Source organism: Nonomuraea sp. ATR24 (assembly GCF_041950485.1).
Lineage (GTDB): Bacteria > Actinomycetota > Actinomycetes > Streptosporangiales > Streptosporangiaceae > Nonomuraea > Nonomuraea ceibae.
Window position 1 is genome coordinate 340,740 of sequence record NZ_JBGNUU010000002.1, and the last position, 54,525, is coordinate 395,264.

57 protein-coding genes (2 of these 57 running past the window's edge) are annotated in these 54,525 nt (G+C 73.8%); 33 read left to right on the forward strand and 24 right to left on the reverse strand.

The features are described 5' to 3' along the window. A protein-coding gene (locus ACBI99_RS05480; RefSeq protein ID WP_375071784.1) for an aminoglycoside 3'-phosphotransferase crosses the window boundary here: on the forward strand, nt 1-384 show its 3' portion. Its footprint begins 318 nt before the window's first position; only the last 384 of its 702 coding nucleotides appear in the window; its start codon lies off the left edge, out of view; its stop codon occupies nt 382-384. Nucleotides 385-400: 16 nt separating this feature from the next. Beyond that, complete coding sequence (locus tag ACBI99_RS05485) at nt 401-1,189, forward strand: adenosylcobinamide-GDP ribazoletransferase (RefSeq protein ID WP_375071785.1); 789 nt, start codon at nt 401-403, stop codon at nt 1,187-1,189. On the opposite strand, the gene ACBI99_RS05490 is transcribed toward ACBI99_RS05485, so the two are convergent. The 3 genes from ACBI99_RS05490 to ACBI99_RS05500 are packed head-to-tail and all read right to left on the reverse strand — an operon-like array spanning nt 1,190 to nt 3,407. Continuing rightward, a complete protein-coding gene (locus tag ACBI99_RS05490; protein ID WP_375071786.1) occupies nt 1,190-2,071 on the reverse strand; it encodes a CPBP family intramembrane glutamic endopeptidase in 882 nt (293 codons plus the stop codon). Further along, complete coding sequence (locus tag ACBI99_RS05495; RefSeq protein WP_375071787.1) at nt 2,068-3,063, reverse strand: hypothetical protein; 996 nt, start codon at nt 3,061-3,063, stop codon at nt 2,068-2,070. Before ACBI99_RS05495 ends, ACBI99_RS05490 begins: the two co-directional genes overlap by 4 nt. Continuing rightward, complete coding sequence (locus tag ACBI99_RS05500; RefSeq protein ID WP_219516333.1) at nt 3,060-3,407, reverse strand: GntR family transcriptional regulator; 348 nt, start codon at nt 3,405-3,407, stop codon at nt 3,060-3,062. The genes ACBI99_RS05495 and ACBI99_RS05500 overlap by 4 nt, the downstream gene beginning before the upstream one ends. Nucleotides 3,408-3,501: 94 nt before the next feature. Between ACBI99_RS05500 and ACBI99_RS05505 the strand changes: the two genes are divergently transcribed. The 13 genes from ACBI99_RS05505 to ACBI99_RS05565 all read left to right on the forward strand — a co-directional run bounded on the left by ACBI99_RS05505 (nt 3,502) and on the right by ACBI99_RS05565 (nt 16,799). Continuing rightward, nucleotides 3,502-4,971, forward strand: a complete 1,470-nt coding sequence (locus ACBI99_RS05505; protein ID WP_375071788.1) for a leucyl aminopeptidase — start codon at nt 3,502-3,504, stop codon at nt 4,969-4,971. Nucleotides 4,972-5,046: 75 nt separating this feature from the next. Beyond that, nucleotides 5,047-6,411, forward strand: coding sequence for a dihydrolipoyl dehydrogenase (lpdA, locus tag ACBI99_RS05510; RefSeq protein ID WP_357586454.1), 1,365 nt, complete (start codon nt 5,047-5,049; stop codon nt 6,409-6,411). A gap of 37 nt (nt 6,412-6,448) precedes the next feature. After that, on the forward strand, nt 6,449-7,897 hold the full coding sequence (gene sucB, locus ACBI99_RS05515; RefSeq protein ID WP_375071789.1) for a 2-oxoglutarate dehydrogenase, E2 component, dihydrolipoamide succinyltransferase: 1,449 nt from the start codon (nt 6,449-6,451) through the stop codon (nt 7,895-7,897). 730 nt (nt 7,898-8,627) lie between these two features. Continuing rightward, complete coding sequence (locus tag ACBI99_RS05520) at nt 8,628-9,521, forward strand: TIGR01777 family oxidoreductase (protein ID WP_375071790.1); 894 nt, start codon at nt 8,628-8,630, stop codon at nt 9,519-9,521. A gap of 36 nt (nt 9,522-9,557) precedes the next feature. Further along, nucleotides 9,558-10,295, forward strand: a complete 738-nt coding sequence (locus ACBI99_RS05525; RefSeq protein ID WP_375071791.1) for a Type 1 glutamine amidotransferase-like domain-containing protein — start codon at nt 9,558-9,560, stop codon at nt 10,293-10,295. 38 nt (nt 10,296-10,333) lie between these two features. Then, a complete protein-coding gene (lipB, locus tag ACBI99_RS05530) occupies nt 10,334-11,026 on the forward strand; it encodes a lipoyl(octanoyl) transferase LipB (protein ID WP_219516404.1) in 693 nt (230 codons plus the stop codon). 36 nt (nt 11,027-11,062) lie between these two features. Continuing rightward, entirely contained in the window at nt 11,063-12,040 is a 978-nt protein-coding gene (locus ACBI99_RS05535; RefSeq protein WP_375071792.1) for a hypothetical protein, read from the forward strand. 48 nt (nt 12,041-12,088) lie between these two features. Next, nucleotides 12,089-13,018, forward strand: a complete 930-nt coding sequence (gene lipA, locus ACBI99_RS05540) for a lipoyl synthase (protein ID WP_219516418.1) — start codon at nt 12,089-12,091, stop codon at nt 13,016-13,018. Nucleotides 13,019-13,063: 45 nt separating this feature from the next. Continuing rightward, the gene (locus tag ACBI99_RS05545; RefSeq protein WP_219516427.1) at nt 13,064-14,017 is read left to right on the forward strand and encodes a helix-turn-helix domain-containing protein; all 954 of its coding nucleotides are present in this window, start codon (nt 13,064-13,066) and stop codon (nt 14,015-14,017) included. A gap of 98 nt (nt 14,018-14,115) precedes the next feature. Beyond that, a complete protein-coding gene (locus ACBI99_RS05550) occupies nt 14,116-14,499 on the forward strand; it encodes a VOC family protein (RefSeq protein ID WP_219516435.1) in 384 nt (127 codons plus the stop codon). Continuing rightward, a complete protein-coding gene (locus ACBI99_RS05555; protein WP_308126142.1) occupies nt 14,496-15,296 on the forward strand; it encodes an alpha/beta hydrolase in 801 nt (266 codons plus the stop codon). Before ACBI99_RS05550 ends, ACBI99_RS05555 begins: the two co-directional genes overlap by 4 nt. Before the next feature lie 49 nt (nt 15,297-15,345). Beyond that, nucleotides 15,346-16,026: a DUF4191 domain-containing protein gene (locus tag ACBI99_RS05560; RefSeq protein WP_219516439.1), complete on the forward strand. Its 681-nt coding sequence runs from the start codon at nt 15,346-15,348 to the stop codon at nt 16,024-16,026. Beyond that, the gene (locus ACBI99_RS05565; protein ID WP_375071793.1) at nt 16,026-16,799 is read left to right on the forward strand and encodes a class I SAM-dependent methyltransferase; all 774 of its coding nucleotides are present in this window, start codon (nt 16,026-16,028) and stop codon (nt 16,797-16,799) included. Before ACBI99_RS05560 ends, ACBI99_RS05565 begins: the two co-directional genes overlap by 1 nt. On the opposite strand, the gene ACBI99_RS05570 is transcribed toward ACBI99_RS05565, so the two are convergent. The 3 genes from ACBI99_RS05570 to ACBI99_RS05580 are packed head-to-tail and all read right to left on the reverse strand — an operon-like array spanning nt 16,780 to nt 18,837. After that, complete coding sequence (locus ACBI99_RS05570) at nt 16,780-17,724, reverse strand: hypothetical protein (RefSeq protein ID WP_357586446.1); 945 nt, start codon at nt 17,722-17,724, stop codon at nt 16,780-16,782. The genes ACBI99_RS05565 and ACBI99_RS05570 overlap by 20 nt on opposite strands. Beyond that, on the reverse strand, nt 17,721-18,317 hold the full coding sequence (locus ACBI99_RS05575; RefSeq protein WP_246646616.1) for a TetR/AcrR family transcriptional regulator: 597 nt from the start codon (nt 18,315-18,317) through the stop codon (nt 17,721-17,723). Before ACBI99_RS05575 ends, ACBI99_RS05570 begins: the two co-directional genes overlap by 4 nt. A gap of 58 nt (nt 18,318-18,375) precedes the next feature. Beyond that, on the reverse strand, nt 18,376-18,837 hold the full coding sequence (locus ACBI99_RS05580; protein WP_219516452.1) for an RDD family protein: 462 nt from the start codon (nt 18,835-18,837) through the stop codon (nt 18,376-18,378). Here ACBI99_RS05580 and ACBI99_RS05585 point away from each other — a divergent pair. The 3 genes from ACBI99_RS05585 (at nt 18,836) to ACBI99_RS05595 (ending at nt 21,224) form a co-directional block, all read left to right on the forward strand. Further along, entirely contained in the window at nt 18,836-19,216 is a 381-nt protein-coding gene (locus tag ACBI99_RS05585; RefSeq protein WP_219516462.1) for a hypothetical protein, read from the forward strand. The genes ACBI99_RS05580 and ACBI99_RS05585 overlap by 2 nt on opposite strands. 84 nt (nt 19,217-19,300) lie before the next feature. Continuing rightward, nucleotides 19,301-20,725 (forward strand): type I glutamate--ammonia ligase, encoded by a 1,425-nt coding sequence (glnA, locus tag ACBI99_RS05590; RefSeq protein WP_219516471.1) that lies wholly within the window; start codon nt 19,301-19,303, stop codon nt 20,723-20,725. 190 nt (nt 20,726-20,915) lie between these two features. After that, nucleotides 20,916-21,224, forward strand: a complete 309-nt coding sequence (locus ACBI99_RS05595) for a hypothetical protein (RefSeq protein WP_375071794.1) — start codon at nt 20,916-20,918, stop codon at nt 21,222-21,224. 172 nt (nt 21,225-21,396) lie between these two features. Here the strand turns inward: ACBI99_RS05595 and ACBI99_RS05600 are convergent, their stop codons facing one another. From ACBI99_RS05600 to ACBI99_RS05615, 4 genes are all read right to left on the reverse strand, one after another. Beyond that, nucleotides 21,397-21,750, reverse strand: coding sequence for a hypothetical protein (locus ACBI99_RS05600; RefSeq protein WP_219516475.1), 354 nt, complete (start codon nt 21,748-21,750; stop codon nt 21,397-21,399). Nucleotides 21,751-21,873: 123 nt separating this feature from the next. After that, entirely contained in the window at nt 21,874-22,077 is a 204-nt protein-coding gene (locus ACBI99_RS05605) for a hypothetical protein (protein WP_219516477.1), read from the reverse strand. Between the two features lie 104 nt (nt 22,078-22,181). After that, entirely contained in the window at nt 22,182-22,619 is a 438-nt protein-coding gene (locus ACBI99_RS05610; RefSeq protein WP_219516479.1) for a calmodulin-binding protein, read from the reverse strand. Nucleotides 22,620-22,691: 72 nt separating this feature from the next. Continuing rightward, nucleotides 22,692-23,984: an MFS transporter gene (locus ACBI99_RS05615; RefSeq protein WP_375071795.1), complete on the reverse strand. Its 1,293-nt coding sequence runs from the start codon at nt 23,982-23,984 to the stop codon at nt 22,692-22,694. 84 nt (nt 23,985-24,068) lie between these two features. Here ACBI99_RS05615 and ACBI99_RS05620 point away from each other — a divergent pair, with 84 nt between their 5' ends. Further along, nucleotides 24,069-24,923, forward strand: coding sequence for a LysR family transcriptional regulator (locus tag ACBI99_RS05620; RefSeq protein WP_375071796.1), 855 nt, complete (start codon nt 24,069-24,071; stop codon nt 24,921-24,923). Here the strand turns inward: ACBI99_RS05620 and ACBI99_RS05625 are convergent. The 3 genes from ACBI99_RS05625 to ACBI99_RS05635 are packed head-to-tail and all read right to left on the reverse strand — an operon-like array spanning nt 24,890 to nt 29,471. Next, nucleotides 24,890-25,438, reverse strand: a complete 549-nt coding sequence (locus ACBI99_RS05625) for a GNAT family N-acetyltransferase (RefSeq protein WP_219510792.1) — start codon at nt 25,436-25,438, stop codon at nt 24,890-24,892. The two genes, ACBI99_RS05620 and ACBI99_RS05625, sit on opposite strands and share 34 nt — an antisense overlap. A 1-nt stretch (nt 25,439) precedes the next feature. Beyond that, a complete protein-coding gene (locus ACBI99_RS05630) occupies nt 25,440-26,462 on the reverse strand; it encodes a hypothetical protein (protein ID WP_219510794.1) in 1,023 nt (340 codons plus the stop codon). Nucleotides 26,463-26,495: 33 nt separating this feature from the next. Beyond that, a complete protein-coding gene (locus ACBI99_RS05635; RefSeq protein ID WP_375071797.1) occupies nt 26,496-29,471 on the reverse strand; it encodes a bifunctional [glutamine synthetase] adenylyltransferase/[glutamine synthetase]-adenylyl-L-tyrosine phosphorylase in 2,976 nt (991 codons plus the stop codon). An 82-nt stretch (nt 29,472-29,553) separates the two neighbouring features. Here ACBI99_RS05635 and ACBI99_RS05640 point away from each other — a divergent pair, with 82 nt between their 5' ends. Then, nucleotides 29,554-30,174: an HXXEE domain-containing protein gene (locus tag ACBI99_RS05640; RefSeq protein WP_375071798.1), complete on the forward strand. Its 621-nt coding sequence runs from the start codon at nt 29,554-29,556 to the stop codon at nt 30,172-30,174. Here ACBI99_RS05640 and ACBI99_RS05645 read toward each other — a convergent pair. Then, complete coding sequence (locus ACBI99_RS05645; RefSeq protein WP_375071799.1) at nt 30,152-30,880, reverse strand: type 1 glutamine amidotransferase; 729 nt, start codon at nt 30,878-30,880, stop codon at nt 30,152-30,154. The two genes, ACBI99_RS05640 and ACBI99_RS05645, sit on opposite strands and share 23 nt — an antisense overlap. Nucleotides 30,881-30,987: 107 nt before the next feature. Further along, a complete protein-coding gene (locus ACBI99_RS05650; protein WP_357586431.1) occupies nt 30,988-31,701 on the reverse strand; it encodes a hypothetical protein in 714 nt (237 codons plus the stop codon). 273 nt (nt 31,702-31,974) lie between these two features. Here ACBI99_RS05650 and ACBI99_RS05655 point away from each other — a divergent pair, with 273 nt between their 5' ends. Continuing rightward, nucleotides 31,975-32,754 carry an ion channel gene (locus ACBI99_RS05655; protein ID WP_375071800.1) on the forward strand — a complete coding sequence of 260 codons (780 nt, stop codon included), beginning with the start codon at nt 31,975-31,977 and terminating at the stop codon, nt 32,752-32,754. Nucleotides 32,755-32,769: 15 nt separating this feature from the next. Here the strand turns inward: ACBI99_RS05655 and ACBI99_RS05660 are convergent, their stop codons facing one another. Further along, nucleotides 32,770-34,131: a glutamine synthetase family protein gene (locus ACBI99_RS05660; RefSeq protein ID WP_219510805.1), complete on the reverse strand. Its 1,362-nt coding sequence runs from the start codon at nt 34,129-34,131 to the stop codon at nt 32,770-32,772. A gap of 152 nt (nt 34,132-34,283) precedes the next feature. Here ACBI99_RS05660 and ACBI99_RS05665 point away from each other — a divergent pair, with 152 nt between their 5' ends. After that, complete coding sequence (locus ACBI99_RS05665; RefSeq protein ID WP_219510807.1) at nt 34,284-34,829, forward strand: EF-hand domain-containing protein; 546 nt, start codon at nt 34,284-34,286, stop codon at nt 34,827-34,829. Then, nucleotides 34,826-35,854, forward strand: coding sequence for a terpene synthase family protein (locus ACBI99_RS05670; RefSeq protein WP_375071801.1), 1,029 nt, complete (start codon nt 34,826-34,828; stop codon nt 35,852-35,854). The genes ACBI99_RS05665 and ACBI99_RS05670 overlap by 4 nt, the downstream gene beginning before the upstream one ends. Here the strand turns inward: ACBI99_RS05670 and ACBI99_RS05675 are convergent. After that, the gene (locus tag ACBI99_RS05675) at nt 35,845-36,816 is read right to left on the reverse strand and encodes a DUF5937 family protein (RefSeq protein ID WP_219510812.1); all 972 of its coding nucleotides are present in this window, start codon (nt 36,814-36,816) and stop codon (nt 35,845-35,847) included. The two genes, ACBI99_RS05670 and ACBI99_RS05675, sit on opposite strands and share 10 nt — an antisense overlap. Nucleotides 36,817-36,876: 60 nt before the next feature. Between ACBI99_RS05675 and ACBI99_RS05680 the strand changes: the two genes are divergently transcribed. From ACBI99_RS05680 to ACBI99_RS05690, 3 genes are read left to right on the forward strand one after another with little or no spacing between them, the layout of a single operon-like run. Next, the gene (locus tag ACBI99_RS05680; protein ID WP_219510814.1) at nt 36,877-38,073 is read left to right on the forward strand and encodes an MFS transporter; all 1,197 of its coding nucleotides are present in this window, start codon (nt 36,877-36,879) and stop codon (nt 38,071-38,073) included. Nucleotides 38,074-38,116: 43 nt separating this feature from the next. Next, nucleotides 38,117-39,589, forward strand: a complete 1,473-nt coding sequence (locus ACBI99_RS05685; protein ID WP_219510817.1) for a BTAD domain-containing putative transcriptional regulator — start codon at nt 38,117-38,119, stop codon at nt 39,587-39,589. Nucleotides 39,590-39,642: 53 nt separating this feature from the next. Further along, nucleotides 39,643-41,415, forward strand: coding sequence for an NAD+ synthase (locus ACBI99_RS05690; RefSeq protein WP_219510820.1), 1,773 nt, complete (start codon nt 39,643-39,645; stop codon nt 41,413-41,415). A 27-nt stretch (nt 41,416-41,442) separates the two neighbouring features. Here the strand turns inward: ACBI99_RS05690 and ACBI99_RS05695 are convergent, their stop codons facing one another. The 3 genes from ACBI99_RS05695 to ACBI99_RS05705 all read right to left on the reverse strand — a co-directional run bounded on the left by ACBI99_RS05695 (nt 41,443) and on the right by ACBI99_RS05705 (nt 44,957). Next, complete coding sequence (locus tag ACBI99_RS05695) at nt 41,443-42,054, reverse strand: TetR/AcrR family transcriptional regulator (protein WP_357586423.1); 612 nt, start codon at nt 42,052-42,054, stop codon at nt 41,443-41,445. Between the two features lie 7 nt (nt 42,055-42,061). Further along, nucleotides 42,062-43,612, reverse strand: a complete 1,551-nt coding sequence (locus ACBI99_RS05700) for an MFS transporter (protein ID WP_219510825.1) — start codon at nt 43,610-43,612, stop codon at nt 42,062-42,064. A gap of 91 nt (nt 43,613-43,703) precedes the next feature. After that, nucleotides 43,704-44,957, reverse strand: a complete 1,254-nt coding sequence (locus ACBI99_RS05705; protein WP_219510827.1) for an MFS transporter — start codon at nt 44,955-44,957, stop codon at nt 43,704-43,706. Nucleotides 44,958-45,092: 135 nt separating this feature from the next. Here ACBI99_RS05705 and panB point away from each other — a divergent pair, with 135 nt between their 5' ends. Next, nucleotides 45,093-45,920 (forward strand): 3-methyl-2-oxobutanoate hydroxymethyltransferase, encoded by an 828-nt coding sequence (gene panB / locus ACBI99_RS05710; RefSeq protein ID WP_357586421.1) that lies wholly within the window; start codon nt 45,093-45,095, stop codon nt 45,918-45,920. Between the two features lie 87 nt (nt 45,921-46,007). Here panB and ACBI99_RS05715 read toward each other — a convergent pair whose 3' ends face one another. Genes ACBI99_RS05715 through ACBI99_RS05725 form a run of 3 tightly spaced genes read right to left on the reverse strand, consistent with a single transcriptional unit; the run spans nt 46,008 to nt 48,424 of the window. After that, a complete protein-coding gene (locus ACBI99_RS05715) occupies nt 46,008-46,928 on the reverse strand; it encodes a threonine/serine dehydratase (protein WP_357586419.1) in 921 nt (306 codons plus the stop codon). Further along, nucleotides 46,928-47,224, reverse strand: a complete 297-nt coding sequence (locus ACBI99_RS05720; RefSeq protein WP_308126043.1) for a metalloregulator ArsR/SmtB family transcription factor — start codon at nt 47,222-47,224, stop codon at nt 46,928-46,930. The genes ACBI99_RS05715 and ACBI99_RS05720 overlap by 1 nt, the downstream gene beginning before the upstream one ends. Nucleotides 47,225-47,251: 27 nt before the next feature. Further along, nucleotides 47,252-48,424: a PLP-dependent aspartate aminotransferase family protein gene (locus tag ACBI99_RS05725; RefSeq protein WP_219510832.1), complete on the reverse strand. Its 1,173-nt coding sequence runs from the start codon at nt 48,422-48,424 to the stop codon at nt 47,252-47,254. Nucleotides 48,425-48,484: 60 nt separating this feature from the next. On the opposite strand from ACBI99_RS05725, the gene ACBI99_RS05730 reads away from it, so the two are divergent. Genes ACBI99_RS05730 through ACBI99_RS05755 form a run of 6 tightly spaced genes read left to right on the forward strand, consistent with a single transcriptional unit; the run spans nt 48,485 to nt 54,206 of the window. Then, nucleotides 48,485-49,999, forward strand: a complete 1,515-nt coding sequence (locus ACBI99_RS05730; protein WP_375071802.1) for a PLP-dependent aminotransferase family protein — start codon at nt 48,485-48,487, stop codon at nt 49,997-49,999. Nucleotides 50,000-50,054: 55 nt separating this feature from the next. Continuing rightward, nucleotides 50,055-50,753, forward strand: coding sequence for an alpha/beta hydrolase (locus ACBI99_RS05735; RefSeq protein ID WP_375071803.1), 699 nt, complete (start codon nt 50,055-50,057; stop codon nt 50,751-50,753). Between the two features lie 45 nt (nt 50,754-50,798). Next, nucleotides 50,799-51,686, forward strand: coding sequence for an ABC transporter ATP-binding protein (locus tag ACBI99_RS05740; protein ID WP_375071804.1), 888 nt, complete (start codon nt 50,799-50,801; stop codon nt 51,684-51,686). Beyond that, nucleotides 51,683-52,393, forward strand: a complete 711-nt coding sequence (locus ACBI99_RS05745) for an ABC transporter permease (RefSeq protein ID WP_219510840.1) — start codon at nt 51,683-51,685, stop codon at nt 52,391-52,393. Before ACBI99_RS05740 ends, ACBI99_RS05745 begins: the two co-directional genes overlap by 4 nt. Nucleotides 52,394-52,401: 8 nt before the next feature. Beyond that, nucleotides 52,402-53,604, forward strand: coding sequence for a histidine kinase (locus ACBI99_RS05750; RefSeq protein WP_219510843.1), 1,203 nt, complete (start codon nt 52,402-52,404; stop codon nt 53,602-53,604). After that, the gene (locus ACBI99_RS05755) at nt 53,601-54,206 is read left to right on the forward strand and encodes a DNA-binding response regulator (RefSeq protein ID WP_219510847.1); all 606 of its coding nucleotides are present in this window, start codon (nt 53,601-53,603) and stop codon (nt 54,204-54,206) included. Before ACBI99_RS05750 ends, ACBI99_RS05755 begins: the two co-directional genes overlap by 4 nt. A gap of 6 nt (nt 54,207-54,212) precedes the next feature. Here ACBI99_RS05755 and npdG read toward each other — a convergent pair whose 3' ends face one another. Next, nucleotides 54,213-54,525 carry the 3' portion of an NADPH-dependent F420 reductase gene (gene npdG / locus ACBI99_RS05760; RefSeq protein WP_219510850.1) on the reverse strand. It continues 341 nt past the right edge of the window, so the window shows 313 of its 654 coding nt (coding positions 342-654); its start codon lies beyond the right edge, outside the window — the gene reads right to left on this strand; the stop codon is at nt 54,213-54,215.

The following is a 54,525-nucleotide window of genomic DNA, read 5'->3' on the forward strand; positions in this document are numbered from 1 at the left end:
GACGAGCGGCTCGACGTCAAGCTGGCGCGGGCGGCCGGGCGGGTGCGCGACGGGCTGGTCGACGACGGCGACTTCGACGACGACACCGCCGGGCTCACCCCCGCGCAGGTCTACGACCGGCTGGTGGCCGAACGGCCCGCGCGCGAGGACCTGGTGGTCACGCACGGCGACTACACCCCGGCCAACGTGCTGGCCTCGCCGTCGGGCGAAGCGGTCCTGATCGACGTGGGCGCGCTCGGGGTGGCCGACCGGCACGTGGACCTGGCGCTCGCGCTGCGCGAGCTCGACGGGCCCGCCGCCGGGGAGTTCCTGCGCGCGTACGGGGCGGCCGAGGTGGACGACGACAGGCTGCGCTACTACCGGCTGCTGGACGAGCTGTTCTGATGCGCGGGCTTCTCTGATGGACGGGCTGCGGTTCGCCGTCGGGACGCTGAGCGTGTTCCCCGTGCGGGTGGAGCGGGTCGACCGGGAGGTGGCGGGGCGGGCGATGGCGCTGGCCCCGCTGGTGGGGCTGGCGCTGGGCGTCGTGGCGTCGCTCGCGCTGCTGCTGCCGGGCCCGCCGCTGATGGGCGCGGCCCTGGCTCTCGGCCTGCTGGCGGTCCTGACGCGCGGCCTGCACCTGGACGGGCTGGCGGACCTGGCCGACGGGCTCGGCAGCGGCAGGCCGGCGTCTCAGGCGCTCGACATCATGAAAAAGTCGGACATCGGGCCGTTCGGCGTGGTGACGCTGGTGTTCACGCTGCTGATCCAGGCGGCCGCGCTCTCCGCCGCCGGGGCCGGGACGGCGGGCGGCGGTCCGGCGCTGTTCCTGGCGGGCGCGCCCGCGCTGGTGACCGCCTGCGTGACCGGCCGGCTGGCGCTCACCTGGGCCTGCCGGGCGGGCGTCCCCGCCGCCCGCCCCGACGGCCTCGGCGTCCTGGTCGCGGGCACGGTACGCGCGCGCACCGCCTGGCTCGTCACCGGGGCCGCCCTGGCAGGCTGGGCGGCCCTCGGGACCGGGCGGGCCGGTGAGACGGGTGTCCCCGGGCCGGTCGCGCTCGTGGCGGGGGCGCTGGCCGGGCTGGGAGCGGCGCTGGCGCTGCTGCGGCACGCCCGGCGGCGGCTCGGCGGGGTCACCGGGGACGTGCTCGGCGCCCTGGTCGAGACGGCCACGGCGGTCACGCTCGTGGTGTGCGCCGCGCTCGGCTGATCACACCGCCGGCGTGCCCCGTACCGGGAGCTTCTTCAGCAGCACGGCCGCGCAGGCCGCGAGCAGGACCCAGCCGACGAGACCGGACGGCCCGGCGAGCACCAGGTCGGGCGGCGACGCGACGTCGCCGAGCAGGAAGACCGCGGGCCCGACCGCGTTGAGCGAGCCGTGCGCCACGACGGCGGGCCACACGCTGCCCGAGCGCAGCCGCAGCCACCCGAGCAGCACCCCGGCCAGCACGCAGAAGCCGACGAAGTAGACGGCGGCCCACGAGCCGAGCATCGGGTAGTTGTAGCCGAGCAGCGTCAGCGGCGCGTGCCACAGCCCCCAGACGACGCCCGACAGCGCCAGCCCGGGCAGCACGCCGCGCCGCTCCGCCAGCAGCGGCGCCAGGTAGCCGCGCCATCCCCACTCCTCGCCCAGCGAGGGCAGCACGTTGAGCAGCGGCCCGGCCAGCGCGGCGACCACGACCTGGGTGACGGCGACGGGCGCCAGGTTCTCGGGGACCGGCACGCCGGTGGCCCGCAACTGCTCGCGGAACAGGCTCATCTCGTCGAGGTCCAGCGTGATCAGCCCGAGACCGGCGCTGATCGCGACCGCGGCGAGCACCAGCAGCGGCACGCCCAGCCAGGCGGCCAGCACGAGCAGGCCCGTGCGTCCCTTGCGCTCGCCCAGGGTGAGCCCGGTCTCGCGGGCCCACTGGCGCGGCGGCGTCCGGCTGACCAGCCAGGCCGCCAGCACGCCGATCGCGGGCGTGAACATCATCAGCAGCGCCAGCGGCCGGGCCAGCGGCGAGGCCAGCCCGCCGGCCAGCCACAGGGGCAGCGCGACCACCCAGGACAGGACGAACGCGACGGCGAGGAAGACGGGCAGCGGCTTCACGCGACGCTCCTTTCGGCGACGAGCGCGTTGATCAGGGCGGCGCCGCGGCCGGCGTCGTCGACGCTGACGGCCAGCTCGCCGCCGGTCCGGTAGCGGATGACGAGGCAGTCGCCGCCGCGCAGCATGATGGTCGCGCCGCCGGGCAGCCCGCGCACGCCCCAGCCGCCGACCTGGCTCGGGTAGCGCTGCTCCGGCCAGGCGCTGTCGATCTTGGCGAGGGAGATGCGGCGCACCGGCCAACCCAGCGGGCCGAACCCGATCGCCACCCCGTCCGCCGTCACCCGCACACGCGCCGACGAGGTGAACAGACCGGCGATCAGCACCACGGTCAGCACGGGCACCAGCGCGTCGAGCGGTGCGCCGGAGGCGATGCCGGTCAGGTGCAGCACCCCTGCCACGGCGAGCGCCGCGGCGGCGGCGCAGGTGGCGGCGAGCAGCCACGGGTTGCCCACCCGGCTCACCCACACCGCGCGCTGGCCGGGGCGCAGCTCCAGCGACGGCGGCTCCCCCTCGGGGGCCCGCTCCGCGCCGCCCCGGCCGAGCCAGGCGGCGGCCGCCATCGCGGCGAGCGGCACCACGGCGACGGCCAGGGGCGCCCAGACGGGCAGGCGCGCGTCGGACCAGCTCGCCGCGTCGAGGTTGGCCAGCACCGTGGAGACGGCCACGCCCAGCGCGAGCAGCCCGCCACCGGCGAGCAACGCCCACGCCCCCAGCGCCCGCACCCGCCCCGGCCCGGCAGCCGCCCGCCCCGGGCCCGCGCCCGGCCGGACGGCGCCGCGTGCCACCGCCGCCAGGGCGAACAGCCACATCAGCGCCCAGGTGCCGAGCAGCGTGGTGACGAACACGGCGAGCGGCGCCGAGCCGTCGGGCACCGAGCCCGGCCCCCAGTGCACGGCCAGCGGCTCGGGCAGCCGGTCACGCACCGCCAGCGGCAGCAGGATCAGGACGGCGGTGACGGCCGCCCCCGTGAGGGCGGCGATCCGGATGTTCATGCGAGCTCCTCCAGCAGCGTGATGACGTCCTCCCGGCGGTATCCGTACCTCTTGGCCTCGTCCAGCAGGTCGCGCGCCCGCTCGCGGAGCAGGGCGCGTCCGTCGGCGTGGCGCGCGACGCTGACGCCGCGCCCCCGCCGGAACTCCAGCAGCCCCTCCTCCCGCAGCTCACGCAGGGCGCGCAGCACGGTGTTGGGGTTGATGCCGAGCGCGTCGGCGAGGTCGCGGGCCGGCGGCAGCCGGTCGCCCGGCGCGTAGGAGCCCTCGCCGATGGCGCGGCGGATCGCGCCCGCGACCTGCTCGTGCAGGGGACGGGCGTCGTTGAGGTCGAGCGTCAGCAACATGGTGCTAATGACAATAGCACCATGTCGCTGGTCATGATTCATGGGATGAACCCCTGTTTGTGGGGCCTGGAAACCCTGGATAGCATCGGTTTACGTGACCACTGTGCGGCTGAACTCAGCAGATCCCGTCTCGTTCGACACCGACGCGCTCATCGTCGGGTTCCTGTCCGGCCCCGGCGGTCCCAGCCCCGCCACAGGCGCCGAATCCCTCGACGCGGCCTTCGGTGGCAAGCTCGCCTCCTCGCTGACCTCCGTGGGCTTCTCCGGCAGGCCGGGCGAGCTGGCCAAACTGCCCACGTTCGGCTCCGTCACCGCTCCGGTGCTGGTGGCCGTCGGGCTCGGCGAGTCCCCTGACGCCGAAGGGCTGCGCCGCGCCGCCGGCGCCGCCGTGCGCTCGCTGGCCGGCACCGCCCGCGCCGCGCTCGCCCTCCCCGCCGGCTCCGCCGCCGAGGCCGAGGCCGTCGCGCTGGGCGGTCTGCTGGGCGCCTACGGCTTCTCGCGCTACCGCACCGGCGAGGGCCAGAAGGAGCCGGTGAGCGAGCTGACCGTCCTGTCGGGCGAGGACGCCGCCGCCGGCGAGCGTGCCGCGATCCTGGCCGACGCCGTCACGCTGGTGCGCGACCTGGTCAACACGCCGCCGTCCGACCTGTGGCCGGCCAAGTTCGCCGAGATCGCCGAGCGCACCGGCGCCGAGCACGGGCTGAGCGTCGAGGTGCTCGACGACAAGCAGCTGCGCGACGGCGGCTACGGCGGCCTCGTCGGCGTCGGCCAGGGCTCGGTCAACCCGCCGCGGCTCGTCCGGCTCTCCTACACCCACCCCGAGGCCACCAAGACGCTGGCGTACGTGGGCAAGGGCATCACGTTCGACTCCGGCGGCCTGTCGCTGAAGCCGTCGGCGTCCATGGACTGGATGAAGTCCGACATGGGAGGCGCGGGCGCCGTTTTCGGGGCGCTCGTCGGCATCGCCCGCCTGGGCCTGCCGGTCAACGCCATCGGCTACCTCTGCCTGGCGGAGAACCTGCCGAGCGGCACCGCCCAGCGCCCCTCCGACGTCATCCACAGCTACAGCGGCAAGACCGTCGAGGTGCTCGACACCGACGCCGAGGGCCGCCTCGTCCTCATGGACGGCATCGCCCGCGCCGCCGAGGACAACCCCGACCTGATCGTCGACGTCGCCACGCTGACCGGCGCGCAGATCGTCGCCCTCGGCTGGCGCACCGCCGGCGTCATGGCCAACGACGACGCCGTGCGCGAGCTCGTCGTCGAGGCCGCGACCGCCGCCGGCGAGGGCGCCTGGGGCATGCCGCTGCCCGAGGAGCTGCGCAAGGGCCTCGACTCCCCCGTCGCCGACATCGCCAACCTGCAGCCCGAGCGCTGGGGCAGCATGCTGGCCGCGGGCATCTTCCTCAAGGAGTTCGTGCCCGACGGCGTCCGCTGGGCGCACATCGACATGGCCGGCCCGGCCTTCAACAAGGGCGAGGCGCACGGCTACACCCCCAAGGGCGGCACCGGCGCCTTCGCCCGCACCCTTATCGCGCTCGCCGAACGGCACGCGAGCATCTGAGGGGACCGGCACCCGAGCGCCCGGAACAGATGAAAAGATGACGGCATCACGAACACCCCGACAAGGAGCCTTCCTGTGGCCTACGACATCGTCGTCCTAGGTGGCGGCAGCGGCGGTTACGCCTGCGCGCTGCGGGCAGCCGAGCTGGGCATGACGGTCGCCCTGATCGAGAAGGACAAGATCGGCGGCACCTGCCTGCACCGGGGATGCATCCCCACCAAGGCCCTGCTGCACTCCGCGGAGGTCGCCGACGAGACCCGCGAGAGCGCCTCGTTCGGCGTCAAGGCGCACTTCGAGGGCATCGACGTGGCCGGCGTGCACGCCTTCAAGGACAAGATCGTCAGCCGCGCCTGGAAGGGCGTGCAGGGCCTGCTCAAGGCCGCGGGCGTGACGGTGGTCGAGGGCGAGGGCCGCCTGCTCGCCGAGCGCCGCGTCCAGGTCGGCGACGAGGTGTACGAGGGCCGCAACGTGGTGCTCGCCACCGGTTCGGCGCCCCGCAGCCTGCCCGGCCTCGACATCGACGGCGAGCGGATCATCACCAGCGAGCACACGCTGAAGATGGACCGGGTGCCCGCCTCCGTGGTCGTCCTCGGCGGCGGCGTCATCGGCGTCGAGCTGGCCAGCGTCTACCGCTCCTTCGGCGCCGAGGTCACCATCGTCGAAGGGCTGCCGCACCTGCTGCCCACCGAGGAGGAGTCCAGCTCCAAGCTGCTGGAGCGGGCCTTCCGCCGGCGCGGCATCAAGTACGAGCTCGGCGTCTTCTTCGAGAGCGTCAAGACCACCGACACCGGCGTGCTCGTCACCCTGGCCAACGGCAAGACCCTCGACGCCGAGATCCTGCTCGTCGCGGTCGGCCGCGGCGCCGTCTCGGCCGGCATGGGCTTCGAGGAGGCCGGCGTCACGATCGAGCGCGGCGCCGTCACGGTCGACGAGCACTGCCGCACCACCGCGCCCGGCGTCTACGCCGTCGGCGACCTGATCCCCACGCTGCAGCTGGCCCACGCCGGGTTCGCCGAGGGCATCATGGTGGCCGAGCACATCGCGGGCCTCAACCCGCCGCCCATCGACTACGCGGGCGTGCCCCGGATCACCTACTCCGACCCCGAGGTCGCCTCGGTGGGCATCACGTCCGCGCAGGCCGCCGAGCGCGGCATCGAGATCGTCGAGCAGGTCTACGACCTCGCGGGCAACCCCAAGAGCCAGATCCTCGGCACGGGCGGCGCCGTCAAGGTCCTCGCCCGCAAGGACGGGCCGGTCGTCGGCGTCCACATGGTGGGCCGCCGCATCGGCGAGCTCGTCACCGAAGGCCAGCTCATCTACAACTGGGAGGCGCTGCCCGCAGAGGTCGCCCAGCTCATCCACGCACACCCGACCCAGTCCGAGGCGGTCGGTGAGGCGATGCTGGCCCTGGCCGGCAAGCCGCTGCACGTACACAACTAATCCGCCCTCGAGATCAGAACGCGAGAGAAGAATAACGATGCCGGTCTCCGTACAGATGCCCCAGCTCGGCGAGAGCGTCACCGAGGGCACCGTCACCCGTTGGCTGAAGAAGGAGGGCGAGCGCGTCGAGGCCGACGAGCCGCTCCTTGAAGTGTCGACCGACAAGGTCGACACCGAGATCCCGTCGCCTTCCGCGGGTGTCATCACCAAGATCGTCGTGGCTGAGGACGAGACCGTCGAGGTCGGCGCGGAGCTGGCCATCATCGACGAGAGCGGCCAGGCCGGCGCGGCCGCCCCCGCCGAGGAGGCCGCCCCCGCCGCCCAGCCCGAGCCGGAGCCCGAGCCTGAGCCCGCTCCGGCCCCCGCCTCCTCCATCCCGCAGCCCGCCCCGCAGCCCGCCCCGGCCCCGCAGCCGGAGCCCGCTCCGGCGCCGGCCCCCGCCCCGGCTCCCGCGCCCGCGCCCGCCCAGGCCGCCGCTCCCGCGCCGCTGCCCACCTCGGGCGACAGCCCGTACGTGACGCCGCTGGTGCGCAAGCTGGCCAACGAGCACGGCGTGGACCTCGACGCCATCACCGGCACCGGCGTCGGCGGCCGCATCCGCAAGCAGGACGTGCTCGAGGCCGCCAAGAGCCGCCGCGAGCAGGCTCCCGCCGCCCAGGCCGCCCCGGCCGCGGCTGCTCCCGCCACTCCCGCCGCCCAGGCCGCCGCTCCGGCGCAGGCCGCCCCGGCTGCCGCGCCCGAGCCGGTCGAGGTCGACACGACGCTGCGCGGGCGCACCGAGAAGATGACCCGCCTGCGCCAGACGATCGCCAAGCGCATGGTCGAGTCGCTTCAGACGGCCGCCCAGCTCACCTCGGTCGTCGAGGTCGACGTCACCAAGATCGCGCGGCTGCGGGCGCAGGCGAAGGACGAGTTCTTCCGCCGCGAGGGCGTCAAGCTGACGTTCACCCCGTTCTTCGCGATGGCCACCGTCGAGGCGCTCAAGCAGCACCCCAAGCTCAACGCGACCATCAACAACGAGACCAACGAGGTGACCTACTTCGACGTCGAGAACCTCGGCATCGCGGTCGACACCGACCGTGGCCTGCTCGCCGCCGTGGTCAAGGACGCCGGCGACCTCAACCTCGCCGGGCTCGCCCGCAAGGTCACCGACCTGGCCGAGCGCACCCGCGCCAACAAGGTGACCCCGGACGAGATCACCGGCGGCACGTTCACGCTGACCAACACCGGCAGCCGCGGCGCCCTGTTCGACACGCCGATCCTCAACCAGCCGCAGGTCGGCATGCTCGGCACCGGCGCCGTCGTCAAGCGTCCCGTCGTGGTCGACACGCCGGAGGGCGAGGTCATCGCGGTCCGGTCGATGGTCTACCTGGCGCTCACGTACGACCACCGCCTGGTCGACGGCGCCGACGCGGCCCGCTTCCTCACCACGATCAAGCGGCGCCTGGAGGAAGGGCGCTTCGAGGCCCAGCTCGGCCTCGCCTGACCACCGCACGCCCCTGGGGCCGGACGCGCACCCGCGCGTCCGGCCCCGCGCGTTTCCGGGGGCCTCCGCCCGGTCCGGAGCGGTCCCGTACGCGCCTCAAAGGCCCCACAGGACCGGACCGGCGCTAGGTCCCCCACAGGACCGGGCCGCCGCTAGTTCCCCAACAGGACCGTGCCCTCCGCTAGGTTCCCCACCTGACCGGGCCCGCGCGGGGAGCCGCCCCAAGCGGCCAGCGGTCCCCCGGCCCTACGGTCCCCGGCCTCCCCGGTCCCCAGACCCGGGCCCCGCGGGCACCGAACGGCGAGCCGCCCAGGCCAGCCCCAGGAGGGCCCCACTGCCCCGAGGGGCCGCCTGGCCGCAACCTCCGCATGCGGCCACCCGTGAGGGCGGGGCAGGCGGGAGGGGACGCCTGCCGAAGCCTCGGAGGGCGGGGTTCTCGGAGGGCGGGGTTCTCGGAGGACGGGGTTCTCGGAGGACGGGGTTCTCGGAGGACGGGGTTCTCGGAGGGCGGTGGTCCCTGGACGGCGGGGCCCCGTGGGGCGGGATGGGTGGGAGGGGACCGCCTCCCGAAGTCCCCGAGGGGCGGGGGTCTTGGGGGAGGTCCTCGGGAGGGCGCGGACCTCGGAGGACGGGGAGCCCGAAAGGCGGGGACCCCAGAGGCGGGGACCCCGAAAGGCCCCCGGAGGGCCGCGTCCTCGGAAGGTGGGGTGGGGCGGCGTAGGGTTGGGGGATGGCGATCGTTGTGACCGGGGCGTCGGGGTTGCTCGGCGGGCCGCTGGTCGAGGCGTTGCGGGCAGGCGGGGAGCGGGTCGTGACGCTGGTGCGGCGGGAGCCGCGCGGGCCCGACGAGGCGCGGTGGGAGCCGCGTGCGGGGGTGCTGGATCCGGCGGTGCTCGACGGGGCGCGGGCGGTGGTGCATCTGGCCGGGGCGCCCATCGCGGACCGGCGGTGGAGCGCGGACTACAAGCGGGAGCTGGTGCGCAGCCGGGTGGACAGCACGCGGCTGCTGGTGGAGGCGATGCGGGGGCTGGAGCGTCCGCCGGCGACGCTGGTGACGGCGTCGGGCGTGGACTTCTACGGCGACACCGGCGACGAGGTGGTCGACGAGAGCCGGGGCAAGGGCGAGGGGTTCCTGGCGGAGCTGTGCGAGCGGTGGGAGCGTGAGGGCCGGGCCGCCGGGGAGTTCGGGGTGCGGGCGGCGCAGTTGCGGACGGGGCTGGTGCTGAGCCGTCGCGGCGGGGCGCTGGGCCGGATGCTGCCGATCTTCCGGGCGGGGCTGGGGGCGCCGCTGGGGTCGGGGAAGCAGTTCTGGTCGTGGATCTCGGAGGACGACTGGGTCCAGGCGACCATCCATGTGGTGAAAAATCGGGATCTGGTGGGGCCGGTGAACCTCACCTCACCGACGCCGGTCACGAACGCCGAGTTCACCCGCACGCTCGGCCGGGCGGTGCGACGCGCCACGATGCCGATCCCGGTGCCGGGGTTCGCGCTGCGGCTCGGGCTGGGCGAGTTCGCGCAGGAAGGGCTGCTCCCGGGGCACCGGATCGTCCCTGACAAGCTGGTGAACAGCGGTTATGGCTTCGCGCATACGCGCCTCGGCGATGCGCTGCGCGCCGTACTCTAGTGTGCTGTTCGTCCTACGCATCGGGGAGATTCCGACATGACCAGGTCAGGGCAGTCCCACATTCTCGCCATCGGCGGCGGATCGTTCCGCGCCACCGAGCGCCACGGCTTCCTGGAGGCGAGCCCGCTGCTGCGCTACGGGCTTGATCTGACCGGGCAGGACCGGCCCAAGCTGGGCCTGCTCGCGACCGCGGTGGGTGACAGCGCCGATTGGGTGCTGAAGATGTACGGCGCGTTCGCGGGCTGGGACGTCGAGCTGAGCCATCTGACGGTGTTCCCGATGCCCAACGTGACCGATCCGCGGGCGTGGATGCTGGAACAGGACATGATCTACGTCAGCGGCGGCAGCGTGGCCAATCTGATGGCGTTGTGGCGGCTGCACGGCCTGGACGAGGCGTTCGAGGAGGCGTGGCGGGCCGGGGTGGTGCTGTCGGGGCAGAGCGCGGGCGCCCTGTGCTGGCACGTGGGCGGCAACACCGACTCCTTCGGCCCCGAGCTGCGGGTGTGGGCCGACGGCCTGGGCTTGCTGCCCTACTCGTGCGGCGTGCACTACAACGCCGAGCCGCAGCGCCGCCCGCTGCTGCAGCAGTCGGTGGCCTCGGGCGAGCTGCCGGGCGGCTACGCGGCCGACGAGGGCGTGGCGCTGCACTACGTCGGCACCGAGTTCATCCAGGCGGTGACGACCGATCCTGACGGCTATGCGTACAAGCTGGAGCATGACGGCGCGGGCGGCGTGAAGGAGTTCAGGATCGAACCCCGCCTGCTGACTTCCTGAATTACCCTACAAGGGTGAGGGAACGGCACAATGGACACATGCGCCCCACCCATGGGGTCGATCCCCACGCACTCGCCGTCGTCCGCCTGGGCGTCGACGTCCCGTACGAGCAGGCCTGGTCGCTCCAGCGCTGGGTGCACGGCAAGCGGGCCGCCGGTGAGCTCACCGACACGCTGCTGATGCTGGAGCACGCGCCCGTCTACACGGCGGGCAAGCGGGCCAGGCCGGACGAGCGGCCGTCCGACGGCACTCCGGTGGTCGACGTCGACCGCGGCGGGCGGGTCACCTGGCACGGGCCGGGACAGCTGGTCGGCTATCCGATCGTGGCCGTCTCCGACGTGACCGACTACGTCTGCCGGCTCGAGGAGACGATGATCCAGATCTGCGCCGACTTCGGGGTGACCGCCCGGCGGGTGCGCGGGCGGGCCGGGGTGTGGGCGGTGGGCGACGCCGGTCTGGGGCTGCCCGACCGGCAGCTCGGCGCGGTGGGCATCCGGGTGTCGCGCGGTGTCGCGATGCATGGTTTCGCGCTCAACTGCGCCAATGATCCGCGGTGGTTCAACCGGATCGTCCCGTGCGGGCTGCCCGACGTGGGCGTCTCCACGCTCTCCGCGGAGACGGGACGGCGGATCGTGGTGGAGGAGGTCATGCCGATCGCCGAGAAGCGTCTGGCCGAGGCGCTCGGGCGGGAGCCGTTCGACCTGCACGAAGAGGATCTTCTCCGCAGATAGTGGCCGATGGGCGACATGCCGCTCTACTATCGCGATGTGAAACGGGTCACAGCGTTCCTCCTCGCCCTGCTCGTGCACGCGCTCACCGTCGCCTTCGTGGTGCTCGGCGGCTGGACGATCGCGGTCAACGCGGAGTTCGCCGTCGCCTGGGTGCTGGGCGGCCTGCTGATCGGCATCGGCTGGATGCTGCGCCCGCGCCTGGGGCGGCTGCCCGGCGACGCCGAGGTGCTCGACCGCGAGTCGGCCGGTGAGCTGTACGGCACGGCCGAGCGCGTGGCGGACCGGATGGGCGTCAGGCGTCCGGCGAGGATCGCGGTCAGGGACATCGCCCCGGCCGCCTCGTACGAGAAGCTGGGGCTTTTCCGGACGCCCGTGCTGGTCGTCGGGCTGCCGTTGTGGATGGCGCTGCCGGCCAGGCAGCGGGTGACGCTGCTGGCGACGGCGTACGCCGGGTCGGCGGACGGCGACGGCGTGGTGATCGGCGGCGCGCTGTCGACGCTGGCCGAGTGGCGCGGGGCGCTGCTGGGCGCCGCGCCGCTGCAGGCGCGCGAGGACGCCGAGGTCAAGATCACCGTCACGCTGGGCGCGCTCGACGCGCCCACCACCGGCTACCAGGCGGCGGGGCTGCTGGGCCGGCTGATCGGCCGGGTGTTCGGCGCGCCGGTGCTGCTGCTGGAGTACGGCCTGACGCGGCTGGCGCGGTCGGGCGACGGGCAGGCGGCCGAGCGCAGGCGGGCGCTGGCGCTGCGGGTGGCGACGGCCGAGGAGCTGGCCGAGCTGGAGGACCTGGTCGCCGGGCACCGCTACCTGGCGCCGATGCAGGCCGCGGTGCTGCGCGGCGAGAACGTGACGGCGATCCGGCAGGGCGCGCTGGCCCGCTTCGGCGCGCGGGCGAGCGAGGTGCCCGGCTCGTCCAACGCCGTCCTGCTGGGCGAGGCGGAGTCCGATCGGATCGACGCCGAGCTGCTGCGCCACTACACGCGGGCGATCCGCAGCTTCGGCCTCATCACCTGAGAGCGACCCTCGATCCGGCTCGGGCGGCCGGAGACGTAAGCTGTGAGGGTGACCGTTGCTCCTGAAGGCCGAAAGCTCCTCCGCCTGGAGGTGCGCAACGCCGAAACCCCTATCGAGCGCAAGCCCCCGTGGATCAAGACCAAGCTGAAGACGGGCCCCGAATACACCGAGCTCAAATCGCTCGTGCGCCGGGAGGGCCTGCACACGGTCTGTGAAGAGGCGGGCTGTCCCAACATCTACGAGTGCTGGGAGGACCGCGAGGCGACCTTCCTCATCGGCGGCGACCAGTGCACGCGCCGCTGCGACTTCTGCCTCATCGACACCGGCAAGCCCACGGAGTACGACCGTGACGAGCCGCGCCGGGTGGCCGAGTCGGTCCAGCAGATGGGCCTGCGCTACGCGACCGTGACGGGCGTGGCCCGCGACGACCTGCCGGACGGCGGCGCCTGGCTCTACGCCGAGACGGCCCGCCAGATCCACGCGCTGCTGCCGGGCTGCGGCGTCGAGCTGCTGGTGCCCGACTTCAACGGCAACCGCGAGCAGCTGGAGGAGGTCTTCTCCAGCAAGCCCGAGGTGTTCGCGCACAACGTCGAGACCGTGCCGCGCATCTTCAAGCGGATCCGTCCCGGGTTCCGTTACGAGCGTTCGCTGGAGGTGCTCACGATGGCCCGCGAGGCCGGGCTGGTCACCAAGTCCAACCTGATCCTCGGCATGGGCGAGACCCGTGAGGAGATCGTCGAGGCGATGCGCGGCCTGCACGAGGCCGGCACCGACCTGATCACGATCACCCAGTACCTGCGCCCGACCCCGCGCCACCACCCGGTGGACCGCTGGGTCAAGCCGGAGGAGTTCGTCGAGCTGCAGGCCGAGGCCGAGGCGATCGGCTTCGCGGGCGTGCTGTCCGGGCCGCTGGTCCGCTCCTCCTACCGCGCCGGCAAGCTCTACCAGCAGGCGATCGCGGCCCGCCAGACGGCCTGATCGAATCGCTACCATGGGGTGAGCATCCTGAGGGAGGCTCCCCCCATGGCCGTGTTGATCCGCGCCGCCGACGTGCCGGCGGCCGAGCGCCGCGAGGCGTGGCTGAGCGTCGTGTGCGACGCGCTCGGGCCGCTCGACGTGCGTGTCGACGCCGACGCGCCGCTGCGCGGGCAGATCGAGGCGGGGCAGCTCGGGCCGGTGGGCGTCGGCAAGGTGCAGACCTCGACGCCGCACAGCGTGCACCGCACGCCCGGCCTGATCCGCCGCGACAGCCCCGAGCTCTACCGGCTGGTGCTGCCCGTGTCGGGCACCCCGCTGCTGGGCCAGGACGGCAGGCAGGCGCGGCTGCGCCCGGGCGAGTTCGCCCTCTACGACTTCACCCGGCCCTACGAGCTGGTCTACGACTCCGCGGTGCGGCTGGCGGTGTTCAGCTTCCCGCGTGAGCTGCTGCGGTTACCGCCCGGCGCGGCGTCGGTCACGGCGGTGCCGATCGCCTCGGGCGAGGGCGCCGGGGCGCTGGCCGCGCCGCTGCTGCGCCGGGTGGCGCTCGACCTCGACTCCTACCGGCCCGCCAGCGCGGCCCGGCTGGCCGGCGTGGTGATGGACCTGGTCACCACGGCCGTGGCCGAGCGGGTCGAGGAGCTGGGCGCGGTGCCGCACGAGACACGGCAGGAGGCGCTGCTGGCCCGGGTGCACGCCTTCATCGAGAAGCACCTGGGTGACGCCGGGCTCGATCCGGCGGGCGTGGCGGCGGCGCACCACATCTCGCCGCGCTACCTGCACCGGCTGTTCGAGGCGCGGGAGACCACGGTGGCGGCGTGGATCCGGCACCGGCGGCTCGAACGCTGCCGCGCCGACCTGGCCGACCCGGCGCTGCGCGACACCCCGGTGAGCGTGCTCGCGGCGCGCTGGGGGCTGCCCGACCCGGCGCACTTCAGCCGCCTGTTCCGCAGCGCCTACGGAGTGCCGCCGGCCGCCTACCGGCGCGCCTGCGGGTAGTGCGCTGATCGTCAAGTCCCCGGCGCGCACGTGCAAGACCGGGGCCGGTCCCGGCGAGCATGCTTGAGGCACGAACTCACCGGAAGGGCTGGAAGAAGATGCAGCTGTTCGTGAACCTCCCCGTCAAGGACCTCGCCCGGTCGAAGGCGTTCTTCACCGAGCTCGGCTTCACGCTGTTCGGCGCCGCCGACGACATGGCCTCCGTCGTCGTCAACGACGAGACGCAGGTGATGCTGCTGGCCGAGCCCACGTTCGCGTCCTACGCGCACCGCGAGGTCGGCGACGCCACCAAGGCCACCGAGGCGATCCTGGTGCTCGGCGTGGAGAACGAGGCGCGGGTGGACGAGCTGGCCGCCAAGGCCGTCGAGGCCGGCGGCACCGCGCTGGGCGGGGCCCGGCGTGACGCCTTCCGCTACCAGCGCGCCTTCGCCGACCTCGACGGCCACCACTGGGAGGTCCTGTGCCTCGTCCAGCCTTCGTGACCGGGACCTTCATCGTCACCTCGGCCGACGGCACCGCGATCGCCGTCGACCGGCACGGCTCCGGTCCGGCGCTCGTGCTGGTGCACGGGGCGTTCACCGGCCGCGGTCATCCGCTCATGGCCGCGGTGGCCTCGGGGCTGGCGCCGTGGTTCACGGTGTTCGACTACGACCGCCGGGGGCGCGGGGCCAGCGGCGACACGCCTCCCTACTCGGCCGAGCGTGAGATCGACGACCTGGCCGCCGTCGTGGCGGCGGCCGGCGGGCGGGCCATGGTGTTCGGCGGCTCCTCCGGCGCCGCCCTCGCCCTGGAGGCCGCCGTACGGATGCCGCAGATCTCCAAGCTGGCCCTGTGGGAGCCGCCCTACCACGTCGGCGCGGACGCGCCCGGGCTGCCCGCGGACTTCGCCGCCCGGCTCGCCGATCTGGTGGGGCGGGGCAGCCGGGGTGAGGCGGTGGAGCTGTTCATGACGGCCGCCGCCGAGACGCCCGCGGAGACGGTCGCCGCGATGCGGGCCGGCCCGCACTGGGCGGAGCTGGAGGCGCTGGCCCACACGCTGGCCTACGAGGCGGCCGTGATGGGGCCGGGCAACGCGCTTCCTGCGGCCCGCCTCGCCGGGCTCGACCGGCCCGCGCTCGTGCTCAACGGCGAGCTCAGCCCCTCCTGGATGGGTGCGGCGGGCCGTGCCGTGGCCGCGTGCGTGCCCGGCGCGGCGCACCGGGTCCTGGAGGGCCAGACGCACAACGTGGCGGCCGGGGCGCTGCTGCCCGAGCTGCTGGAGTTCTTCGTGGCGGCGTGACCCCTGCCGGGTTCCCGTACTTGTCCGGTTCGTTTGTATCCTTCCTTGCATGGCGAAGTCCGAGGACCCAGATAAGCCGGGGCGCATCAAGCAGCTCCGCATGATCGCGCAGATCATCAAGCAGGCCAATCCCAAGGGGATGCCGATCGTCTTCCTCTCGGCGGTGGGCACGCTGGCTGTGGTCGTCGTGATCGGCCTGGTCACGGACTACCTGTGGTATTCCGTGTTCCTGGGCATCCTGGCCGCCTTCACGGTCGGCCTGGTGGTGTTCGGGCAGCTCGCGCAGCGGGCCCAGTATTCGATCCTGCACGGCCAGACCGGCGCGGCCGCCGCAGTGCTGCAGGGCATGCGCGGCAACTGGCAGGTCACCCCCGCCATCGCGGTCAACCGTGACCAGGACCTGATCCACATGGTGGTCGGCTTTCCGGGCGTCGTGCTGGTGTCGGAGGGTCCCGGCAACCGGGTGGCCAAGATGCTGGCGGCGGAGAAGAAGCGGGTCGCCCGGGTGGTGCTGGGCGTCGAGATCTACGACGTGCAGTGCGGTGACGGCGAGGGCCAGGTGCCGCTCGGCAAGCTGCAGCGCCACCTGATGAAGCTGCCGCGCAACCTGAAGAAGCCGGCCGTCAACGAGGTCAAGGACCGGCTGCGGTCGCTGCCGAAGAACATGCCGATGCCCAAGGGCCCGATGCCCAAGGGCGCCCGCATGCCGCGCGGCCCCAAGATGCGCTAGTGATCTCACCCTCGTCGCGGGCCAACCGGGGCTGGTGGGACGGCAACGCCGACGACTACCAGCTGGAGCACGGCGACTTCCTGCGCGACGACGGCTTCGTCTGGTGCCCCGAGGGCGTCGACGAGGCCGACGCGCGGCTGCTCGGCGACGTGCGCGGGCGGCGGGTGCTGGAGATCGGCTGCGGGGCGGCGCAGTGCGCCCGCTGGCTGCTGGGCCAGGGGGCGCGGGTGGCGGCGTTCGACCTGTCGCATCGCCAGTTGCGCCACGCCCAGCGCATCGACCTCGACGGCGCTCCCGGCGGCCGGGCGGTGCCGCTGGTGCAGGCCGACGCCGAGGCGCTGCCGTTCGCCGCGGAGAGCTTCGACCTGGCGTGCTCGGCGTTCGGGGCGCTGCCGTTCGTCGCCGACCCGCTGGGGGTGCTGCGCGAGGTGCGCCGGGTGCTGGTGCCGGACGGGCGGTTCGTGTTCTCGGTCAGCCATCCGATCCGGTGGGCGTTCCCGGACGATCCGGGCCCGCGCGGGCTGACGTCCGACCGCTCCTACTTCGACCGTTCGCCCTACACCGAGCACGACGAGGACGGCAATCTCAGCTACGTCGAGCACCACCGGACCTTGGGCGACTGGGTGGGTCTCGTCGTCGCCTCGGGGCTGGCCCTCACGGGCCTGCTGGAGCCGGAGTGGCCGGAGGGCCACGAGCGGGTGTGGGGCGGCTGGAGCCCGCTGCGGGGCCGCCACCTGCCGGGCACCGCGATCTTCAGCTGCGCGCGTACCTAGCGGCCATGGCGTGGAAGACCTGGCGGGGCCGCCAGCGGGTCTCGTCGAGCATGCTGACGACGCCGTAGGAGCCGAGGTCGGCGGCGCCGCCGATCCGCGTGTAGCCGGCGAACGTGAACCACATCGCGGCCTCGACGCCCTCCTGTTCGAACACGTCGAGCAGCTCCTCCAGGTAGCGGACCTGCTCGCCCTCGTCGGGCACGGCGTCGCCGGGGACCGCCCAGGCCGAGCCGCCCCGCTCGGCGGCGCCCCGGTAGGGGCAGGTGCCGAACTCGGTGACGACGACCGGTTTGCCGTGCCCGAAGTGGGCGCGCATCTCGTCGCGGAAGGCGTCCGCGTTGTAGGCGGCACGGTAGGCGTCGACGCCGACCAGGTCGAACGGCGTCCAGTCGACGAACTCCCACGGCCCGGCGGCGTAGGTGAGCCGCCCGCCGAACAGCGGCCTGACCGTCTCGGCGGCCTCGGCGAGGAACGCGTCGAGCCGCGCGACGACGGGCGGGACCGTGGTCGCCCACCATGCGGCGTCGGCCTCGCCCATGGCGGCCATGCGGGCGCCGTAGGTGGCGCCGGGCAGGTAGCCGTGGCCGAAGGCGCTGGTCTCGCAGCCCGTCACCAGGACCACCTCGGCGCCGGTGCGGCGCAGCGCCTCGGCCCGGCGGGCCGACTCGGCGTACAGCTCCAGCGTCTCGCCCGGGTGCAGGTCGACGGGGAAGGGCGCGTAGTAGACCGCCAGCCCGGCCGCGGCGGCCTCCTCGGCGGCGACGGTGAGCCGGGCGGGGTCGGCGCCGGAGACGCGGACCACTGTGCAGTGCAGTTCCTCGGCGATCACGCGCATCTCGCGGCGGGCGGTGTCGCGGTCGAAGCGGAGGCGGCTGCGGCCGGGCTCGGGCAGGAACCCGGTGTCGTAGTTGATGCCCTTCTTCACTGCTTGATCCCGTTCTCGAGGAGGTCGAAGGCGAGCTCGACGTCGGCGGCCAGCAGCCGCCGCGCCTCCTCCAGCGGCGTCCCGGCGGCCAGGCGCTGGAAGAACGACTCCTGGAGGGTGGTGAGCGCGGCGGTGATCTGCCCGGCCAGCAGCGGCGCGAGCGCCTCCCCCACGTCGGCGGCCAGCGCGGCGGCCAGCTCGTAACGGCGGCCCAGGTGAGCCTGGTAGACGCCGGCCATGAGCGCGGGGGTCGCGGCGATCACCCGCACCTGGGTGAGCAGGTGGCCGACGTCGATCTCGTCCACCGCGCCGGCCGCCGCCCGCCGGTAGTGCTCGCGCAGCGCGGCCAGCGGCGGCTGCCCCTCCGGCCGCCCGGCGACGACGGCCGCCGTGTCGTCGGCCACGCCGTCGAGGACCAGGCAGTCCTTGGACGGGAAGTAGTTGAACAGCGTCACCTTGGCGACGCCGGCCGCCTCGGCGATCTCGTTGACCGTCACCGCGTCGTAGCCGCGCTCGTCGAACAGCCGCAGCGCCACCTCGGCGAGGTGCCGCCGGGTGCGTTCCTTCTTGAGCTCCCTGAGCCCTGCCATCATCACGAGGGCAGCGTAAACCGTACCGGGTACAAATTCAAACCCGGTACAGTTTTCGTCGTCACATGCGGACGACCATCGTGTTGGACGCCCGGTCGTGCAGGCCGCGATGGTCGCGGTCGAAGATCAACGCCGGGATCGCCAGCGCGAGCAGCGCCGTGCGCGCCAGCACCGGCACCCAGCGCGGGTCGCCGCCGTCCATCGCCGCCACGCGGATGCCCGCCAGCCGGTGGCCGAACGTCTGGCCCATGGCGCCCACCAGCACCAGATATTGCGCGGCGAACACCACGGCGGGCAGCCACGGCGCCTGGGCCGGGTCGGTGCGCAGCAGCAACTGCGTGATCACCCAGGTGCAGATCATCCAATCGATCACCAGGGCGGCGATCCTGCGGCCCCACCCGGCGATCGCGCCGCTGCCCTCCTCCGGCAGCCCCAGCCGCTCCCCCGGGTAGCCGAGGTCGACTCCGGCGGCGCGCACGCCGCCCAGCCAGGTCTGCGTCCAGCGCGGCTCGTTCCTGCTCATGACTCAAAGGTATCCGGCGGGGCGGGCGCCCTGGATCGTGACCTGCCCGCGCTTCACCGCGCCGCCGTTCACGGCCATCATGTACGCCATGCCGTACGGGGACGACCTAGACGCGCGTTTCAACGAGCTGGTCGCGCAGATCGGCGCGGACGAGCGGCGCCGGATGAGGGCGGCGGCGAGCAAGGCGGCCGGGGAGCCGCACCCGGGCCGCCGCCTGTGGCTGGCCGCCGCGGCCGTGCTCGCGGTGATCGCCGCCGCCGGCCTGGTCGTGGCCTTCCGGCCCGACCTGCTCACCTCCGCTCCCCCGCCCCCGCCGCGCGGCAGCGCCCCCGCGTTCACCGTCCCGCCGTCCGTGAACGGGGCCTCCGACCCCGCGTAACACATGCGAAACAATCGAGACACCGTACGGAAACGGCCTCGTCCTACGGTCGGGCTCATAGCCCGTCCCCAGGGAGGTTCGAGAGTGTTCAACTCCGCCGACGACGTCCTGAAGTTCATCAGGGACGAAGGGGTGCAGTTCGTCGATGTCAGGTTCACCGACCTGCCGGGGACGACGCACCACTTCACCTTCCCGGTCGAGAACTTCGGCGCCAGCGTGTTCACCGACGGCCTGATGTTCGACGGCTCGTCGATCCGGGGCTTCCAGGCCATCCACGAGTCCGACATGCTGCTCCTGCCGGACCCGTCCAGCGCCGTGGTCGACCCGTTCCGCCAGCACAAGACGCTCAACATCAACTTCTTCGTGCACGACCCGCTGACCGGCGAGGCCTACAGCCGCGACCCGCGCAACGTCGCCCGCAAGGCGGAGGAATACCTCAAGGGCACCGGCATCGCCGACACCGTCTACTTCGGGCCGGAGGCGGAGTTCTACATCTTCGACGACGTCCGCTTCGAGACGAAGGCCAACGCCGGCTACTACTACATCGACTCCATCGAAGGCGCCTGGAACACCGGCAAGGCCACCGAGGGCGGCAACCTCGGCTACAAGCCGCGCTACAAGGGCGGCTACTTCCCCGTGCCCCCGATGGACCACTTCACCGACCTGCGCTCGGAGATGGTCCGCAACCTCATCGAATGCGGCATCGACGTCGAGATGCAGCACCACGAGGTCGGCACGGCGGGCCAGGCGGAGATCGACTTCAAGTTCGGCACCCTGCTGCGGACCGCCGACAACCTGATGCTCTACAAGTACATCATCAAGAGCACCGCCCAGGAGTACGGCCACACCGTCACGTTCATGCCCAAGCCGATCTTCGGCGACAACGGGTCCGGCATGCACTGCCACCAGTCGCTGTGGAAGGACGGCTCGCCGCTGTTCTACGACGAGGTCGGCTACGCCGGGCTCTCCGACACCGCCCGCTACTACATCGGCGGCCTGCTCAAGCACGCGCCGTCGCTGCTGGCGTTCACCAACCCGACGGTCAACTCCTACCACCGCCTGGTCCCCGGCTACGAGGCGCCGGTCAACCTGGTCTACTCGCAGCGCAACCGGTCGGCCTGCGTCCGCATCCCGATCACCGGCTCCAACCCGAAGGCCAAGCGCATCGAGTTCCGGGTGCCCGACCCGTCGTGCAACCCGTACTTCGCGTTCGCCGCCATGCTGATGGCGGGCATCGACGGCATCCGCAACAAGATCGAGCCGCCGGAGCCGGTCGACAAGGACCTGTACGAGCTGCCGCCGGAGGAGGCCCGCCAGGTGCCCCAGGTGCCCGGCTCGCTGACCGACGTGCTCAACGCCCTCGAGGCCGACCACGACTACCTGCTCGAAGGCGGCGTCTTCACGCCCGACCTGATCGAGACGTGGGTGGCCTACAAGCGCGAGAACGAGGTCGACCCGATCCGCCTGCGCCCGCACCCGCACGAGTTCGAGCTCTACTACGATTGCTAGAACGCGCAACAGGACGACCCGGCATCGCGGCGCCGGGTCGTTCGCGTGTCCGCGCCCCGCATAGCACGAGGCGCCGCTCCTCAGGAGTGGGTTATAGGTGGCGCATGAGGCATGGAACTGTGCATAGACACCCAGAGTAATCAATTGAACACTCTTGGTGAGAGCACTCCCCATCGGGAAAGGACCCTCCATGCCGACTGCACGCATCGCCGCCGGGCAGACCAGCTCCGGCCAGGGCTGGAAAGCGTACGGCGCCAACGGCATCTTCATCGACGTCGACACCACCTCCGCCCGCTTCTCCGGCCGCCCCCACTACGTCACCTCCATCTCCGGCCCCGGCGGCAGCCAGTGGAACCTGGTCGGTCCCAGCGCCGTCTACTCCTCCACCGCCACCTCGTTCCGCGTCTACGTCCAGTGGAAGGACGGCAGCGCGATCACGCCGGCCACCGCCCAGCAGTACGGCTGGTACATCACCTGGATCGGCTACGACAACCCCTGACACCCGGACCCCCGAGAACGGCCCCCGCACCCCCTGCGGGGGCCGTCCCTTTGGACCCTGCCGAAGACGCGGCGCGCGGGCCGGCGCGGCGGCGACCAGGCCCGGGACTGACGCGCGGACGGCGGGTTCACCCCCGGGGCCCGGATGGCGCCTCAGGTCAGGGTCGCTGGGTTCACGACCAGGTGCACTGACCGCGCCTGGCCGAGTGGACGTCGAAGCCGAAGTCCTCGACGAGCTCCCACGGGGAGACTTCGCGGCGCTCGCCGTTGTAGTCCGGCTCCGCGTAGAAGCACCACGGCTCGTGGTCCTGGCTCACCGCCCGGACGACGGGCGGGACGATGGAGGGCTGGTCCGCCGTGAAGAATCTCAGCTCGCCCTCCGCGGTCTGGGCGCAGACCACCCCGATGATCTTCGGGCAGGGAATCGGCGCGGCGGCCTGGGCCGCGGCGGCGGGCAGGGCCAGACCGGCGGCGGCGGTCGCCGTGGCCAGCAGCAGCCCGGCGGCTTTGCGGAGGCGGGTCGTCATGGGGGGACTCCTTTGCTGTGTCGGCATGCCTGCGGAGGCAGACACCCCACTCAACAGCGGAGCGTAGCGGTCTGACAACAGAGAGTTACATGACTCTGGCGTTCCCGCTCACCGGGGCCCCGATCAGGCGACCTTCCGGAAGACGACGACGGCGCGGTAGCGGTTGTGGTGCTCTCCGTCGGGCTCGGCTTCGGCGCTGATGACGTCCAGTTCCGCCCCTGACCCGAAGAACTCGAGCGCCTGCGCCACGGCGCCCTCCCTTATCTCGTCCGGGGTCGCGCCGTTCACCGTGACGCGCAGGGTAAGCGGAAACGATCGCACACCCATACGATGACCTCCTCCACCCATAGGCGATCTTCTTTGAGCGTAACACCGCAAATAAGCACAAAGGGGTTCCGCCGTCGACGCGGCGGAACCCCCTGACGCCGCCGTTACGGCGCGGAGATCTCGTTCACCAGGCGGGAGCTCCACGGGCACCAGACGAGGCCGGGCAGGAACGCGCCGCCCGCCTCGTCCAGGTGGTTCTCGACGTACGGGATGCTGGCGTCGCACACCTCGATGGCCACGTCGAAGAAGTCGACGGTGTCGGGGCGGAAGTGGTAGCTCCAGCGGGGGTTGTAGGAGGCGGTGCGCTTGTCGATCCGGCCGTAGAGGTGCGGCCGCTCGTCGGTCGCGCCGCTCAGCAGGTCGCGGGCGTGCTGGATGTCGGCGGGGTCGGTGAGCTGGACGACGAACTGTTCACGGGTGATGTCGGTCATCGTGAAGTACGCCGGCGTGGCCTGGAGCGCGGTGGCCGGAGCCGCCGCGGTGAGGACGGCGAGCGCGGCGGCGGCGGACATGACGCCGATCTTGCGGGTGATGCTGGGCATGGGTGCCTCCCGGTAGTCGTTGTGTCACTTAACGTAGTTATACGAATGCGTAGAGTGACAGTCACCGGATGGTCAGTTCTGCCATGCCTGCCGGCGGGCCCGTACGTGGCCTGCCAGGGCGTAGCAGGCGGCGGTGGCGGCCGTCAGGAGGGCGGCGGCGAGCAGGGGGCGGGCCAGGCCGGCCAGGACCGCGACGCCGAGGGTGGCGCCGGCCTGGCGGGCGGCGTTGAGGACGCCGCCGGCGGTGCCCGCCGTGCCGGGCGGGGCGCCCGCGATCACGCCCGCGACCAGGGCGGGCAGGCACAGCGACAACCCCGTGCCGGTCACCAGGAGCCAGGGTACGAGCGCGTCCGTCAGCGCCAGGCCCGCCAGGCCCGCCGTGAGGAGCGCCAGCCCGGCCAGGATCGGCGGGCGGGCCCCGTAGCGGGCGACGATCCGGCCGGTGAGCAGCGGGTTGACGGTCATGGGCAGCGTCAGCGGCAGGAACGCCAGCCCGGCGGCCATCGGCGTCAGGTGGCGCACGTCCTGAAGGAACAGGGTAAGGACGAACAGGGCGCCCGCGAACGCGAAGTTCGCCGCCGCCCCGGCCACGAGCTCCGGCCACACCGCCCTGACCAGCCCCGGAGGCGCCGCACCGGCCGCCGACCCGGCATCCCGCCGCCCGGTCCGCGCCGATACGACGCCCCGCCGTACCAGCAGGGTCGCCGCCGGGAGGGCCGCGGCGGCGGCGAGGGCGGCTGCGGAGCGGGTGGTGGCGGCGTGGGCGAGGAGGGCGAGCGTCAGGCAGGCCGCCGCCTGGGCCGCCCAGGCGACCGGCCGCCGTCCCGCCGGGGACCGGACGCCGCGGAGGGCGAGCAGGCCGAGGGCGGCGAGCGGGGCGTTCACCAGGAACACCGCCCGCCATCCGGCCAGCTCCACGAGCAGGCCGCCGAGGAGCGGCCCGGCGGCGAGGGCGGTGCCGGCGGCGGCGGCCCACACGCCGGTGGCACGCGCCCGCGCGGCCGGCGCCGGGTACAGCTCGGCGAGCAGGCCGAGCGAGCCGCCCACGCAGAGCGCGCCCGCCACGCCGAGCAACGCCCGCGCGCCGACGAGCACGCCGAGCGCGGGCGCGGCGGCGCATGCCAGGGAGAGCAGCCCGAACGCGGCCACGCCCGTCCTGAACACCCGGGCGGCCCCGTAGCGGTCGGCGACGGCCCCGCCGGTGAGGAGGGTGGCCGCGAAGGCGACGGTGTAGGCGTTGACGGCCCACTGCTGCCCGGCGACCGATCCGCCGAGGGAGGCGCGCAGGTCGGGCAGGGCGATGGTGAGCACGGTGGTGTCCAGCAGGACGAGGAAGTAGGCGAGGCAGACCCCGAGGAGCTTCATGCGGGCCAGCCTGCGGGCGGGCCGGGGGCGCGTTCAACAGCCGGGACCGTGGGGCGCGTTCGGGCGGACCGTATGCTCGGCATCGTGGATCTGCGTCATTTGCGATGCTTCGTAGCGGTGGCCGGGGCGGGCACGGTCACCGGGGCCGCGCACGGGCTCGGGCTGGCTCCGGCGTCGGTGTCGGAGCAGGTGCGCAGGCTGGAGGCGGGGCTCGGGGTGTCGTTGTTCGAGCGGACGCCGCGCGGGATGCGCCTGACCGGCCACGGCACGGAGCTGCTCGGCCGGGCGCAGGCGCTGCTCGACCATGCCGAGGAGGTGCGGCGCGCGGTCACGGGCGCGCGGCGGCGGGTCACGGTGGGGGCGCTGGAGATGCTGGCGGCCACCCGGCTGCCCGGCGTGGTGCGCCGCCTCTCAGAGCGCCGGCCCGACCTGGACGTGGACGTGCGGTCGCTGCCCCGGCAGGCGCTGCTGGCCGAGCTGGCGGGCGGCGGCGTGGACGCGGCGCTGCTGCTCGACGCGGGCCCGGCCGTGGGCACGCTGGGCTTCGACGCGCCGCCGGACCTGGACTTCGCCGACGTGGGCGAGGTCGAGCTGCTGCTGGTCGCGGCCCCGGACGGCGACCGCGACCCGCTGCTCGTCTCCGCGCCCGGCTGCTCGATCCGGCTGGCCGCCGACCGGCTGCCGGAGGTGACGGGCCCGCGCCGGGAGCTGACCAGCGTCGCCACGGCCCGCGAGTGGGCCAGGCGGGGCTTCGGCAGGGCGCTGCTGCCGGACTTCGCCGTCGAGGACGACCTGGCGTCGGGCGCGCTGGTGGCGCTCGCGCCAGGGGCGCACCGGCCTGCGCACCGGCTGGCACTGCGGCTGGTCTGGCCGCGCGGCCGGGAGGAGGCGCTGCGCGACGTGCTCTACGCGATGAGCGAGCCGCGCCCGAGCCGGTAGAGGACGTGCGGGCGCAGCGGGCTGCCCTCGGGGACGCTCGGGTGCTCGAAGTCGCAGGAGTGGTCGCGGGTCATGCCGAGCCGCCGCATCACCGCCTGGGAACGGGTGTTGGTCAGGGCCGTCATGGAGATGATCTCCGTCAGCCCGGCCTCTCCGAAGGCGTGGGCGGCGGCCCGGCGGGCGGCCTCGATGGCATAACCGTGGCCCCACGCCTTCCTGGCCAGCCGCCAGCCGATCTCCACCGCGGGCAGGAACGGCGCGTCGAACGTCTGCAGCGCCAGCCCGGTGAACCCGATGAACTCGCCGCTCTCCCGCACCTCCAGCGCCCACAGCCCGTAGCCGTGCTCGTCGAAGCGCTGCTCGATCTTGTCGGCGAAGGCGTCGCTCTCGGCCCGGCTCAGCGTGGCCGGGAAATGCTCCATGACCTCGGGGTCGGCGTTGAGCGCCGCGAACGGCTCACGGTCGGCCTCGCGCCACCTGCGCATGATCAGACGTTCGGTCTCCACGTCCGGCATGCTAACGCCGCGACCGGATGCCGGTGATCCGCCGCAGGACGTCCCACCAGAACGGCGCCCCGAACAGCAGCGCCACGTACGTCAGCAGGAAGCCGGGCCAGTGGCTCGGCGTGGTGAGCCGGTCCCACCACAGGCCGCCGTTCCAGTGCACCGACGGATCACCCTCGGCCGGGATCGACACGCTGACGATCGCGTGGTCGAACAGCTTGACCAGCGCCGGCTCGCTGAGCGTGTCGGTGATGCAGCCCACCGGGTCGGCCTGCTCGCAGCGGGCCTTGAGCTCCTCGTACGCCTCGGGCCCGGACACGGCGGTCACCGAGGCGCGGAAGGCGTTGTCGCGCAGCAGCGTCTTGCCGTACTCCAGGCCGTCCATGGTGAACAGCAGCGTCACCAGCAGCCCCAGCGCGGTCACCACCCACTTGACGTAGCGCTTGTAGAGCATCGACAGCCGCTGCATCTCGCTGTCGAACCAGCTCTCCACGCCCTGCCGGAACCGGTCGAGGTCACGCTGGGCGCTCTCCCACACGCCGTTGAGGTGGCCGTACAGCGGGCTGCCCATGGCCTTGAGCTTCTCCAGCAGCCCTTCGACGCCGCCGGGCTCGCGGGCGGCCATCTCCATGACCGCCACGGAGAAGCGGCCGGGCGGCAGGTTGGAGATGCTGGTGCGGCCCCGTTTGGGGTGGTCGATCTCGCGGACGCGCTCGTACAGCAGGCTCGTCAGGGCGCCGCCGCCGTCGCTCGCCGGCACCTCGGCCGACTCGGCGGGCGCCGGCTTCGGGTCGTGCGCGGGCCTGGGGTCGCGGGCGAACGGCAGCGCCGCGAACACGTCGCGCACCCGGCCCGGCAGCCACGACCTGCCGCGCGCGTCGGCGCCGTCGAGAGTGTCGCGCAGGTAGGCCCACAGGAACTTGCTGCGGATCGACAGGACCCGGACGACCGCCTCGTTCAGCCCGCTGACCAGCAGCGACAGCAGCAGGAACGACAGCACGAGGCCGAGGGCGAGATCAACGTAGGCGGATAACACCTCTGATACTTACACCCTGGGCCTCGGGGGGTGTCAACCTTCGTAGAAGACGCGCTCGACGACCTGGCGGGCGCGGCGGGTGACGCGGCGGTAGTCGTCGAGGAAGTCCTCCGAGCCGTCGGGCGGGTAGCCGAGCGCCTGGGCGAGCAGGCGGCGTTCGCGCGCGTCGGCGGGCACGCTGTCGCCGGGCCGCCCCTTGACCAGCATGATCGCGTCGCGGACGCGGGAGGCGCACCGCCACGCCTCGCCGAGCACAGCCTCGTCGGCGGCGCCGAGCAGCCCCGCGGCGACGGCCGCGCGCAGCGCCTCCAGGGTACGGGTGGTGCGCAACGACGGCGTGTCACCGGCGTGCCGGAGCTGCAGGAGCTGCGCCACCCACTCGACGTCCGACAGCCCGCCGGGGCCGAGCTTGGTGTGCAGCGCGGGGTCGGCGCCGCGCGGCAGCCGTTCGGCCTCCATGCGCGCCTTGAGCCGCCTGATGTGGCGTACGGCCTCGCCGGTGAGCCCGCCGGCGGGGTAGCGCAGCTCGTCCACCATCGCGGTGAAGGCGGCGCCGACCTCGGCGTCGCCGGCCGAGAAGCGGGCGCGCAGCAGCGCCTGCGCCTCCCACGGCGCCGACCAGCGCGCGTAGTAGGCGCCGTAGGAGGCGAGTGTGCGCACGAGCGGGCCCTGCCTGCCCTCGGGGCGCAGGTCGGGGTCGATGTGCAGGGGCGGGTCGGGGGCGGGCAGCGACAGCAGCCGGCGCAGCTCGTTGGCGACGGCGTGGGCGGCGTCGGTGGCCTCGCGCTCGCCGGCGCCGGGCAGCGGCAGGTGCACGAACATCACGTCGGCGTCGCTGGCGTAGGACGACTCCATGCCGCCGAGCCGGCCCATCGCGATGACCGCGAACCGGGTGGGGAGCGGGCTGCGGCGCTCGGCCTCGACCTTGCCGAGCGCGGCGCCGAGCGCGGCCCGGATCGTCACGTCGTTGAGCGCCGACAGCGCGGCCCCGACCTGCTCGATGTCGGCCAGCCCCGACACGTCGGCGACGGCGGTGCGGAACAGCTCGCGGCGGCGCAGCGCCCGCACCGCCGCCACGGCCGTCTCGGCGTCGTCGCCGTAGCGGGAGACGGCCGCCGACGCCTCGCCGAGCAGCGACTCCGGCGGCCTGGGGGCCAGGTCGTCGTCGCTGCCGAGCAGCGCGACCGCGTCGGGGGCGTGCATGAGCAGCCCGGCGGCGTAGCGGCTGGTGCCCAGCACCCGCGCCATCCGGGCGGCCACGGCCGTCTCGTCGCGCAGCAGCCGCAGGTACCACGGCGTGGTGCCGAGCTTGTCGCTCACCTGCCGGAAGCCGAGCAGCCCGGCGTCGGGGTCGGGCGTGTCGGCGAACCAGCCGAGCATGACCGGCAGCAGCGTCCGCTGGATCGCCGCCCGCCGGGACACCCCGGCGGTCAGCGCGGCGATGTGGCGCAGCGCGCCCTCCGGGTCGACGAACCCGAGCGCCGACAGGCGGGCCGCCGCCGCCGACGGCGACAGCCTGGCCTCCGACTCCGGCAGCCGGGCCACCGCCTGGAGCAGCGGCCGGTAGAACAGCTTCTCGTGCAGCCGCCGCGCCTCCCGGGCGTGGCGCCGCCAGCGCTGGGTGAACTCCCCCACCGGGTCGGCCTGCATGCCGAGCGCCCGGCCGAGCCGGCGCAGGTCGGCCGGGTCCTCCGGCAGCACGTGGGTGCGCCGCAGCCGGTGAAGCTGCAGCAGGTGCTCGACCTGGCGCAGGAACGTGTACGCCTCGGCCAGCCCCCGCGAGTCGTCGCGGCCCACGTAGCCGCCCCGCGAGAGCGCGGCCAGCGCCGGCAGCGTCGCCCGGCGGCGCAGCAGCGGGTCGAGCCGGCCGTGCACGAGCTGGAGGAGCTGCACCGCGAACTCGATGTCGCGCAGCCCGCCCGGCCCGAGCTTGATCTGGCGCTCGCCCTCCGTCTTGACGTGCGCCTCCACGCGGCGGCGCATCGCCTGGACGTCCTCGACGAAGTTCTCCCGGGTGGCGGCCGACCAGACGAGCTCGTTGACCGCCTCCACGTACGCGGCGCCCAGCTCCAGGTCGCCCGCCACCGGCCGGGCCTTCAGCAGGGCCTGGAACTCCCATGTCTTGGCCCAGCGCCGGTAGTAGGCCAGGTGGCTGGCCAGGGTCCGCACCAGCGGGCCTGACCTGCCCTCGGGCCGCAGCCCGGCGTCCACCTCCCACAGCGCGCCCTCGGGGGTGGCGGTCGAGCAGGCGCGCATCATGGCCTGCGCGAGCCGGGTGGCGGTGCGCAGCGCCTTGGTCTCGTCGGCGCCCTCGCGCGGCTCCGCCACGAAGATCACGTCGACGTCGCTGATGTAGTTGAGCTCCCGGGCGCCGCACTTGCCCATCCCGATCACGGCCAGGCGCACGTCACCCTCGCCGCCCTCGCCGATCTCAGCGACCTCACCGCCCTCGCCGACCTCGGCGCGTGCCACGGCCAGCGCCGCCTCCAGCGCGGCCCCGGCCAGGTCGGACAGCTCCGCGGTCACCTCGGCCTGGGACGCCTCCCTGGTCAGGTCGCGGGCGGCCAGGTGCGCCAGCCGTCCCCGGTAGGCGACGCGCAACGCGACCAGGGCGTCGTCCCGTCCGGCCACGGGCCGCTGGAGGTCGGCGCGGGCGCCCACGGCGTCGAGGAGCGCCGTGCGGGGATCGTCCGGGCGGGGTGTAGCCAGCAGGTCGAGGTGGGCGGGGTGGCGTACGAGGTGATCGCCCAGGGCGGCGCTGACGCCGAGGACGGCGAGGACGCGCTCGCGGAGCCGGGCGTCGGCGCGGAGCCTGTCGAGGGCGCCCGGGTCGCTCTCGGCGAGCCGGGCGAGCGAGGCCAGCGCCAGGTCGGGGTCGGCGACCCCGACGAGCGCGTCGAGCAGTTCGGTGAGGTCGGCGGGGGCCTGCTGGACGAGCCGCGCCGCCGTGGCTCCGTCGGCGAATCCGAGCTTGGCGAGGCGCGCGGCGGTGGACTCGATCCTGGGCACCCCTCCATCTTGACAGGCCCGGACCGGCGCGGCCTAGACTGCAACGCAACGTTGCGTTGTGTTTCATAGAAAGGAGGCGGACGTGGAGAGGGTGCCGGCGACGGTGACGTGGGGGCTGCTCGCGGCCTGGATGGTGCACGACGCGGAGGAGCTGGCCACCATGGCCGGCTGGGCGCGGGCGGCCAGGCCCCGGCTGGAGAAGCGGTTCCCGGGCGTGCCGTGGGAGCGCCTGGAGGTGTCGCAGCGGCACGTCAACGTGGCCATCGGGCTCATGGGCGGCGTGATGGCCGGCGCGTCGGCGCTGGGGGCGCGCACCGGCGGGCGCAGCGCCACCTTCCAGACGGTGCTGCTGGGCTTCGGCGCGCACGGGGTGGTGCACCTCGCCCAGGCCGCCGCCACGCGCGGCTACACGCCGGGCGTGGTGACGTCGCCGCTGGTGGTGATCCCGTTCTCGGTGTGGGCGTGGCGCCGGCTCAAGGCGTCCGGCGTGCCCGTAGCGGGCGGGGCGAAGAGCTGGGCGGGGCTGGCGGCGTTCCCGCTGCTGCTGGGGGGCGTCCACGCGGTCGCCCACGCCGTCGCCGCCCGCCGCCCCGCTGATGGCCCCGGCAACGGTCCCGGCGAGGGCCCCGGCGAGGGCCCCGGCGACGGCCCCGCTCCCGGGGCGCGGGTGCGGCGGCGGTTCAGCCGCGATCGCTGGTTCTGAGGTCGCCCGCGCGCTGCTGGGCGGCGGCGCGGATCGTCGCGGTGAACGCCTCGGCCAGCGGGCGCCAGGCCGACTCCAGGGCGGGGGCGGCGGCGCGCACCTGCTCGTCGAGGCGGCCGGCCGATTCCAGGCCGGTGGCGGCCGTCCAGGAGGCGAAGATGTCCGGCGTCGCCTCGGGGTGGAACTGCACCGCCCAGGCCGCCGGGCCGAGCCGGTACGCCTGGTTGGGGTACTGGGCGCCGGTCATCAGCGGCACCGCGCCGTCGGGCAGGCGCGTCATCGCGTCGCCGTGGTACTGGACGGCCGGCACCGGGCCGGGCCGCGCGGCGATCCCGGCGAAGAGGGGGTCGGAGGCGGCCTGCGGCAGGGCGGTCAGCTCGGACACGCCGGCCTCCAGCCCGTTGCCGCCGCGCTCGACCGTGCCGCCGCAGGCCAGGGTGAGGAGCTGGGCGCCCAGGCAGACGGCCAGCGTGGGGGTCGCGTCGGCGACCGAGCGGCGCAGCAGCTCGCGGGTGGCGGGCAGCCAGGGCCAGCGCTCGTCCTCCCAGGCGGCGGCCTCGCCACCGAGCACGACGAGCCCGTCCGCTGCGGCTTCGGGCACGGGCTCTCCCCGGTACGGCCGGACGACGTCACAGGGGAGCTCCAGCCAGCGGCCCAGGTAGCCGAGCCCGGCGTCGGCCTCGTGCTCGATCACGGTGATGCGCATATTTCAGGATTGTGCCGGACAATCTTGCGCTCGACACCAGCGCGCGACCTCGGGCGGGTCTCGTTCCGGTCCGCCCCCGGCCGACAGGGGCGGACCGGACGGACGTGCTAGCGGGGCGTGATCCAGGTGGCCTGGGCGGCGGCGACGAGGGTGCCGTCCACCTCGTACACGGCACTCTCGCCGAACAGCTTGCGGCCCTCGCGGCCGGTGGCGCGGCCGACGACCGAGTAGGCGCCGCCTGGGATGACGTCGCGGTGGAACTGGACGGCCAGGCGGCCGAGCAGGGCGGACTCGCCGGGCTGGAAGTGGGCCCAGCCGGTGACGCAGTCGAGGGCGGCGGCGACGATCGAGGCGGGGACGCCGTCCTCGTCCGCGACCGTGAACGGCACCCGCCAGCCGGCCGCGACGAGGCCGTCGCCGTCCACCGGGCCGGGGAAGATGCGCAGGCCGTCGCCCGGCTCGCGCAGGCCGCAGGCGAAGCACTCGGGGAAGGCGTGGCCGCGGTGCCCGGCGAAGCCGGCCTCGGCGCGGGCGGCCTCGGTGAAGGCGACGAACGGCGGCGCGGGCACGTCCTCGGCCACGGGGATGGCCTCAACGAGCAGCTTGTCCCCGTCGTAGAGGGAGACGGTGTTGGCGACGTGCTCCAGGCGCAGCTCGCTGTCGAGGGGCGTGGGGGCGTGCAGCGTGACCTCGACCGCCGATCGTTTGCCGTTGAGCGCGTCGGCGAGGGTTCCGGCCAGCCAGCCGCCGTTGGCGACACCCGCGGGGCCCCGGAAGCGCTCGGGAACGGTCAGCACGGTCTGCAGGGCAGCCGTCGTCATGCCACACCCTCCAATATCGCCACTAAGGGCGTTAAGTCCAGAAATATCATTTAGAACAGGCCGATTTTACTGGAAGCATTGATCTACCAGCACCCGGGGCCTGCGCTACGACATAACGCAACAAACCCACACGAACTTCCCCACTCCCCCGCGTGGAACGGTTCAGGTGATCGCTAAAAGATACGGCGGGCCCGGCGTTCCCACGTGACTTCCGGGCCGAAGTGACAATGGTCACGTTCTGTACCGCGCCCGGCACCCGGCAGACTGGCCCGCATGGACCGGCTGACCCTCTGGGAACGACGCACCGGACCGGCGCTCCTGGCCATCGGCGTCTGCTTCCTGGCGAGCTGGGCGCTGCCCGTCGTCGTGCCGACCCTGCCTCCCGGGGCCGACCGCGTCCTGTGGTATGTCCAGGTCGCCGCGTGGGCGCTGTTCGCGCTGGACTACGCGGTGCGGCTGACGCTCGCGCCGCGCCGGCTGCGGTTCGTGGTGCGCAACGTGCCCGCCCTGGTGGTGGTGCTGCTGCCGATGCTGCGCCCGCTCTGGCTGCTGCGGGCGCTGCTGCTGCTCCAGGTGGTCGCGGCCCGGGTCAGGCTGCCGCTGCGCGTGCGCGCGGTCGTGTACGTGAGCGGCACGGCGCTGTTCCTGGCGCTGGTGGGCAGCGTCGCCGTGCTCGACATCGAGCGCTCGCACGCCGACGGCAACATCAAGACGATCGGCGACGCGCTGTGGTGGGCGCTGACGACGATGACCACCGTCGGCTACGGCGACCGCTTCCCCGTCACCCCGGAGGGCAGGCTGGTGGCGGCGGGCCTGATGACGGCGGGCATCGCGCTGCTGGGCGTCGTGACCGCGGCCATCGCCTCCTGGTTCGTGGAGCGCTTCCAGGCGAGCGCGGCGGCGGAGCGGCGCAGCGAGGCCGAGCTGAAGCAGGCGCTGGAGGAGCTGGCCGGGATGCGGCGCGAGCTCGGCGAGCTGCGGCAGGCGGTCGGCGAGCTGGGCCGGCTGCGCGAGGAGCTGGCGGCCCTGACCGAGCGCCTGGGGGGCCGCTGACCGGCCCGCCCGCGTCTACAGGACCGGCAGGTAGCGGCCCAGCTCGAACTCGGTGACGTGGCGCCGGTATTCGCGCCATTCCGAGCGCTTGTTGCGCAGGAAGAAGTCGAAGACGTGCTCGCCGAGCGTCTCGGCGACCAGCTCGCTCTGCTCCATGACGGCGATGGCGTCGTCGAGCGACTGCGGCAGCGGCCGGATGCCGAGCGCGCGCCGCTCGGCGCTGGTCAGGGTCCAGACGTTGTCCTCGGCGGCCGGCGGCAGCTCGTAGCCGTGCTCGATGCCCTTGAGCCCGGCGGCCAGGATGAGCGCGAAGGCCAGGTAGGGGTTGCAGGCGGAGTCGAGCGAGCGGAACTCGATGCGCGACGAGCCGCCCTTGTGCGGCTTGTACATGGGCACCCGGACGAGCGCGGAGCGGTTGTTGTGGCCCCAGCACACGTAGGAGGGCGCCTCGCCGCCCTGCCCGGCGATGGCCTCGGCGCCGCCCCACAGCCGCTTGTAGGAGTTGACCCACTGGTTGGTGATGGCGGTGATCTCGGCGGCGTGCTTGAGCAGCCCGGCGATGAACGAGCGGCCGATCTTGGACAGCTGGTAGTCGGCGCCGGCCTCGTAGAAGGCGTTGCGGTCGCCCTCGAACAGCGACATGTGGGTGTGCATGCCGGAGCCCGGGTGCTCGGTGAACGGCTTGGGCATGAACGAGGCCCAGATGCCCTGCTCCAGCGCGACCTCCTTCATGACCAGGCGGAAGGTCATGATGTTGTCGGCGGTGGTGAGGGCGTCGGCGTAGCGCAGGTCGATCTCCTGCTGGCCGGGCGCGCCCTCGTGGTGGCTGAACTCGACCGAGATGCCCATCGACTCCAGCATCATGATCGCCTGGCGGCGGAAGTCGTGGCCGGAGCTGTGGGGGGTGTGGTCGAAGTAGCCGCCGGAGTCGATGGGCTCGGGCCGCACGCCGGGCTCGGGCCGGTTCTTCAGCAGGAAGAACTCGATCTCCGGGTGGGTGTAGAAGGTGAAGCCCATGTCGGCGCACTTGGCGAGCGTGCGCTTGAGCACCCAGCGGGGGTCGGCGTGGGAGGGCGAGCCGTCGGGCATGAGGATGTCGCAGAAGATGCGGCCGGCGCCGGGCGTCTCGCTGCGCCAGGGCAGGATCTGGAACGTCGACGGGTCGGGCTTGGCCAGCATGTCGGCCTCGTAGACGCGGGCGAAGCCCTCGATGGCCGAGCCGTCGAAGCCGATGCCCTCGGCGAAGGCGCCCTCCAGCTCGGCGGGGGCGATCGCGACGGACTTGAGGAAGCCGAGCACGTCGGTGAACCAGAGCCGGATGAACCGGATGTCGCGTTCCTCAAGGGTGCGGAGCACGAACTCCTGCTGGCGGTCCACGGCGTCCCCTCGTCAGTGGCAGTACAGGTCTCATATCAGCATGCCGTGTCCGTGTTTCGCACAGGTTACGCGGGCCGCCGGTGCGAGCCTCGCTGACAAAGGGCCCGGCCGGACTTACTGTGATCACGCAGTCAGTCTCGGGGGAGGCATTGGTGGCTATCGACCTGCTCAATCACAAGCTCGATCGGGCCTTCGACCACATCGACGCCGGGGGCGCGGGCGTCGTGGCGCGTGAGGACCTGCTGGGGCTGGGCGCCCGCCTGCTGGTGGGTTTCGGGGAGTCCCCCACCTCGGTCACCGGCAGCAGCCTCGTCGACAGCTTCGACGGGATCTGGACGGCGCTGTCGGAGGCGCTCGGCCGCGACCGCGATCTGGGCCTGACGCGGGAGGACTTCCGCGTGGGCATGACTGCCGCGTTCGTCACCGGCGGCGGCTACGACGAGGTGTTCCGGCCGGCGGCGGTGGCGGTCGCGGAGCTGTGCGACATCGACGGCGACGGGCACGTGGGCCCGAAGGAGTTCCGCACGATGCTGGCCGCGTTCGGCACCGCCTACGACGACGTGGACGAGGCGTTCGAGCGGCTGGACCGCTCAGGCAGAGGGGCGCTCACCGTGGAGGAGCTGGTCCTGGCGGCTCGCGAGTACTACGTGAGCGAAGATCCGAACGCCGCGGGCAACTGGCTCTACGGACCGCTGTGAACGCCACCAGGGACACGACGGCGAACACGACGGCCAACACGGCGGCGAACACGACCGTGCTGGCGTCGGTGCGGTCCGCGCTGCGGTCGGTGCTGCACTGGAAGCCGCTGCTGCCGTTGCCCCGCAGGGGCGGCTCGGCGGCGGTGGCGCTGCTGGCGCTGACCGAGCGGGTGCCGGCGATGGCGGCGCCGTGCCGCATGCATCCGGCGGTCTACGCGATCGAGGCGGCCGTCATCGACTGGGCGCGGCGCACCGGGCTGCACGCCGATCCGGGGGTGGGCTTCCACCGGATGGCGGGGCGGGCGTTCGCCGAGTTCGACGCGGCGGCGGCGGCGCTGTTCGCGCAGTGGCTGACGTGGCTGTTCCACCTGGACGACGAGCTGGACGAGGGGCAGTGCCGGCTGGAGGTGTTCCAGGGCATGCTGGAGGGCTCGACCGGGCATCCGCTGGAGGCCGCGTTCGCCGATCTGTGGCGGGTGACGAGCTCGCGGATGAGCGACCAGTGGCGGCGGCGGTTCGCGGTCAACCTGCAGCGCCAGCACTACGCCTGCCGGACGGAGGCGGCCAACCGGGCGTCGGGCGCGGCGCCGTCGCTGGCCGACTACCCGGCGCTGCGCCGGGGCACGGTCGGCCCCTACCTGTACGACCTGGTGGAGCCGTGCCTGCGGGTGGAGGTGCCGGCGTGGGTGCACCGGTCGGAGCCGTGGCAGGAGCTGGTGAACGCCTGCAGCGACGTCACCGCCTGGTGCAACGACGTGGCGTCGCGGCCCAAGGAGCGCGGCGACGCGCACAACCTGGTGGTGATCGCGGGGCGGGAGCTGGGCCTGGGCGAGCGTGAGGCGGTGGCCTGGGTGGTGGACCGGATCGCCGAGCGCTGCCGCGACATGCAGGAGGCGGCCAGGCGGCTGCCGCTGGACGACCTCGGACCGCGTACGGCCAGGGACGTGAGCAAGGTGGCGTGCGCCTATCTGGCGGCGCCGCGCGCGCACCTGGACTGGCTGATGGAGTCCACCCGCTACAGCTGAGCGCCGGTGGCGGCCAGCGCGTCGCCGGTGGGGGTGCGGCGGTAGACGACCTGCTTGCCGACGCGCATGCCGACGGCCAGGCCGCTGCCGCTGAGCACGCCGAGGTGCTGGCTGACGGCGCCGGGGGTGAGCGCCATCCGCCCGGCGAGCGCGGAAGTGGTGCTGGGCTCGTCCAGCGCGAGCAGGATCGCGGCCCGGCTGCGGCCGATGAGCGCGGCGAGCGCGCCGGGCGCGGGCGGCGGCCCGCTCTCCCACAGCGTGCCGACGCCGAGGACCGGGTAGACGAGCATCGACTGGTAGGGCGCGGACATGACGGCCACCGACGGCCAGTAGAAGGCGGTCGGCACCAGCACCAGGCCGTCGCCGTGCAGCCCGCCCGTGGCGCACCAGGGCCGGTCGACGAGCAGCCGCTCCCCCGTCCAGGTCACGGCCGGGCCGAGGCCGGCGAACAGCTCTCGGGCGCCGCCCTGGGCGAGCTGCCGCGAGCGGCGCAGCACGTCGCGTTCCAGCAGGCCGTAGACGCGCGGCCAGAACTCGGCGAAGCACGTCTCCCAGTACGCCTCCAGCGCGGCGGCGACGCGTTCGACCCCGGCCGCCGGGTCGGCCAGGAACCGGTCGAGCACCGCCCGGTCGGTGCCCTGGACGCGGGCGGCCTCGGCGGCCGCGCGTTCGGGGCGGGTGGCGCGTACGCGGGCGAGCTCGGCGGCGAAGTCGGGCAGTGGCGTGTCGGGCGGCGGGGTGAGGAAGTCGGCGAGGTAGCCGGAGGCGGGCACGAGCGCGAACAGCTCGGCCAGGTCGAGGCCCGCCAGGCGGGGCCGCACGCACTTGATCCACGGCAGGTGGATGGACTGGCGGGCGGGGTCCTGGAGCGTGCGCAGGCTGGCCACGAGCTCCCACATCGGGGAGAACGCGAACCGGATGCGCGCCATGTCCTCGGGCTTGAGAGTCCAGGTCACCGACATGCCTTTTAGTGTGCGCTAAATCGTTCGCCCCACCAAATCCCCCAATATCACTCTTAGCGGGTGAATAGCACGACTGTCGAGAAGCCGTCCTTCCTGCGTTCGCAGCTCGGCGGGCTGCCCCGCCCGTTCTGGGCCCTGTGGGGCGGCACTCTGGTGAACCGCCTCGGCACCATGGTGATGCCGTTCACCGGCGTCTACCTGACCCAGGCGCGCGGCCTGTCGCTGGCCGCCGCCGGGATGGTGATGGCGGTGTTCGGCGCCGGGTCGCTGGTGTCGCAGCTCCTGGCGGGGGTGCTCGCCGACCGGATCGGCCGCCGGGCGACGCTGGCGGGCGGCATGCTGGCCACCGCCGTGATGATGTTGTCGCTCGGCTACAGCACGACGCTGCCCGCGATCCTGGCCTCGATGTTCGTGCTCGGCCTGGTCGTCGACGCCTACCGGCCGGCCTCCAACGCGCTGGTCGCCGACCTGGTCTCGCCGGTCGAGCGGCCGCGCGCGTACGGGCTGCTGTTCTGGGCGATCAACCTGGGCTACTCGGTCGGGATGACGGCGGGCGGGTGGCTGGCGCAGCTCGGGTTCCACTGGCTGTTCTGGGTGGACGCGGTGGGCTGCGTGGCGTTCGCGGTGCTGGTCTGGCGGGCGATCCCGGAGACCCGGCCGGCCGAGCGGGAGTCGTCGGGCGGGTTCGGGATGGTGCTGCGCGACCGGCTGATGGTCGCGTTCACGCTGGTGACGCTCGGCAACGCGCTGGTCTACGCGCAGACGTACACCACGCTGCCGATGGCCATGACCGAGCTGACCGGGCTCACCACCGGGCAGTTCGGGCTGGCCATGGCGCTCAACGGGGTGCTCATCGTGATCGTGCAGCCACTGGTGTCGGGCTGGCTGGGCCGGCTCGACCCGGCCAGGACGCTGGCGCTGGGGCTGGCGGTGATGGGCGTCGGGTTCGCGCTAACGGCGTTCGTCACGACCACCTTCTGGCTGGCGGTGACGATCGTGGTGTGGACGGCGGGCGAGATCGTGACGGCGGGCATCGCGGGCGCGATCGTGGCCCGGCTGGCCCCCGCCCATCTGCGCGGGCGCTACTCGGGACTGTTCGGGTTCGCCTGGTCGGCTGCGGCCGTGCTGGCGCCGCTGCTGGGGAGCTGGCTGCTGGAGGCCGGCGGGCAGGCGGCGCTGTGGTTCACGGTCGGCGGCATCGGCCTGGTCTCGGCCGTCGCGATGCTGGCGCTCGGGCCCGCGATCCGCCGCCGCTGACCGCTGTACCGGGGCCGCCGGTGGCCCTACGCTTGCGCCTACCATGCTGACCTTCACCGCCTTGGGGCCGTTCCGGGCCTGGATCGGTCCCGACCCCCTCGACCTGGGCGGGCAGCGGCAGCGGGCGGTGCTCGCGCGCCTGCTCGTCGCCGGCGGCCGCGCCGTGCCCGTGAGCACGCTCATCGACGAGCTGTGGCCCGCCGGGCCGCCCGCGCAGGCGCTGTCGACCATCCAGGGCTACGTCTCCCGCCTGCGCCGCGCGCTCGAACCCGGCCGGGCTCCCCGGGAGGAGGCCGCCGTGCTGGTGTCGGCGCCGCCCGGCTACGCCCTGCGCGCCGGGCAGGACCAGGTCGACGCGTGGCGGTTCGAGGCGCTGGCCAGGACCGAGGGCACCGCCGCCGAGGTGTGGGCGGCCCTCGACACGGCGCTGGCGCTGTGGCGCGGACCGGCGCTGGCCGAGTTCGGCGAGCTGCTGTGGGCGGTGACGGAGGCGGCCCGCCTGGAGGAGCTGCGGCTGACCGCCGTGGAGCGGCGCGCCGCCGCCGGACTGGCGCTCGGCCGCGCCACCGCGCTGGTGCCCGACCTGGAGGCGCACGCCGCCGCCTGCCCGCTGCGCGAGGAGCCGTGGCGGCTGCTCGCGCTGGCCCTCTACCGCACCGGCCGCCAGGGCGACGCGCTGGCAGCGCTGCGCCGCGCCCGCGCGCTGTGGCGCGACGAGCTGGGCCTCGACCTCACGGCCGGGCTCAAGCGCCTGGAGGGCGACATCCTCGCCCAGCGCCTCGACGCCCCCGCCCCGCAGCCCGCCGCCTTCACGCCCCCCGCCGCCGCCTTACCCTCCGGGAGCGCCGGCCGGCCGTTGCGGGTGCTGGTGGCCGACGACCAGGCCCTCGTACGGACGGGCCTGCGGGTGATGCTGTCCGCCGAGCCCGGGCTGGAGTTCGCCGGCGAGGCCACCGACGGCGAGCGGGCGATCGCCGCGGTCCGCGAGGCCGCCCCGGACGTGGTGCTGCTCGACATCCAGATGCCGCACCTCGACGGCCTGGCCGCGGCCCGCCGCATCCTCGCCGACCCGGACCCGCCCAAGGTCATCATGATGACCACGTTCGGCAGCGACGAGAACCTCTACGCCGCGCTGCGCGCCGGGGTGAGCGGCTTCGTCCTGAAGACCTCGCCGCCCGAGCAGCTCGTGGCGGCGATCCGCGCCGCGTCGGCGGGCGACGCGCTCATCGACCCGGCGGTCACGACGCGGCTCATCGCGGGCTTCGCCGGCCGCGCCGACCCGGGCTCGCCGCCCGCGCTGGCTGGGCTGTCCGACTCCCGGCTCGACGTGCTGCGACTGGTGGCGCGCGGCCTGACGAACGCGCAGATCGCCCAGACGCTCGCGCTGCCCGAGGAGGAGGCCGCGGCGTCGGTGCGGGCGCTGCTGGCGCATCTGGGGCTGTCGCAGCGGGCGCAGCTCGTGGTGGCCGCCTACGAGTCGGGCCTGGTGACTCCCGGCACGACCGTCCCGCGATGACCGACTTTTCGTCGCTTGGACGATAAAAACGGGGCCGTACTAGGCTGGTGCCCGTGGCACAACTGCGCATTGCCTTGGCACAGACCAACCCGACCGTCGGCGATCTGGCGGGCAACGCCGACAAGCTCGTCGCGTGGACCCGCGACGCCGCCGACCGCGGTGCTCACCTGGCCGTGTTCACCGAGATGTTCCTCACCGGCTATCCCGCCGAGGACCTGGTGCTGCGGACGTCCTTCGTGGACGCGAGCATCGCCGCCCTCGAAGCGGTGGCGGTCAGGCTGGCCGAGGAGGGGCTGGGCGAGCTGCCGGTGGTCGTCGGCTACGTCGACCGCGCCGGCCTGGAGCCCCGGCTCGGCCGCCCGAAGGGCGCCCCGCTCGACGCGGCCGCCCTGCTCCACCGGGGCCGCGTCGTCACCCGCACGGCCAAGCACCACCTGCCCAACTACGGCGTGTTCGACGAATACCGCTACTTCGTGCGCGGCGACCGGCTGCCGATCTTCCGGCTGCACGGGGTCGACGTGGCGATCGCGGTGTGCGAGGACCTGTGGCAGGAGGGCGGCCCGGTCGCCGTCGTGGGCGAAGCGGGCGCGGGCCTGCTCGTCGTGCCCAACGCCTCGCCGTACGAGAAGGAGAAGGACGACGTACGCCTGGAGCTGTGCGCCCGCAGGGCGCGCGAGGCCGGGTGCGCGCTCGTCTACGTCAACCAGGTCGGCGGCCAGGACGAGCTGGTCTTCGACGGCGACTCGCTGGTGGTCGGCGACGCGGGCGAGCTGGTGGCGCGGGCTGCCCAGTTCCGCGAGGAGCTGCTGATCGCCGACCTCGACCTGCCGGTCTCCTCGGCCGAGCCCGGCACGTTCCCGTACGACGCGGGCGACGGCACGGCGATCACCGTGGAGCGGCTGGTGCTCTCCCAGGACCCGGTCGAGCCGTACGAGCCCGAACCCCCGTCGATCGCCGAGCCGCTCGGCACGCACGCCGAGGTCTATTCGGCGCTGGTGCTCGCGGTGCGCGACTACGTGGCCAAGAACGGCTTCCGTTCGGTCATCCTGGGCCTGTCCGGCGGCATCGACTCGGCGCTGACCGCGACGATCGCCGCCGACGCGATCGGCCCCGACCGGGTCAACGTGGTGCTCATGCCCTCGCGCTACTCCTCCGAGCACTCGCTGGCCGACGCCGAGGAGCTGGTGCGGCGGCAGGGGCTGCGCTCGCAGGTGGTGCCCATCGCCGAGATCGTCAACTCCTTCGAGAAGGAGATCGACCTGTCCGGCCTGGCCGCCGAGAACCTCCAGGCCAGGGTGCGCGGCATGATCCTCATGGGCCTGTCGAACGAGCACGGCCACCTGGTGCTGACCACCGGCAACAAGAGCGAGCTGGCGACCGGCTACTCGACCCTCTACGGCGATTCGGCCGGCGGGTTCGCGCCGATCAAGGACGTGCCGAAACTGATGGTGTGGGAGCTGGCCCGCTGGCGCAACGAGCACACCGACCCGGGCTTCCTGCTGGAGGCGGAGCGGCCCGTGCCGGAGAACTCCATCACCAAGGAGCCCAGCGCCGAGCTGCGGCCCGACCAGCGCGACACCGACTCGCTGCCGCCCTACGAGGTGCTGGACCGGCTGCTGGACGACTACGTGGAGAAGGACCTGGGCTCGCGCGAGCTCATCGCCGCCGGGCACGACCCGGCGCTGGTGGAGCGGGTGATCCGGCTGGTGGACCTGGCCGAGTACAAGCGGCGGCAGTATCCGCCCGGCCCCAAGATCACGCCGAAGAACTTCGGCCGCGACCGCAGGCTGCCCATCACCAACCGGTGGCGCGAGGCCGCGCCCTGACGGACCGGCCCCGGCCGCCGCGAGGGTTCAGGGCCGGGGCAGCAGGCCGGCGAGGACCCGGTCGACGACCCGCTCGGCCAGGTCGGCCGGGAGGTCGCCGGCGGGGCCCCACTTGGTGTACCAGACCATGGCGCCCGACAGCAGCGCCATGCCGACCTCCACGTCGAGGTCCGGGTCCAGCTCGCCGGTGGCGACGCCGCGCGCCAGCACGTCCTCCATGGCCCGCCGGCGCGGCTCGACCGCCCGCTTGAAGAAGCGCTCGGTCAGGCGCGGGTGCCGGTCGGCCTCGCCCATCACGACGTTCATGATGCAGCGGGAGCGCGTCGAGCGGCCGCCCTCCAGCCGGATCACGTCGACCAGCGCGATCAGGTCGTCGCGCACCGACAGACCGGCCAGCGGCGGCAGCGGCGCCTTCAGCGTGGCGAGGGCGTCGACGACCAGGTCCTCCTTGTTGGACCACCGCCGGTAGATCGTCGTCTTGCCGACGCCTGCCCGCGCGGCGATCGCCTCGATGGACAGCTCGGAGATCCCCATGCCGTCGGCTATCAGGTCGAGGGTCGCCTCGACGATCGCCTTCTCGGCCTTCTCGCTGCGTGGGCGGCCCGCTGGGCGGGTCGTCACCGGTTCCCGGATGGTCATCGAGGCCTCACACTACCGCTGGTTCCTTCTGCTCCGCCTGCTGCGCCGGCCGGGGCTTTCCCGGCATCCAGCGTGCCACGACGGCGATGCCCACCAGGCCGATGGCCGCCGACACCCACGCCGTGGTGTGCATGCCGTGGACGAAGGCGTCGAAAGCGGGCTGCAGCAGGGCCTGGCCGCGCTCGCCGAGCGACCGGGCGACCTCGACGGTCGCCATGACCGACTCGCCACCGGCGTGCTGGACGTCGGCGGGCAGCCCGGCCAGCGCGGGCGCGATCTCGCCCCGGTAGCTGGAGGACAGGACGGAGCCGAGCACGGCCACGCCGAGCGCGCCCGCGACCTGCCGGACGGTGTTGCTCATGGCCGAGCCGACGCCGGCCTTCTCCCGGGGCAGCGACTCCATGATCGCGGTGGTGGCGGGCGGCATGACGTTGGCCATCGCCGCGCCCTGCACGAAGAACACCGCCTCGATGAGCACGATCGGCGTGTTCTGATCGAAGAAGGCGTAGGAGGCCAGCGCCAGCGTGACCACGGTCAGGCTGACCGTCGCCGAGAGCTTGGCCCCGAACCGCTGGGTGATCCGCTGGCTGAGCGGCGCGAAGATGAGCTGCGCCGCGGCGAACGGGATCATCAGCGCCCCCGCCTGCACCGGGCTGTAGTCCAGCACGATCTGCAGGTAGAAGGTCAGGAAGAACATCCCGCCCATCATCGCGAAGAAGACGATGCCCATCATGCCGATGGCCGAGCTGAACCGGACGTTGCCGAAGCTGCGCACGTCGAAGACCGGGTTGTCGATGCGCCGCTCCCACCAGACGAACACGGCGAGCACCGCCAGGCCGGCCAGGGTGGGCACGAGGACCTCGGCCGAGGCGATCGTGGCCAGCTCGCCGCCCCGGATGATGCCGTAGACGACGGCCACCAGGCCGACGATCGACAGCAGCACGCCGACCGGGTCGAGCCTGGACGGCTTGGGGTCACGCGACTCGGGCACGACGGTGGCGATGAGCACGAGGCTGATGAGCACGATCGGCACGTTGATCAGGAAGACCGAGCCCCACCAGAAGTGCTCGATGAGCAGCCCGCCGGTGATGGGGCCGACCGCCACGGCGAGGCCGACGCCGCCGGCCCAGAAGCCGATGGCCTTGCCGCGCTCGCCGGGCGGGAAGACGTTGGAGATGATGGCCAGCGTGGCGGGCATGATGGCCGCGCCGCCGATGCCCATCGCCGCCCTGGCCATGATGAGCTGCGTGGGGTCCTGGGCGTAGGCGCTGGCCAGTGACGACAGGCCGAACAGCACCATGCCGACGAACAGCATGCGCTTGCGCCCGGTGCGGTCACCGATCACGCCGAAGGTGAACAGGAGCCCGGCGAACACCAGCGTGTAGGAGTTGATCGCCCATTCCAGCTCGCTCTGCGTCGCCCCCAGCCCCGCCACCGGGTCGGCGATGGTCTTCATCGCCACGTTGAGGATCGTGTTGTCGATCACGACCGCCAGCAGGCTGAACACCAGTACGCCGAGGATGGCCCAGCGGCGTGGGTGTCCTGTGTTCTCGTCCATCAAAGGGAAGCCTTAATTTCGATACGGCAATGTTTCGCTACGCCACCGTATCGCAAGGCATTCCGATACGCAACGGTATCGTTTCGTTAGCTCAGGCGGGCAGCTCGTCCGGCACCGTCTCCGAGGCCTCGTCCGGGCGCTCCGCCGCGGTGCCGCCCTTGCCGCCGCCCTCGTCGCCCCGGCTCGCGCCGCCTCGCCAGAACGGCAGCGCCACCAGCACCATCAGCACCGCGGCCAGCCCCGCCACCGCGAACGCCCAGGCCGAGCCGTGCGCGTCGATGACCGCGCCCGCGATGGGCGCAGACGCCGCGCCGCCGATGAGCAGGGCGGTGCCGTGCAGCCCCATCGCCTCACCCCTGGCCGCCGCCGGCACCCAGCGGGTCATGGTCTCGACCGTGGACGACAGCGATGGCGCGCACAGCAGACCGGCGGGCAGCAGCGCCAGCACCAGCCACCACCAGCCGCCCGAGACCAGCCCCACCGGGACGGTCAGCAGCCCCATGCCGCCGATGAGCACCAGCGGCGAGAACCCGCGCGACAGCCCGCCGTAGACGAACCCGCCGATCAGCGAGTAGAGGCACCAGATGCCGACCGCCAGCCCGATCCACTCGGTCTGGCCCGCGCCCTCGATGCTGCCGACCAGGGCCAGCTCGCTGGCGGTGAGCACGAACGTGGCGGCGGCCGTGGTGCCGAGCAGCGCGGCCAGCCGGGGCGTGAGCCACTGGCGGCGCGGCACCTTGACGACCGCCTCCGCCAGCTCCGCCTCCGACCTGACCGGCGGGTTGAGCACGATCAGCGCCAGCCCCGAGCCCGTCAGGCCCACGGCGATGACGGCCAGCGTCGGCCCGCTGCCGAAGGCGGTCATGCCGAACACCGCCAGCGCGGGCCCGGCCATGTAGGACAGCTCGACGAACATCGAGTCGAGCGAGAAGGCCACCCGGCGCTGGTCCAGCGGCACCATGGCGGCCATGCACTGCCGGATCACGCTGAACACCGGCAGCCCCAGCAGCCCGGCCAGGGCCGCCGCGGGGATCAGCGCCGGATAGGGCAGCGAGGGCGCCGCCGCCCAGAACGCGGCCTGCGCGGCCGTGGTGACGATCAGCACGGGACGGAGCCCGTACTTGTCGACGAACCTTCCCGACAGCGGCGAGCCGAGGGCCATGCCCACGGTGCTCGCCATCGTGACCACGCCGGCCTGGGTGTAGCCGAGCCCGAGGCCCTTGACGACATGCAGCGTCAGGGCCATGCCCGTCGCCGTCGAGGGCACCCTGGCCAGCAGGCCGACCAGGAGCAGAACGCCCACACCGGGCAGCCGGAACAGGCGTCGGTAAGGTTCGATAGCCATGGTGATTGCTTACCTCCCGAGCCATTGTGTCAAGGAGCACCGACACTTTCGCCACCGGTTTGTTCCGCGTGACATCATCGGGAGGAGTCCGGGGACGCCACCGGGGCGCCTCGAGACGTTTCTGGAGGCTGACCCATGTCTTCACCGTCCCTCTACGGCGGCGTCACCGGCCGCCGTGTCACCGTCCGCGACCTCGCCGCCGCCAAGCAGCGCGGAGAGCGGTGGCCCATGGTCACCGCCTACGACGCGATGACCGCCCGCGTGTTCGACCGCGCGGGCATCCCCGTCCTGCTCGTGGGCGACTCGGCCGCGATGGTCGTGTACGGGCACGACTCGACCCTGCCGGTCACCGTCGACGAGCTGCTGCCGCTGACCGCGGCCGTGGTGCGCGGCTCGTCCCGTGCGCTCGTCGTGGCCGACCTGCCGTTCGGCTCCTACCAGTCCTCGCCCGCGCAGGCGCTGGAGACGGCGGCCCGCTTCATGAAGGAGGCGGGCGCGCACGCCGTCAAGCTGGAGGGCGGCCGCCGCGTGCTGCCCCAGGTCGAGGCGCTGACCGGGGCCGGCGTGCCGGTCATGGCGCACCTCGGGCTGACGCCGCAGTCGGTCGGCACGCTCGGCGGCTACCGAATCCAGGGGCGCGGCCAGGCCGGCGACGAGCTGATGGCCGACGCCAAGGACCTGGCCAGGGCCGGGGCGTTCGCGCTCGTGCTGGAGTGCGTGCCCGCCGACCTGGCCGAACGGGTGACCACGTCGCTGGCGATCCCCGTGATCGGCATCGGCGCGGGCCCCGCCACGGACGCCCAGGTGCTCGTCTGGCAGGACCTCATGGGGCTGACGCCCGAGCCGGCGCGGTTCGTCAAGCGCTACGCCGACCTGGACGCCGACCTGGAACGGGCGGTGCGGGAGTTCGCCGGCGACGTCGCCTCCGGCGCCTTCCCCGCCGCCGAGCACACCTACCGCTAGCGTCCCTGCCCGGCCGTCGTCCCGGGAGGGACGCGCGCGTTCGCACGGCGCCGCCGGCGGGGCGGGGTCACGCCCGTCCCGGCCTGCTCAGAGGGTGGCCGGGTCGGTGTTGGAGCCGCACACCAGCACCGCGACCCGCTCGCCCGGCGCGGGCTCGTACGCGCCCGACAGCAGGGCGGCGTACGCGGTGGCGCCCGCGTGCTCGGCGACCACGCGGTGCTCGGCCCACAGCGTGTGGCGGGCCGCCACGATGGCCTCGTCGCTGACCAGCACGCTCCGCGCGCCCGCCCCGGCCAGGATGCCGTAGGCGAGCTCGCCCAGGCGGCTGGCGCCCAGCGCGTCGGCCGCCACCCCGCTCACCTCGACCGGGACCGGCCGCCCGGCCGCCAGCGCGGCATGGAAGGTGGGGATGCGCTCGGGCTCCACGGCCACGATCCGCGGCCCCTCACCACCCGCCGCGCCGGCGCCGACGGTTATGCCGGCGGCGAAGCCGCCGCCGCCCACCGCCACCAGGACGGTGTCGACGCCGCCGGTCTGGGCCATGAGCTCCAGCCCGGCGGTGCCCTGCCCGGCGACGACCTCGGGCTGGTCGTAGGCGTGCACGGGCAGCGCGCCCGTCTCGGCGGCGCGCTTGGCGGCGGCCTCGGCCGCCTCCGCGTAGATGGCGCCGGTCTGCGTGATCTCCGCGCCGAGCGCGCGCAGCCCGGCGACCTTGACCGCGCTCGTCACCTCCGGCACGAAGATCTCCGCCCGGACGCCGAGCGCGCGGGCGGCATAGGCGACGGCGAGCCCGTGGTTGCCGCCGCTGGCCGCGATCACCCCGCTGTCCGGCACCTCCCCGGCCGACAGCAGCCGGTTGAACGCGCCCCGCACCTTGAACGACCCGGAGTGCTGGAGCAGCTCCAGCTTGAGGATCAGGCCGGGCGACACCTCGAGGACCGGGGTGCGCAGCACGTGCCCGCCGATGCGCCCGGCGGCGGCCACCACGTCCTCGTACGACACCGGCATCACAGTTCCTCCACGATCGTCCGTTTGAGCTGTGCCATCCGCTCCTCGTCGCGCCGGTAGAACACCCACTGCCCGATGCGCCTGCCGCGGATGAGCCCGGCACGCTCCAGGATCTTCAGGTGCCCGGTGGCGCTCGGCTGGGTCATGTCCAGCTTGTTCGCGATGAACTGCGCGCACACCCCGTCGTCCACGAGGTCGCCGTGAACCTGGGGCGGGAAGTGCGCGACCGGGTCCTTGAGCCAGCTCAGGATGAGCAGCCTCGGTTCGCTGGCGAGCGCGCGCAGATCGGACAGCACTTAGGCATTTTCCTAAATGCCTAAGCGTTATGTCAAAGCCTGCTCGATGTCGGCCCAGAGGTCCTCCGGGTGCTCGATGCCGACGGCGATCCGTACCGTGCCCTCGCCGATCCCGTGGCGTGCCAGCTCCTCGGCGGGCAGCGCACGGTGGGAGGTGGTGGCCGGGTGCAGGACGAGCGTCTCGACGCCGCCCAGCGACGGGGCCAGCAGCGCGAGCCGTACCGAGCGCATGAACCGCTCCCCCGCGGCCCGCCCGCCGGTCAGGTCGAAGGCCAGCACGCCGCCGAAGTCGGGCAGCAGCTTGCCCGCCAGCTCGTACGACGGGTGCGAGGGCAGGCCGGGCCAGTGCACGGCGGCCACGGCGGGGTGCTCGGCGAGCCGGGTCGCCAGCAGCCGGGTGTTGGCGCAGTGCCGTTCCATGCGCAGGGCGAGCGTCTGCAGGCCGCGCAGCGTCAGCCAGGCCGCGAACGGGTCGGCCGACGCGCCGAGCTCGATGGCGAAGTGCCACGTCTTCCGGTGCAGGGCGTCGTCGGCGAACACCGCGAGGCCGCCGACGACGTCGGTGTGCCCGGACAGGTACTTGGTCGTGGAGTGCAGGACGATGTCGGCGCCGTGCTCGATCGGGCGGCACAGCATGGGCGTGGCGAAGGTGTTGTCCACGGCGACCGGGACGCCGAGCTCGCGGGCCGCCGCGCACATGCCGGGCAGGTCGGCGACGCGGCCCATCGGGTTGGCGATCGTCTCCAGGTAGACGAGCCTGGTCTCGGGCCGCACCGCCGCGCGCAGGGCGTCGGGGTCGTTCTCGGGGACGAAGCCGACCTCGATCCCGAACCTGGCCGCCAGCTCGTTGATCATCGCCGCTGTGCCGCCGTACAGGGCCTGCTGGGCGATCAGGTGGTCGCCGGGCTTGAGCAGGCCGAGCAGGACGGTGCTGATCGCGCCCATGCCGGAGCCGGTGGCGATCGCGGCGGCGCCGCCCTCCAGGTCGGCGACCGCCTCCTCCAGGGAGCGGACGGTCGGGTTGCCGTAGCGGCCGTAGACGAACGAGCCGTCGGGGCGGCTCATCGCGTCGGCCATGACCGCGGGGTCGTCGAAGACGAATCCGGACGTCTGGTACAGGGGGACGGCGATCGGGCGGCTGCCCTCGACCGGGGGCTGGGGCAGGTGGACCGCTCGGGTTTCGGGGCGGTATGCGCTCATGACGGTAAGCGTCTCCGGAAATGCCGTGGTAAGTCAGGGCCAATCTGACAAAATTGGTTCATGAATGGGGCCAATCTCGATGATCTCGTCGACCTGCTGGGCCGGTGGGCGTCCGGGCGCGGGCCGCTCTACCTGCTCCTGGCCGCCCGGCTGCGGGCCCTCGTCGACGACGGCGTGCTGGCCCCGGGCGAGACGCTGCCGCCCGACCGGGCGCTGGCCGCGCGGCTCGCGGTCGGCCGGGGCACCGTGGTGGCCGCCTACGACCTGCTCCAGCAGGAGGGCCGGGTGGTACGCCGGCAGGGCAGCGGCACCCGGGTCGCCCCGCTCGACCTGTCCGCCGCCCGCTCGCTGGACGGCGTGCCCGCCAACCCGCTGCTCATGCACATCCTGCATCCGCCGGACGGCGTGGCGCTGCTGACCTGCGCCGCCCCCGACGAGCCGCCGCCCGAGCTGGCCGAGGCGTACGCGGAGGCCGCCGCCGCCCTGTCCGGCGTGCGCGACCTGGGCTACCAGCCCGCCGGGAACGCGACGCTGCGCCAGGCCGTGGCCGACTACTACACCGGCCGGGGACTGCCCACCACCCCGCACGAGATCGTCGTGACGAACGGCGCGCAGCAGGCGCTCACCCTGCTCGCGGGGCTGCTGCTGACGCCGGGCGACACGGTCCTGACGGGCTCGCCGACGTACCCGGGCGCGCTGGAGGTCTTCCGCCACGCCGCCGCCGTCGTCCGCCCGGCCCGCCTCGACCCCGCCCTCGATCCGGCCCGCCCGGATCCTGGCGCGGCCTCCGTGCCGGACGTGGCCGCCGCGATGAGGGACCGGCCCGCCCTGGTGTACGCGGTGCCGACGGCGAGCAACCCGACCGGTTCGGTGATGCCCGCCGGGGCGCGGCGGCGGCTCGCCGAGCTGGCCGCCCGGCATGACGTGCCGCTGATCGACGACGAGGTGTGCGCGGAGCTCTGCTTCACCGGCGAGACCCCGCCGCCCCTCGCCGCGTACTCCCCGGGCTCCCCCGGCTCGCGCGGCTTCCCCGGCTCGCGCGGCGAGCAGGTGATCACGATCGCGTCGCTGTCGAAGGTGGTGTGGGGCGGGCTGCGGATCGGCTGGATCCGCGCCCCCGCCGCGCTGGCGTCGCGGCTGTCGCGGCTGCGCGCCGTGCACGACCTCGGCGGCGAGGTGATGGGCCAGCTCGCCGCCGCCGCGCTGCTGCGCCGCCTCGACGGCATCCGGCGGGCGCGCGTGGCGGAGCTGCGCGCCCGCCACGACCACCTCCGCGCCGAGCTGCGCGCCCTGTTGCCGTCGTGGTCGTTCGAGCCCGCCGCGGGCGGCCAGACGATCTGGGTACGGCTGCCGCGCGGCGACGCCGACTCCTTCGCCCAGGTCGCGCTCAGGCACGGGGTCGCGGTGCCGCCGGGCCGCTCCTTCGACCCGCTCGGCGGCCACCCCCGTCACCTGCGGCTGCACTTCCTCTTCCCGGAGGAGGAGCTGTCCCGGGCGGTGCGCGCGCTGGCCGCCGCCTGGGACGCCTACGACGGCACGGCCAGGCCCGCCGCCCGGCAGCCGCTCGTCGTCTGATCGCCGGTAGCTGACACGCCGCCGCCGGGCGGGCCGGGTGCGGCAAGGTGAGCACATGACGTTCGTGCTCGTACACAGCCCCAGCGTGGGACCGTCCACCTGGGCCCCCGTGGCGGCGGCGCTGGAGCGCCGGGGCCACACCGCCGTCGTGCCCGACCTGACCGGGGTGACGGCCGGCCCCGCGCCCTACTGGCCGCGCGTCGTCGCCGCCGTGCGCGACGCGGTCCAGGAGGCCGCGCCCGGCGGCGGGCCGCTCGTGCTGGCCGCGCACAGCAACGCCGGCCTGTTCGTGCCGGTGATCAAGGAGGGGCTGGGCGAGCGGGTGGTGGCGTGCGTGTTCGCCGACGCCCACCTGCCGCCGCCGCGCGGCCTGGTGCGCCCCGGGCAGGACGACTTCCTGCCGTTCCTGCGCGAGCTGACCGGCGACGACGGGCTGCTGCCGCGCTGGACCGACTGGTGGGACGAGCAGGACGTCGCCCCCATGTTCCCGCCCGACGCGGCGGCGCGGGCCCGGGTGGAGGCCGAGCAGCCGCGCCTCCCGCTCGCCTTCTACACCGACCCCGTCCCGGTGCCCGCCGGGTGGGACGCCGTCCGCTGCTCCTGCCTCTGGTACGGGCCGCCGTACGACACCGTGGCCGACGACGCGCGCCGGCGCGGCTGGCCGGTGCTGCACGCGCCCGGCCTGCACCTGCACCAGCTCGTCGACCCCGAGGGGGTGACCGCCGCCCTGCTGAAGCTCTCGCGCAGGTCGTGAATTCCTCACTGCCGCCGCGGCTCCGGCTCCGGAAGAGTCGTCCGCATGACAGCGATTCAAGTGCGGGGGCTCGGCAAGAGCTACGGCGGCTTCCCGGCCGTGCGTGACGTCTCGTTCGAGGTGCCCCAGGGGGAGATCTTCGCGCTGCTCGGCAGGAACGGCTCCGGCAAGACCACGACCGTCGAGCTGCTGACCGGGCTGCGCCGGCCCGACGCCGGGACGGTGCGGGTGCACGGCCTCGACCCGGTGGCCGACCGGGCGGCCGTGCGGCAGCGCACGGGCGTCATGCTCCAGGAGGCGGGGTTCTTCCCCGACCTGACGGTGGCGCAGACCGTCGACACGTGGCGCGGCTTCACCGCCGCGCCCCGGCCCGGCGGGGAGGCTCTGGAGCTCGCGGGGCTGTCGGCCAAGGCGGGCACCCGGGTGCGGCAGCTGTCCGGCGGCGAGAAGCGGCGGCTCGACCTGGCGCTCGCCCTGCTCGGCCGCCCGGACGTGCTCTTCCTCGACGAGCCGACCACCGGCATGGACCCCGAGGGCCGCCGCGACACCTGGCAGGTGATCCGCGAGCTCGCCGGGCGCGGCACCACCGTCCTGCTGACCACCCACTACCTGGAGGAGGCGCAGCGGCTCGCCTCGTCCCTGGCCGTCATGGACGCGGGCCGGATCGTCGCCTCGGGCGGCATGGCCGAGACGCTGGCCGCGCGGGGCGGCCGGGTCGCGTTCCGGCTGCCCGACGGGGTGGACCCGGAGAGCCTGCCGCTGCCCGTCACCCTCGAAGGCGACCTGGCCGTGTGCCGCGCCGACGACCCCGACCTGGCGGCGCAGACGCTGCTGACCTGGGCCGCCGGGCGCGGCCTGCGGCTGGCGGGCCTGGAGGTCCGCGCCGCCACCCTCGAAGACCTCTTCCTCGACCTGCCCGGGAGCGTTCGATGACCCTCGCCGCCGCCTACAACCTCGGCACCCGGCTGTTCTGGCGGGACAAGGCCATGCTCTTCGCCTCCGTCGTCACGCCCGTCGGGCTGGCCGTCGGCATGCCGGTGCTCATGCGCAACGTGACCTCCGAGGGCGTGACCGCCGCCACCGAGATCTTCCAGGGCACGCTGGCGATCCTGCTGTCGATCACCACGTTCATGAACATCGCCGTCGCCCTCACCGGCCGGCGCGACCAGCTCGTGCTCAAGCGGCTGCGCACCAGCAGGCTGACCGACGCGCAGATCCTGGCCGGGCAGATCGCCAGCACGGTCACGCAGACCGTGGCGCTCGTCGCGCTGTCCACGGTCGCGGTGCGGGTGCTGGCCGACGTGCCGTTCCCGCCCGACCCGGTGCTGTACGCGGCCGCCGTGGTGCTCGGGTCGGCCGTGATGGCCGTGCTCGGCGCCGCCTACACCGCCGCGATCCCCCGTGCCGAGCTGGCCGCCGCGTACACCATGCCGGTGTTCCTGCTCGCCGCGGTGGGCGCGGGCGCGATGCCGATCCCGCTGCCGGGCTGGGCCGGCACGCTGCTCGGGCTGCTGCCGACGAGCGCCGTGGTCGACGCCGTCGCCCGGGGGGACGTGCTGGCGCCCGCGCTCAACCTGGCCGCTTGGGGGGCCGCCGGGCTGGTCGCGCTGCGGTGGTTCAGGTGGGAGCCTCGGCGATAATCGTGGCCGTGACGTCCTCCCCGGCCTCCTCCGCCGTCTCCTCCGCGTCCTCCGCGTCCTCCGCACGACGGCTGGCGAGCGGCCTGCTGATCGCCGTGTCCGTGGCCTACTCGATCATCGGGCTGCTCTACTTCCTCACCGGCACGCTGGCGAACGGGCTCGTGGCCAGCGCCGCGATGGCGGGCGTCGTCGGGCTGAACCACGTCAACATGCGGGCCGCCCTGCGCGGCGCGCGGCCGCCGCTGTTCCCGCTCACCGTGCTGCTGCAGGCGGTGGTCACCTACGTGCCCGACTACCTGCTGCCCGCGGGCTACTCTGCGGTGGCCGCGCCGATGCTCGCCGGCGCCGCGCTGGTGTTCCTGCCCCTGGGCTGGGGCGCCGCGACGGTCGGCCTCATGATGGCCTACATGTGGGCCGGGCTCTTCCAGGTTCTTCCGCCCGTCGTCATGCTCTTCTACCTGATGACCGTCCCCATCACCGGCGCGCTCAGCTACGCCCTCGTCCGGTTCGTCCGGGTGTCGGCCGACCTGGAGGAGGCCAGGGCCGAGCTGGCCGAGGCGGCCGTGCTCAAGGAACGGCTGCGCATCTCCCGCGACCTGCACGACGGGCTGGGCCACAGCCTCACCGCGATCGCGCTCAAGGGCGACCTGGCCGCGCGCCTGATCCCCCGCGACCCCTCCGCCGCCCACGGCGAGGTCACCGCGCTCGTCAAGGTGGCCAGGGAGGCGGCCCAGGACGTCCGCCAGGTGGCGCGCGGCTACCGCAGGCTGTCGCTCACCGGCGAGGTCGACCGCGCCGTGGCGCTGCTGGAGTCGTCCGGCGTGAGCTGCCAGGCGCACCTGGCCGACGCGCCGCTGCCCCGGCACGCCGACGAGGCGCTCGCCTGGGCCGTCCGCGAGGCCGCCACGAACGTCCTGCGCCACACCCGCGCCACCACCTGCACGATCACCACCTCCGCCCACGCCGGCCGGCTCCGCCTGGAAGTGGCCAACGACGGCGTCACCCCGCCCGCCACCATGTCCGCCACCCTGCCCGCCGCCATGTCCGGCGGGTACGCGCATCCGGTCCCCGGAGACGCGGCCGTCACGGAGCCGCCCGCCGGGGGCGGGCTCGTCGGGCTGGCGGAGCGGGTGGAGCAGGCGGGCGGCACGTTGCACGCGGCGCGGTCGGGCCCCGACGGGTTCCTGCTGGCGCTGGAGGTGCCGGCGTGATCCGGGTGCTGCTGGCCGAGGACATGCACATGATCCGCGCCGCCCTCACGGCGCTGCTGCGGCTGGAGCCGGACCTCGAGGTGGCCGCCGAGGTCACGCGCGGCGACGAGATCGTGCCCGCCGCCCTGCGGACGCGCCCCGACGTGGCGATCGTCGACATCGACCTGCCGGGCGTCGACGGCATCACCGCCGCCGCCGAGCTGCGCGAACGCCTCCCGTCGTGCCGGATCCTGGTGCTGACCGCGCTGGGCCAGCCGGGCCAGGTGCGGCGCGCGCTGGCCGCCGGCATCGAGGCGTTCCTGGTCAAGGACGCGCCCGGCGACCGGCTGGCCGACGCCGTCAGGCGCACCGCCGCCGGGCTGCGCGTGCTGGACGCGGAGCTGGTGTCGTCGGCGATGGAGTACGGCGAGAGCCCGCTCACGCCGCGCGAGGCGACGGTGCTGAAGGAGGCGGCCAGGGGCGCCCCCGCCGAGGAGATCGCCGCCCGCCTGCACCTGTCGCCCGGCACCGTGCGCAACTACCTGACGGGCGCGATCACGAAGACCGGCGCCCGCAACAAGATCGACGCCATCCGCATCGCCGAGGACGCCGGCTGGCTGTGACCGCCGTCAGATGTCGGTGATCCGCACGCCGGCGTGCGCCTTGTAGCGGCGGTTCACCGAGATGAGGTTGGCGGTCAGCGCCTCGACCTGGTGGGCGTTGCGCAGCCGCCCGCCGTAGACGCCGCGCACCCCCGGGATGACCCCGGCCAGGGCCTGCACGGTGTCGGTGGCCTCCCGGTCGTCGCCGAGCACCAGCACGTCGAGGTCCACCTCGTCCACCGCCGGGTCCAGGAGCACGACGGCCGACACGTGGTGGAACGCGGCCACCACCCGGCTGCCGGGCAGCACCGCCGCCGCCTGCTGGGCCGCGCTGCCCTCG

What these genes read in the sequence shown, in the direction of transcription:
- ACBI99_RS05705 (WP_219510827.1), bottom strand. Translation starts at nt 44,957, where the DNA reads ATGGCTATCGAACCTTACCGACGCCTGTTCCGGCTGCCCGGTGTGGGC.
- ACBI99_RS05550 (WP_219516435.1), top strand. Translation starts at nt 14,116, where the DNA reads ATGCAGCTGTTCGTGAACCTCCCCGTCAAGGACCTCGCCCGGTCGAAG.
- ACBI99_RS05585 (WP_219516462.1), top strand. Translation starts at nt 18,836, where the DNA reads ATGACTCAAAGGTATCCGGCGGGGCGGGCGCCCTGGATCGTGACCTGC.
- ACBI99_RS05695 (WP_357586423.1), bottom strand. Translation starts at nt 42,054, where the DNA reads ATGACCATCCGGGAACCGGTGACGACCCGCCCAGCGGGCCGCCCACGC.
- lipB (WP_219516404.1), top strand. Translation starts at nt 10,334, where the DNA reads ATGCGCCCCACCCATGGGGTCGATCCCCACGCACTCGCCGTCGTCCGC.
- ACBI99_RS05735 (WP_375071803.1), top strand. Translation starts at nt 50,055, where the DNA reads ATGACGTTCGTGCTCGTACACAGCCCCAGCGTGGGACCGTCCACCTGG.
- ACBI99_RS05580 (WP_219516452.1), bottom strand. Translation starts at nt 18,837, where the DNA reads ATGAGCAGGAACGAGCCGCGCTGGACGCAGACCTGGCTGGGCGGCGTG.
- ACBI99_RS05520 (WP_375071790.1), top strand. Translation starts at nt 8,628, where the DNA reads ATGGCGATCGTTGTGACCGGGGCGTCGGGGTTGCTCGGCGGGCCGCTG.
- ACBI99_RS05675 (WP_219510812.1), bottom strand. Translation starts at nt 36,816, where the DNA reads ATGTCGGTGACCTGGACTCTCAAGCCCGAGGACATGGCGCGCATCCGG.
- ACBI99_RS05615 (WP_375071795.1), bottom strand. Translation starts at nt 23,984, where the DNA reads ATGAAGCTCCTCGGGGTCTGCCTCGCCTACTTCCTCGTCCTGCTGGAC.
- ACBI99_RS05560 (WP_219516439.1), top strand. Translation starts at nt 15,346, where the DNA reads ATGGCGAAGTCCGAGGACCCAGATAAGCCGGGGCGCATCAAGCAGCTC.
- ACBI99_RS05500 (WP_219516333.1), bottom strand. Translation starts at nt 3,407, where the DNA reads ATGTTGCTGACGCTCGACCTCAACGACGCCCGTCCCCTGCACGAGCAG.
- ACBI99_RS05650 (WP_357586431.1), bottom strand. Translation starts at nt 31,701, where the DNA reads ATGACGACGGCTGCCCTGCAGACCGTGCTGACCGTTCCCGAGCGCTTC.
- ACBI99_RS05740 (WP_375071804.1), top strand. Translation starts at nt 50,799, where the DNA reads ATGACAGCGATTCAAGTGCGGGGGCTCGGCAAGAGCTACGGCGGCTTC.
- ACBI99_RS05645 (WP_375071799.1), bottom strand. Translation starts at nt 30,880, where the DNA reads ATGCGCATCACCGTGATCGAGCACGAGGCCGACGCCGGGCTCGGCTAC.
- ACBI99_RS05495 (WP_375071787.1), bottom strand. Translation starts at nt 3,063, where the DNA reads ATGAACATCCGGATCGCCGCCCTCACGGGGGCGGCCGTCACCGCCGTC.
- ACBI99_RS05745 (WP_219510840.1), top strand. Translation starts at nt 51,683, where the DNA reads ATGACCCTCGCCGCCGCCTACAACCTCGGCACCCGGCTGTTCTGGCGG.
- panB (WP_357586421.1), top strand. Translation starts at nt 45,093, where the DNA reads ATGTCTTCACCGTCCCTCTACGGCGGCGTCACCGGCCGCCGTGTCACC.
- ACBI99_RS05600 (WP_219516475.1), bottom strand. Translation starts at nt 21,750, where the DNA reads ATGACGACCCGCCTCCGCAAAGCCGCCGGGCTGCTGCTGGCCACGGCG.
- ACBI99_RS05485 (WP_375071785.1), top strand. Translation starts at nt 401, where the DNA reads ATGGACGGGCTGCGGTTCGCCGTCGGGACGCTGAGCGTGTTCCCCGTG.
- sucB (WP_375071789.1), top strand. Translation starts at nt 6,449, where the DNA reads ATGCCGGTCTCCGTACAGATGCCCCAGCTCGGCGAGAGCGTCACCGAG.
- ACBI99_RS05730 (WP_375071802.1), top strand. Translation starts at nt 48,485, where the DNA reads ATGAATGGGGCCAATCTCGATGATCTCGTCGACCTGCTGGGCCGGTGG.
- ACBI99_RS05595 (WP_375071794.1), top strand. Translation starts at nt 20,916, where the DNA reads ATGCCGACTGCACGCATCGCCGCCGGGCAGACCAGCTCCGGCCAGGGC.
- ACBI99_RS05610 (WP_219516479.1), bottom strand. Translation starts at nt 22,619, where the DNA reads ATGCCCAGCATCACCCGCAAGATCGGCGTCATGTCCGCCGCCGCCGCG.
- ACBI99_RS05685 (WP_219510817.1), top strand. Translation starts at nt 38,117, where the DNA reads ATGCTGACCTTCACCGCCTTGGGGCCGTTCCGGGCCTGGATCGGTCCC.
- ACBI99_RS05715 (WP_357586419.1), bottom strand. Translation starts at nt 46,928, where the DNA reads ATGCCGGTGTCGTACGAGGACGTGGTGGCCGCCGCCGGGCGCATCGGC.
- ACBI99_RS05525 (WP_375071791.1), top strand. Translation starts at nt 9,558, where the DNA reads ATGACCAGGTCAGGGCAGTCCCACATTCTCGCCATCGGCGGCGGATCG.
- ACBI99_RS05625 (WP_219510792.1), bottom strand. Translation starts at nt 25,438, where the DNA reads ATGCCGGACGTGGAGACCGAACGTCTGATCATGCGCAGGTGGCGCGAG.
- ACBI99_RS05700 (WP_219510825.1), bottom strand. Translation starts at nt 43,612, where the DNA reads ATGGACGAGAACACAGGACACCCACGCCGCTGGGCCATCCTCGGCGTA.
- ACBI99_RS05545 (WP_219516427.1), top strand. Translation starts at nt 13,064, where the DNA reads ATGGCCGTGTTGATCCGCGCCGCCGACGTGCCGGCGGCCGAGCGCCGC.
- ACBI99_RS05605 (WP_219516477.1), bottom strand. Translation starts at nt 22,077, where the DNA reads ATGGGTGTGCGATCGTTTCCGCTTACCCTGCGCGTCACGGTGAACGGC.
- ACBI99_RS05725 (WP_219510832.1), bottom strand. Translation starts at nt 48,424, where the DNA reads ATGAGCGCATACCGCCCCGAAACCCGAGCGGTCCACCTGCCCCAGCCC.
- ACBI99_RS05655 (WP_375071800.1), top strand. Translation starts at nt 31,975, where the DNA reads ATGGACCGGCTGACCCTCTGGGAACGACGCACCGGACCGGCGCTCCTG.
- ACBI99_RS05575 (WP_246646616.1), bottom strand. Translation starts at nt 18,317, where the DNA reads ATGATGGCAGGGCTCAGGGAGCTCAAGAAGGAACGCACCCGGCGGCAC.